The sequence below is a fragment of the Helcobacillus massiliensis genome, from assembly GCF_033106145.1.
GTDB lineage: Bacteria > Actinomycetota > Actinomycetes > Actinomycetales > Dermabacteraceae > Helcobacillus > Helcobacillus massiliensis.
Genome location: NZ_CP136959.1, coordinates 171,722 through 226,367 on the forward strand (window position 1 = coordinate 171,722; position 54,646 = coordinate 226,367).

Below are 54,646 nucleotides of genomic sequence, written 5' to 3' on the forward strand. Positions count from 1 at the left end.
CCGTTGGTGTGGACGAGGCAGACCTCACCCGGGGAGTGTCAGAGGCGCTCCTCCGGATCGGCCGGGCACTCCACCTCGGGCTGGGGGTCGGCGAGGGTCTTCGGCTCGGTGTCCTCGAACATGGGCAGGTTGTTGAGGTAGGCGACGACGTCGTCGGTCGCTTCGACGTCACCGAACTTGTTGTCCATGTCGTAGAGGTTCCACTGGACCACGCCGGGTACGCGGTCGCCAATGGTCTCGCGGGGGATGATCGGGCGGAAGCCCTTCGCGATCGCGTCCTCAACCGTGTGGCGGACACAGCCGGCTGCGGTGGCGCCGGTGACGATCAGCGTGTCGATGCGGTTCGAGGTGAGGAACAGCTCGAGGTTCGTGCCGGGGAATGCCGAGGCGCGGTTCTTCTCGATGACCACATCCTCCGGCGCTGGCTCGATGCGGGAGTCGATCTGCGCCCAGTAGGAGTCGCGCGGGAGGGTCTCGGTGGGGATCTTCGAGTACCAGAGGCCCATGTCGTTGGTGCCGGAGGTGGCGTCGGTGTTCTCGTAGACGTTCGTGGTGTAGAAGATCGGCACGTGCTTCTTGCGGGCGGCGGCGTTGATCTTCTGGACGTTCTCGATGATGTCGTCCACGCCGGCGCAGGTGAAGGGGTGGCCGGGGCGGGTCCAGGCGTTCGCGAGGTCGATGTGGATGATCGCCGGGCGGTTGCCGTAGCCCACGCGGCGCTTGAAGCCGCGCTTGTTGTAGATGCCCTCGCCTGCCTTGAACGCCTCTTCGAGGATCGCGGAGAGGCGGGATTCGATGTCGTTGTTCTGGTCGGTCATGCCAGTGTCCTTTCGTCAGGTCGGTCGCGGTGCGGTCCGACCACCATCTCTACTGTTGCTGAGTCAGAAACTAAGTTGCTGATGCAGAGAACAATACAGTGCGGTGCATCACAATGGAAGGGGTTTCGCGGAATTCCTCTTCCCGGGTTCCGTCGGCCTTCATCGGCCTACACTGAACTGGGCTTTTGCCCGCAGACCGATGCTGACGAGAGGGGACAGCACCCATGAGTCGACGACCAGTCTCGGACTCCGAGCGCGCCGAGAGGACCGCGAAGCCGCAGGGGATCGCCGCGTCCCTGCTGAACGGCTTCAGCGTTCTGGAGGCGTTCACCATCGCCGAACCCGTCCTCGGCGTCACCGAGATCGCTGAACGGGTCGGCCTGCACAAGTCCACCGTGTCCCGCATCCTGCAGGGCATGGCGGAGGCGGGCTACGTGGAGCGGAGCGAGAGCAGCGGCAAGTACATGCTCGGTCTCGGCCTCATCTCGCTCGCCGGCCCGCTGCTGGCGAACCTCAGCGTCCGCAAAGTCGCCGCCGAGCTCCTGGAGAAGGCCACCGACACCACTGGCGAGACCACCGCCCTCAGTGTGTTCAACGGCGTGTTCCCCGTGGTCGTGGAGCAGGTGGACTGCCCCCAGTTCGTCAAGCACACCCAGTACGTGGGCACCCGGTACAACCGCTGGCACAGCTCCTCGTTTGAGGTTGCGATGTCCTACCTCCATGCGGATGAGGCGCTCAGCATCATCGGATCCGGTGAGATCTCGTCGGCGCCGCCGGTGGGCAGCTCGGAGGAGCGCAGGCAGGTGCTGACTCTGCTGGAGTCGGTGCGCCGTGAGGGGATCGCCGTGAACGACGGGCTCACCCATCCGCAGGAGTTCGGCGCCTCCGCCCCGGTGCACGACTACGACGGTGATCTCGCCGCCGTCGTCACCATTTCCGCCCCGCGCGCCCGCGTGGAGGGTGAGCACCGCGACCTCATCCTGGCGACCGTGCGCGACACCGCTGAACAGATCTCGAAGAGGATGGGGTACGTCGCAGGCTGAGAGGAGGACGTCGCGGGCTGATCCGGCTGCGCTGCCGCCCGGGGGCGGGGAGCGCGGTCAGAGAGTTGCGGGGCGGTCGGGCCGACGGATGCCGCAGCGCCGATGTGCGCGGTGTGCTCGGTGTGAGGCGTCGTTCTCCCTGATTCCGTCGGCTGGCTTGAGCTCCCCTATACTGGCAGGGCTTCGAGCAGGGGCCTTTAGCTCAGTTGGCAGAGCATCGGACTTTTAATCCGCCGGTCGCGGGTTCGATCCCCGCAGGGCCCACTCGTACAACAGCAGACGAACCCCTGGTCCCACCGTCATGACGGTGAGGCCAGGGGTTCGTCGCTGTCGGGCCAGCGTGGTGCTGTGCGGTCGGGTCAGCGTGGTGATGCGCTGTTGTGGCGGTGCCGGAGCCCCAGGGCCGCGACCCCGACGATCCTTCGTCGAGTTCGGGGTTTTCCTCGCGCGAAATCCCGATTGCGCAGAAGGATCGTCAGCCGCGGCGCGCCGGCTGCGGTGGGCGCGCCGGCCGCGTCCCGCCAGGCGCAGCGCGTCAGCCCTGCAGAGCCTGCTTCCAGGAGATCCGCTTGCCGGTGCGCAGAATGGAGCGTTCGTACACCCGCGCCGCGAACATCACGGCCAGGACCAGGGACGCCACGAGGATCGCCGCGCTCAGCGCCACGAAGCCCCAGGAGAACTGTCCGGTGTACACGCCCACGGGCACCGCAACCGGAGAGGAGAACGGGAACAGGCCGAGCACAGTCATCAGGGCAGGGTTGTCATGGAAGATCAGGACCGCGATGTACGGGAACATCACCAGGTACATCAGCGGAGCAGCCACCTGGTTCATGTCCTCCTGGCGGGAGGTCAGGGACGCCGCAGCGCCGTACAGGGAGGCTATCATCGGGAACGCCAACACGAACAGTCCCACGAACAGCAGGATCGGCATTCCGAGGCCGTCGAGGTTGAGCACACCGCCGTTGATCTGCACGGTCAGCAGGCTCGCCAGCGCCAGCAGGCCCACCTGGCCGAATGCGAGCGCTGAATTGCCGATCACCTTGCCGGCGAGGATGGCGCGGGCCGTGACGGTCGCGAGGATGATCTCCACGATCCGCGACTGCTTCTCCTCGACCACGGACTGCGCCATCTGCAGGCCGTAGGTCATCGCGATCATCATGAAGATCAGGCCGAAGCCGAGCGCGATCATGTAGACCAGCAGCGGGTTCGGGGCATTGGGATCCAGCAGCTGGACCTCCGGGCGCAGGGAGAGGACCCCGGTGAGCTCATCGGGGGTGTCCCGCAGCCCGATCACGGCGACCTTCGTGGGGGAGGAGTCCGAGGGGACGACAGCCGCGTCGGCCTTCTCCGATCGGACCGCGGCCTCGGCGGCGTCGGTGTCGGCGACGACCTCGGCGGTGTAGCCGTCGCCGAGCTGATCCACCAGCGGCTTCGTGTCCGCGGTGACGGCGATCGTGTCCTCGGAGGAGAAGATCTCACCCATGCGCGGCAGGGCGAGACCCGCGAACAGCACCAGGGCGAGGGCGACGACCGTGGAGAGGACATAGGCGCGGCTGGTCAGCTTCACCATGATCTCGCGACGAGCGATCGTGAGGGCGGCCTGCCAGAAGGTGGGGCGGGCGGAGGCGCCGGCGCCGGCGCCGCCGCGGGTGACGCGGCTGGATTCGGCAGTGCTGCCCGAGTTGGTCGAGGGGTCGGTGTGGGGTGCCTGGGTGTTCATCGCATTGCCTCCGTGAAGATCTCGTGCAGGGTGGGGGTGCGCTGGCCGAAGGAGAGGACGGTGCCGCGGGCCTGCGCTTCGGCGAGGACGGCGTTGGCGTCCTCCAGGGAGCGGGCGGCGAATCGGACGTAGCCGCCGTCGAACTCGCGGACTGTCACCGGCATGTCCCGCACCCAGCCGGTGTCGGAGCCGGCGCGCAGCTCCCAATCGGGCTCAGCGCCGGCGCGCAGCAGCTCGTCGCGGGTGCCGGCTGCGGCGATCTGTCCGCTGGCGATGATGACGAGCTCGTCGCACAGCCGCTCCACCACATCCAGCTGGTGGGAGGAGAACAGGACCGGTGCGCCGGAGGCGGCGACATCGCGCAGCACCTCCAGGGTGGTGTCCACTGCCATCGGGTCGAGGCCGGAGAACGGCTCGTCGAGGATGAGGGCCGTGGGCTGGTGGACCAGCGCCGCCGCGATCTGGGCGCGCTGCTGGTTGCCGAGGGACAGGGATTCGAGGGTGTCGCCGCCGCGCTCGCCGAGGCCGAGGCGCTCTAGCAGGTCGGTGGCGCTGCTGCGGGCGGAGCTGGCGCTCATGCCGTGCAGCTGGCCGAGGAAGACGAGCTGGTCCAGCACCTTCATCTTCGGGTACAGGCCGCGCTCTTCGGGCATGTAACCGACGCGGGCGCGGAAGTCGGCGTCGATCCGTTCGCCGTTGACGGTGACCTCACCGGAGTCGTGGGAGAGGACCCCGAGGATGATCCGCATGGTGGTGGTCTTGCCGGCGCCGTTGCCGCCCACGAACCCGGTCATCAGCCCGGGTTTGATCGAGAACGAGACGTCGCGCAGCACATGGTGGGTGCCGTAGGTCTTGTTGATGTCGGTGAGTGTGATCATGGCTCCAACCTACGGAGCCGTGGTCCGCCGCAGATCCCCCACCCGGGGGAGATATGCGGGGGAGATCTTCTCAGCCGACCACGTGGTTCTCGTACGCCCAGATGACGGCACGGATGCGGTCGCGGATCTGCAGCTTCATCAGAGCGTTCGAGAGGTGCGTCTTCACCGTCGCATCGCCGAGGAACAGGCGCTCGGCGATCTGCCGGTTGGACAGGCCCTGCACCACGAGGTCGAACACATCGCGCTCCCGAGCGGTGAGGAGGTTGAGGGCGCGCTGCGCCTCCGGGGTGGGGGCCCGGTCCAGGGCGGCGGCCGCGTCCGGGGAAGCGGCCGACGGGTGCTGCGCCTGCGCCGGTTCAGCAGCGTCAGCAGACCTCGTCGGCGCGCTCGGCGACTCAGCGCCGGAGCCGTCAGCGCTGCCACCGGTGTTGCGGGCGATGACGCGGCGCGTCACCTCCGGCGCCAGCAGCGCATCGCCGCGGGCGAGCACCCGCACCGCGTTGATCAGCGTCTCCGCTTCCGCGGTCTTCAGCAGGAACCCGGAGGCGCCCGCATCGAGGGTGGAGAACAGGTAGTCGTCGCGGTCGAACGTGGTCAGCACCAGCACGGCGGGTGCACCGTCCTCAGCGGTGATGCGGCGGGTCGCTTCGATGCCGTCCATCACCGGCATCTGCACGTCCATCAGCACCACATCGGGCAGGAGCTCCTGGACCATGGTGACCGCTTGGGCCCCGTCGGCCGCCTCCCCGACGACCTCGATCGCTTCGCCGTCGAGGTCGGCGGTGGAGAGGATGGCGGCGAAGCCGGTGCGGATCATCGCCTGGTCGTCGACCAGCAGGACGCGGATCATGGGGTTCCTCCTCGGATGGGGACAGCGGCGCGGACCAGGAACCCGCCCGTCTCCTTCGCGCCGGCCTCCAGGGTGCCGCCGACTGCTTCGGCGCGCTCCCGCATCCCCTGGATGCCGGTCCCGGTGCCGGGCAGAGCGGACCGGCGGGCGAAGCCGTCATCGGAGACGTCCAGTTCGGCGGCATCGTCGGAACGTCGGCGCAGGGTGACGGTGACGCGGGCGGCCGCCCCGGCGTGCTTGCGGGCGTTCGTCAGGGACTCCTGAGCAATTCGCAGCAGCGCGGTCGACGCCGTCTCCTGCAGATCGGTGAGGGGGTCCAGCACGCGCAGCTCCACCTTCTGGCCGGCGCGGCGAGCATCCTCCACGATCTCCGGAAGCTGCGCGAGCGTGGGGGAGGGCGCGTTCGTGGACGGGTCACGCAGGGTGCCGACCATGGTGCGCAGGTCTTCGATCGCGGAACGGGCGGAGGACTCCACGGAGAGCAGGGACTGCTCGGCGCGGTCCGCGTCCCGGTGCAGGAGGCGCCGCGCCGCCGCGGCCTGAATGCTCATGGCACTGACGTGGTGGGTGATGACGTCGTGCAGTTCGCGGGCGATGCGGATCCGCTCCAGCTCCACGGCGTTGCGCGCGATGACGGTGCGCTGATCCTCGATGGTGGCGGCTGCGTCCTCGAGGTCCTGCCGCTGCAGCGCCTGCTGCCACGCGCGGTTGCCGAACACCCACGCGGCGGTGAAGTAGAACAGGTTCACCGTCACGTTGATCATCAGCATTGCGAAGTAGGCGTTGACGCCGCGCTCACCGGTGGTGGGGTCGTAGAAGCCGCGCACCGCTTCGCCCAGGATCCATGTGCAGGCGATGACCACGATGACGGTGCGGGCGATGGTGGCTCGCCGACGGTTCGGCTCCCACGCCCCGATCGCATGCATCGCCAGGAACATGGCGATATTGGTGCCGACTGTTTCGAACCCGGTGGCGATGCCGAAGCCGGTGAACATCGCCATCATCACCAGGCCCGTGGGGATGGGGAAGCGGCGGGCCGTCACCACGGGCAGGCAGATCGCCACACCCACCAGCACGGCCCAGCCGGTGTCGACCCGCAGCAGGCCTGGCATGGCGAACGCCGTCAGATAGGTCATTTCGATGCTGACCACGCACAGCAGCGCGGTGAGCAGGAGGTCGCGGCGCAGCCAGCCCTCCGGGAGGCGCCGCACCGGCCTGGCGGGGGAGGGGCCGACGGGGCCTGCACCGGCGGGATCAGTGCCGACAGGGGCGGGAACGGTCATGCCCACGAGAATAGACAACCGGCGGACCCGAAGGGATCCGCCGGTTGGGGGAGATGCGCGAAGGCGAGGAGCCTCAGGCCGCGGTGGGGCCGTCGGCCGCGGCGAGGTTCGCCTCGGCGTCACGACCGGTGCGGCCGGTGACGATGTCGCGGCCCTGCGCCAGCTTGTCCACGATCATCGCGATGGCGCCGTCACCGGTGACGTTGGTGGCGGTGCCGAAGGAGTCGATGGCGATGTAGATCGCGACCATCAGCGCCACCTGCGACTCGTTGAAGCCGAGGTTGGACTGCAGCAGCGCAGCAGCGGTCACAATGGCGCCGCCCGGCACGCCCGGCGCGGCGATCATGGCGATGCCGAGCAGGAACACGAAGCCGATGAGGGCGGGCACGGAGATGGTCGCGCCGGTGGTCCACATGATCGCCAGGGCGAACAGGGTGATCTTCACGGTGGAGCCCGCGAGATGGATGGTGGCGCACAGCGGGATCACGAAGCTCGCCACCGGCTTGGACACGCCGATGCTCTGCGCGCAGCGGGTGGTCACCGGAATCGTGGCCGCGGAGGAAGCGGTGCCGAGGGCGGTGGCGTAGGCGGGCAGCATGCCGACCAGGGACGTCAGGGGGTTGCGGCGGGTGATGACGCCGGCGACCGTGTACTGGCAGATCAGCATCAGCGCCGTCAGCACGAAGGCGAGGACCACGATCGTCAGCATGTCGAGGATGATCTCGCCGAGGGTGCCGTCAGCGGTCATGGTGGCGAAGACGGTGAAGATGTACACCGGCAGCAGCGGGATGATCAGCGAGGAGATCAGCAGGTTGACAACGGTGCGGAACTCATCGGCCACGCTGAACAGCGTGTTCTTGCCCTGCGAGCGCAGCACGGCGATGCCGAGGCCCAGGACGAACGCGATCAGCAGGGCGGTGAGGACACCGAACGCCGGATCGATGACGATCTCGAAGAACGGCTTGAACCCGGCATCCTCGGGGTTGGCGACCTCCTTCAGGTTCCCGCCGCGGTTCAGCAGGAACGGGAAGGTGAGGTAGCCCGCGGCGATGGCGTACAGGCCCGCGCAGATGGTGGAGCAGTAGGCGATGCCGGCGGTGACGCCGAGCCACTTGCCCGCGCCGCGACCGAACTCGGCGATCGCGGGGGCGATGAGGCCGATGATGATCAGCGGGATCGCGAAGCCCAGGAACCCGGAGAACAGGGTGGAGAAGGTCTGGAAGGTGCGGCTCAGCCACTCCGGTGCGATCATGCCGACGGCGAAGCCGAGGACGATCGCAATCAGGATCCTGAAGAGAAGGGATTGGAACAGTTTCATGCCGTCGGGGACTCCTATGTCGGCGACTCAGACCGCACTGCTGGTGCGGGGGCTCTGCACAACGATGTGCATCGCGTGCATGGATTCTATGGGCGCACTCGCTCACGCCGCCGTTTAGACTGCGTTCATGCGCCAGTCGAGGAAAATATCATCCGACCAGTCGGATCCAGTACCGTGACCACCCCGTGGACCGCGGCCCCCGCCTGGGTCCCCGGCGCCCGCACCTCCTTCCTCCTGCGCGGCAGCGCCTTCATCAACCCCGACGGGCACCGTCGGCGCCTCGCGGCCGCCGGCGCCGACCAGGCCGCCATCACCACCGCCCTCACCGAGCTGCGCACCGCCGCTGCGGACGCGGGCCCGCTGCTGTTCCCGCAGATCCTCCTCGGCGACGCCCCCGGGATGCTCAGCATCGACCCCCGGCCGATCACCCCGGACCGCCTCAGCGCCACCGCCCGGCTCATCACCCACCCCGGGCCCGATCAGCGCACCCGGCCCCACATCAAAGGCCCCGACTTCCCGTTCCAGACCGCGGTGCGCAAGGCAGCAGTGCGCGCCGGCGCCGATGACGCCCTCCTCCTCGGCCCCGACGGCACCATCCGCGAAACCGCGTTCGGCACCGTCGTCGCGTGGCGCGACGGCGCCCTGGTCAGTGCGGCACCCGTCGGCCGGCTGCCCTCCACCACGGAGGAAGCGCTGATCGCCGCCGCCGAGGCCGACGGGCTGCGCACCACCACCGCTCCGCTGACCCCCGTCGAGCTCCGGGACGCCGACGCAGTGTGGCTGCTGAGCGCCCTGCACACGATCCGGGAGGTCACGCACGTGGACGGCGCACCCGTCGGCCTCGCTGCTGGCCGGGGCGCAACCCCCTCACGTGGTAGTTTCCAACAGCGGCTGTGGGCCGGCGCGCAGGACCTGCGCGCGCTCACCGACCGCGACTGACGCCCCGCCAGGGGCCGCTGAAGAACTCGGGAGGTTCGGGCACTGATGGGCATCGGCAGCGCGCCGCGCGTTCTGATCGTCGACAACATCGACTCCTTCACCCACAACATCGCGCACCTGGTGGCGTCGGTGACGGGGGAGGAGCCGGTCGTGATCGCCAACGATGACTACGGCCCCGACGCGGTCGCCGACCTCCTCGACCAGTTCACCCACGTCATCATCGGGCCCGGTCCCGGCACACCCCACAACCCGGCCGATGTCGGCATCTGCCCCGCGGTCCTTGCGGCCTGCGCCGCCCGCTCCGTCCCCGTGCTCGGCATCTGCCTGGGCCTGCAGCTGATGGCTGTGGTCGAGGGCGGCCGCGTCTCCCGCGCCCCCGAACCGATGCACGGCCTCGAATCGCTCGTCACCCACACCGGCGATGCGATGTTCGAGGACGTCCCCTCCCCGTTCACCGTGGTCCGCTACCACTCCCTCGCCATCACCGAACTGCCCGAAGCCCTTGAGGTGACCGCCCGTTCCGAGGACGGCGTCATCCAGGCGATCCGCCACCGCACCCACCCGTTCATCGGCGTGCAGTTCCACCCCGAGTCGATCCGCTCCGACGCGGGCCGCCTCATCATCGGCACGTTCCTCGGCATCGACCTCGCGCCCGGCTCCGGCACCAGCGCCGCCCAGACCGGCGGCCCCGCGCCGCGCCGCGCACCCGTCGGAACCCCCACAGCGCACCCCACCCACCGGCTCGCGCTCGAGGGCCCCATCCCGCTCACCGCCGACGGCGACGCCCTCTTCCGCGCCCTCTACGCCGACGACGACACCGCCGTCTGGCTCGACTCCAACTCCCACGACGCCCGCGCCGAGATCTCCGTCATGGGCGCCCTCGACGGCCCCGACTCCCACGTCATCACCCACAGCGCGCACGTCAGCTCCCCCGGCGGGTCCCGCGTCGGGGAGACCCGTCTGCGGTGGGCCGACGGATCCGACACCATCCGCACCGGCACCACCCTCGCTGCTTCGGCCCGCCACCAGCTCGCCCAGATCCGCGTGGCGCCCCGCACCGACGAACAGGAGGAGCTGCCGCGCGCCCTCGCCGAATTCCAGCTCGGCTACGTGGGCTTCCTCGGGTACGGCCTGAAGGCGGAGACGCTCGGCCTGCCCGATCAGGCACCGGCGTCCACCCCGGACGCGCACCTGCTGTTCCTGCAGCGCGCCGTGGTGATCGACCACCGGGAGCAGACGATCTGGCTCGCCGAACTCGAGCGCATCCCCGGCCCCGCCGCTGATGACCCGGCAGCCCGGCGGGAGCCGTGGCGCGTCAGCTCCCGTCGGCTGATCGAGAGCGTCCTCGCCGCCGGCCCCGCTGAGCCCGCAGCGGCCGCCGCGGTGGGCGGCTCTGCTGCGGCCGCCGCCGACCGGGCGCCGCTGACCGACGTCGACGTCGAAGCCGCCATCACCCTGCGCCACAACGCCGACGCCTACCGCGCCCTCATCGGCCGCTGCCAGGAGCTCATCGACCGGGGCGACAGCTACGAACTGTGCCTCACCAACGAAGCGGAGTTCACGCGCGACGCCCTCGGCTGCGATCCGGCCGACCTCGACCCGCTCGCCGTGTACGAACGGCTGCGCACCATCGCAGAAGTGCCGTTCGGCGCCCTGCTGCGGTGCGGCGACTTCTCCGTCATCGGCGCCTCCCCGGAGCGCTTCATCGAAGTCCGATCCGACGGCGTCATCGAATCCCGTCCCATCAAGGGCACCGCCCGCCGCGGCCACACCCCTGAGGAGGACGAGCGGCTGTGCTCGGCGCTGCTCGCCTCACGTAAGGAGCGGGCCGAGAACCTCATGATCGTGGACCTCGTCCGCAATGACCTCGCCCGCGTCAGCGACTTCGGCAGCGTCCACGTGCCGTCTCTGTTCGCCATCGAATCCTTCGCGACCGTCCACCAGATGATCTCCACCGTGCGCGGCACCCTTCGCGGCGACTGCGACGCCCTCGATGTGCTGACTGCGACGTTCCCCGGCGGCTCGATGACCGGCGCTCCGAAGGTGCGCAGCGTGGAGATCCTCGACGAGCTCGAGCAGGGCCCGCGCGGGGTCTACTCCGGTGCGATCGGCTGGCTGTCCACGAACGGGTCCGCGTCCTTCTCGATCGTGATCCGCACCATCACCGCGGAGCGCGACCGGGTCGCGTTCGGGGTGGGCGGCGCGATCACGCGCCTGTCGACGGCGGATGAGGAGTTCACGGAGACCCTCATCAAGGCCCGGACCGTGGTGGACGCCGTCACCCGGCGCTGAGGCGCACCGCGGTATCGGCGCGCCGGTGCTGAGCCGCGCGGCCGTTCGGCCGCTGGTGCTGAGTCCGACCGGGGGCGGGGTCAGTCGGCGGCGGGGATGTCCACGTGCGCCCACCCGGCGGTGGTGACGCTGGCGCGGCCCGCACTGATCTCCGCGATCGCCCGCGCCACGTCCTCCCGCGCAGTCGGCAGATGCCCGATCATGATCTCCAAACCGTCCGCGCCGTAGTCCGCCTCCAGCACCGCCGTCTGCTCGGGTGCCGATGGACCCTCCGCCCACGACCGCACCTGCGCCTCCACCTGGCCGGCGATGTCATAGCCGACGGATGCGCACGTCACCTCGTGCACGATCCTCTCCAGGATCAGCCCCTGCGCCGACGCCGCATCCAGCGCCTCCGTCACGGACGACCCGTAGGCACGGGTCAGGCCACCGGCGCCGAGCTTCACGCCGCCGAAGTAGCGGGTGACGATCGCGACGGCGTCGGTGATGTCGCGGCCGCGCAGCGCCTGCGCCATCGGCAGGCCCGCCGTCCCGCCCGGTTCGCCGTCATCATTGGACCGCTGCAGGGACAGGGGAGTGCCGAGTGCGAGCGCTGTGCAGGTGTGGCGGGCGTTCGGGTGGGCGGCCCGGCGCTCCCGGATCAGCTCATCGGCGTCCTCCACCGCCGTGACGGGGGCGATGAGGGTGATGAAGCGGGACTTCTGGATCGTGAACTCGTGCTCGATCGGCCGCTTCAGCAGACGGATGCGGCCGGTGGATTCTGGCTGGGTGTCGAGCAGGGTGAGCACCCGCCCATGCTATCGGCCGCCCGGATCGGGTTACCCGCCGCGCCGCCTAGGATTGCTGTCATGACTTCCGCAGCAGAGCATGTCGACATCCTCCTCATCGGCTCCGGGTCGGGCAATTCGTTCCCCGGCCCCGAGTTCGCGAACCGCACCATCGCCTTCGTGGACCGCGGCGTCAGCCCCCGCCGCGTGTTCGGCGGCACCTGCCTGAACGTGGGGTGCATCCCCACGAAGATGTTCGTCCACACTGCCGATGTCGCCTCCGCCCCGGAGGAGGCACCGAAGCTGGGGGTGGACCTGCCGGACTCCGCGGTGGACTTCCCGGCGGTGCGCGACCGCGTGTTCGGCCGCATCGACGCGATCAGCTGCGGCGGCCAGGAGTACCGCGCGGACCATGAGGACAACGAGAACCTCACCCTGGTGCGCGGTACCGCGCGCTTCACCGGTCCGAAGGCCGTCACTGTGGACCTCAACGACGGCGGGCAGCGCGCCTTCACCGCGGACACCGTCATCATCGGTGCCGGCTCCCGCCCGATGATCCCGGACGTGCCCGGTCTGCGTGACCTCGACCCCCTCACCTCGGACACCATCATGCGAATCGAGCAGCTGCCGGAGTCGATCGCGGTGCTCGGCACCGGGGTGATCGCGCTGGAGTTCGCCCACATCCTCCGCTCCTTCGGGGTCGAGGTACACCTGATCGCCCGCTCCGACCTCGTCCTGCGCTCCTATGACTGCGACATCGCCGAACGCATCACCGAGGTGTCCCGCGAGCGCTGCACGCTGCACACGAACACGTCGATCACCGCGGCGCGGCGGGAGGCCGACGGGTCCGTCCACCTCACCCTGGACGAGGACGGTGAGAGCACGCAGCTGCAGGTGGGGGACATTCTGGTCGCCACCGGCCGCGTTCCGAACAGTGACCTGCTGGACGCCCGGGCGGGCGGTCTCGGGGTCGATGAGAACGGCGTGATCACCGTGGATGCCTTCCAACGGGTTCTGGATCCGCAGGGCCGTGTGCTGGAGGGCGTGTGGTCGTTCGGCGACGTATCCTCGCCGGTGCAGCTGAAGCATGTGGCGAACCATCAGCAGCGCACGATGCGGCACAACATCCTGCACCCCGATGATCTTCGCCGCGCTGATGAGATGCCGGTCCCGGCGGCGGTGTTCACGCACCCGCAGATCGCGACGGTCGGGATGACGGAGCAGCAGGCCCGTGACTGGTCGGAGCGCTCCGGGCGGGAGATCCGGGTCGCGGTGCAGAAGTTCAGCGACATCGCCTACGGGTGGGCGATGGAGAACGAGGGCGACTTCTTGAAGCTGATCGTGGATGCGGCGTCCACGGAGGTGCTGGGGGCGCACATCATCGGCCCGCAGGCGCCCACGCTGATCCAGCAGTTCATCCAGGCGATGAGCCTGGGGATCACGGCGCGGGACATGGCACGTCACCAGTACTGGATCCACCCGGCGATGCCGGAGCTGGTGGAGAACGCGCTGCTGCAGACCTTTTCCGAGGACGACTGACTCCGATCTGGCCCGGCCCGCCCAGCGCGCCGGTCCGGGAACCCCGGACAGATTTCGACGGATGGTCGCTATTCAGCGCGAATAACGACCATCCGTCGAATTCTCTGGTCAGAGGCGTCGGCCCTGGCCGGGGGGGGGTGTCCCTATGTTTCGAGTCAAGCCGCGAGAGCGGTCGGCTCGGGGGTAGGGGCGGTTGTCGGTGGCTGGTAGTAGGTGCCGTCGCGGAGCATGGCGTAGATGACGTTGCAGCGGCGGCGGGCTAGGCAGATCACGGCGGCGTTGTGCCGTTTGCCTTCGGCGCGTTTGCGATCGTAGTAGGCCTTGGAGATGGGGTCGTGGTTGGAGGCGACCCAGGCGGAGTAGAACAGGGCGTTCTTCAGGCGTTTGTTCCCTGACCGGGCGGGGAACTCTCCGCGGATCGAGGTGCCTGATCTGCGGGTGACCGGCGCGATCCCGGCATAGGCCGCGAGGTGGCTGGCGGACTCAAACGCGGAGCCATCACCGATCGCGAGGAGGATCTGGGCGGCGGTCTTGATGCCGATCCCCGGCATGCTCATCAAGACCGAGGCGAGAGGGAAGTCCTCCAGCATGCCCTCCACTTCGTGGGCCACGGTCGCGCGCTGTTCTTTCAGCTCTTTAACCTGGCCAGCGACTCGGGGGATCACCAGCTCAACCGCTGCGGTGGCGGGCACGATGACGGTCTGCTCGCTAAGGGCTGTGAAGATCTGCTCGACCAGCGTCTCGGGGTCGCGGCGTGAATGCGCGCGGGCGAACCGCAGCACCTTCCCTCGGCCGGCACTTCGGAGGCCGGTGGGGCCGCCGAACTTCTCCAGCAGGTCCAGCACGAGCCCAGTGGAAAGCTTCCCGCCTGCGAAGACGCGCTCGAGCGCGGGGTGGATCTGGGTGAGCAGGGACCGGATCCGGTTCAGCGCCCTTGTGGTCTCGTGAGCGAGGTCCTCATCGAACCCGGCCAGAACCTTCAGCGCGGAGAGGACCTCGCTGTCACGATCGACCTGCCGGAGGGTGTGAGGCATGGTGCGGGCCGTGTCGGCGATGATGAAAGCATCCCGCGCATCAGTCTTTGACCTGCCCGGATACAGATCCGCGGCCTTCCGCATCGCCAATCCGGGAAGGTAGGCGACTGTGCAGCCGGTATCCCGGGCCACCGCGATCGGCAACGCTCCGATGGTGTTCGGCTGATCGACCACCATCAGCACTTCGCCGTGGTTCTGCAGCTGGGTGAACAGCTCGCGAAGTTTGGTCTCGTCCTGCGGGAGGGGCTTGTCGAACAGCTTGTTCCCCTCCGGGTCGAGTGCGCACGCGTGGTGAGCTGTCTTCCCGACGTCCAGGCCGATCACGACCGCGAACCCTGTGTTCATGACGCTGTCCTCCGCATCACTGCTGGCCGCAGTCTCGACACCCGATGCCGGCACCCACGTTACGAAGAGACCTCAGACAGAGCTGGGCCGTGTCCCTATCAGCGGTCAACGCGTGTCTCTCGACCGGGCGGCAACACCCCCCGGACCATCAATGGCAGGGCAACAAAGCCATACCCGGCCGAGCGACCAGACCCCGTCCATCGGGGTGCTCACAAGGTAACGGGTGTCCCTATGTTTCGAGTCAAGCCGCGAGAGCGGTCGGCTCGGGGGTAGGGGCGGTTGTCGGTGGCTGGTAGTAGGTGCCGTCGCGGAGCATGGCGTAGATGACGTTGCAGCGGCGGCGGGCTAGGCAGATCACGGCGGCGTTGTGCCGTTTGCCTTCGGCGCGTTTGCGATCGTAGTAGGCCTTGGAGATGGGGTCGTGGTTGGAGGCGACCCAGGCGGAGTAGAACAGGGCGTTCTTCAGGCGTTTGTTCCCTGACCGGGCGGGGAACTCTCCGCGGATCGAGGTGCCTGATCTGCGGGTGACCGGCGCGATCCCGGCATAGGCCGCGAGGTGGCTGGCGGACTCAAACGCGGAGCCATCACCGATCGCGAGGAGGATCTGGGCGGCGGTCTTGATGCCGATCCCCGGCATGCTCATCAAGACCGAGGCGAGAGGGAAGTCCTCCAGCATGCCCTCCACTTCGTGGGCCACGGTCGCGCGCTGTTCTTTCAGCTCTTTAACCTGGCCAGCGACTCGGGGGATCACCAGCTCAACCGCTGCGGTGGCGGGCACGATGACGGTCTGCTCGCTAAGGGCTGTGAAGATCTGCTCGACCAGCGTCTCGGGGTCGCGGCGTGAATGCGCGCGGGCGAACCGCAGCACCTTCCTTCGGCCGGCACTTCGGAGGCCGGTGGGGCCGCCGAACTTCTCCAGCAGGTCCAGCACGAGTCCGGTCGAGAGGGTCCCGCCTGCGAAGACGCGCTCGAGCGCGGGGTGGATCTGGGTGAGCAGGGACCGGATCCGGTTCAGCGCCCTTGTGGTCTCGTGAGCGAGGTCCTCATCGAACCCGGCCAGAACCTTCAGCGCGGAGAGGACCTCGCTGTCACGATCGACCTGCCGGAGGGTGTGAGGCATGGTGCGGGCCGTGTCGGCGATGATGAAAGCATCCCGCGCATCAGTCTTTGACCTGCCCGGATACAGATCCGCGGCCTTCCGCATCGCCAATCCGGGAAGGTAGGCGACTGTGCAGCCGGTATCCCGGGCCACCGCGATCGGCAACGCTCCGATGGTGTTCGGCTGATCGACCACCATCAGCACTTCGCCGTGGTTCTGCAGCTGGGTGAACAGCTCGCGAAGTTTGGTCTCGTCCTGCGGGAGGGGCTTGTCGAACAGCTTGTTCCCCTCCGGGTCGAGTGCGCACGCGTGGTGAGCTGTCTTCCCGACGTCCAGGCCGATCACGACCGCGAACCCTGTGTTCATGACGCTGTCCTCCGCATCACTGCTGGCCGCAGTCTCGACACCCGATGCCGGCACCCACGTTACGAAGAGACCTCAGACAGAGCTGGGCCGTGTCCCTATCAGCGGTCAACGCGTGTCTCTCGACCGGGCGGCAACACCCCCCGGACCATCAATGGCAGGGCAACAAAGCCATACCCGGCCGAGCGACCAGACCCCGTCCATCGGGGTGCTCACAAGGTAACGGGGACGACGTTCGCGACCCTCGTAGGTTCGTAACCTCGTAGGTTCGTAGGTCAGGCAGTGGCCACAGGAACCACGAGGACGAGCAGGGTTCCCAGGATCAGGCCGGGACCGAAGGGGATGTGTCCGCGGATGCCTCGTCGACGCCGAACGAGGATCCATCCCAGAGTGCCGATGCAGCCCAGCCAGATGCCAGCGAGCATCATCAGCGGGGAGACGAAGCCGCTGTAGAGGGCGAGGGCGGCGACGAGGATGACGTCGCCGAAGCCGAGGCCGCCGCGCGAGATGACGAACAGGACCAGCATCAAGACGGTGGCGATCGCGCAGGTGACGGCCGCCCAGATCAGATGGTCGAAGCCAACCCAGACCGCGGTGATCGGGAGTGCGACGGCGCCGGTGCCGAGCAGGCCGAGATTCAGCGGCAGAGGCAGCCGGGACTCGCGTGCATCGGTGACGACCATCGGCAGCGCGAGCAGGAGGAAGAGGGCGAGGGCCGGCCAGAGCTGGGGCGTGAGGAGGTACATCGGTGCTACCCCTCCTCGAGGCTGCTGGGGCTGGGCATCGTTGTGTCCTTCGTCCGGTGGATGGTCACCCTGTTACCGCGGCTAGGGCGGGCTCATGTGACCGCTGGGGACACTCTTCCTGATCCGCGGGGACGGCCGACTCCGATCAGCGCGTGAGGGACGGGCTCAGCTGGCGGCGGTGTAGGCCTCACGGATCTCTGCGGAGACGCGGCCGCGGTCGCCGATCGCGTACCCGTTGGCCTGCGCCCACTCGCGGATCCGCCTCGTCTCGTCGCTGCGCCCGCGGGAGGTGCCTCGTCGGGCGCGGCCCCCGACGCGCCGTGCATGCTCCACCCATGCCGCGAACTCGTCGCGGAGCTTCTGCGCGTTCTCGTCGTTGAGATCGATCTCGTAGGTGACGCCGTCGAGGGCGAAGCCGATCGTCGAGGTGGCTGCGGAGCCGTCGAGGTCGTCGGTCAGGACGATGCGAGTCTTGCGGGCCATGCTGCGTGTCCTCCTGGGTAGATATTGCGTTCAGCGTACAGAACGGCGAACGCATGATGAGGGGTTCTGCGTGACGGGGACTGTGCAAATGCTTGGCGAATTCCCGATCCGTACGAGTAGCGTTCAAGGACCACCAGCATCGAGGAGGCATGCGATGGACGAGCACGAGGATGACGAACGGCTGGCGGCCCTTGCGGAGCGGGCCGAGCGTGGGGAGCTTCCCGTGCCACCAGGGGCGCGGATCCAGAGAGCCTCGGACGAGGGCCCTGCCGGCGCCGCCGAGCTGCTGGAGATGGCGGGGGCGAGCACGCTCGACGAGGCGTTCGAGGTGCTGCGTGCGGCGGCAGTGCGCGACGGAGCGAAGTAGACAGCGCCGGGCCCCGCGGTCAGGGGGAACCGCGGGGCCCGGACAGTCGAGAGGCGGGGTCAGCCGCCGAAGGAGAGGACCGTGCCGATGAGGGCCACGGACAGTTCCTCATCGGGGTACTCGGCGCGGACGTAGTCCACGGCATCGAGGTACTGCTGCTTCCGGTCAGGGGTGAGCTCATCCCAGGCGTGCCGGTCGGCGTCGGTCACGAAGTCGGGGTAGGTGGTCATCTGGTCAGCAGCGCTCATGACGTGTGTCCTGTTCTGGTGTACTCGTCGGCTTCATCGTAGTCCTGGAACGATCTCGGTTCGGGGCGGCCGAGTTTCTCGTATTGGTCCTGCGTCACCATGAAGGTGATATCGGGTTCTCCGCGAGGTGGGGCGACCCTGCTCATGGCCGAATAGTCCCAGCCGTCGGGCGCGAATTCTCGGTTGAAGGGGATCGAGGCGACCTTGACGAAGCCGCTTCGGGCGTAGATCTTCGGCAGGAACGTGTCGAAGCACTCGAGGTGTGTCCCACCGCGCTCTGCTGCGATGGGCAGCAGGGCACGCGTCGCGCCGCGGCTGCTGCCGTCGGAGTACACCGCCGAGATCTCGCCACTGTGGCGGACGGCCGCGCCGGCGCGGCCGTCCGCTAGCACGAGCATCGTGTGGAAGTCGCGTTGGAGCTCAGTGGGGGTGGCCCTGGTGACCTGCTTCCCCGCGGCGTCCTGGGTGTACCGCTCCGCGAGCCCACTGCTGTAGGACCGTGCGGATGTCGGACCGGTGACCTCAAGAACGGTGTGCCCATGCGAGGTGTGTGCGCGCACGACGCGGAACGATCCTCCGGGCAGCGTGAGCGGCTTCCCGGTGGGGGAGTCAGCGACGTAGCGGTTGATGTTCGCGGTGAGCTGCTCGGCGTCGTAGGAGCCGCCTGCGGCGGTCCGCTCGGTGATGTGCTCCTGGAGCCCGGTGCGGGTCTGGATCAGATCGGCCCGGGCGGTCTCCAGGCGCGAGGTGATCTCCTCGTGCTCGGCGGTGTCGGGTGAGGTCTCGGCGAGCCGCTGCTCGAGCTTGTCGACGCGCTGGCGTTGATGCGCGTAGCAGCGTCGTCCCCCTTCGGCTTGGGACTGGCACATCGGATCTCCGTTCGGGTCACGGTGGACGTGGTGCCTCGACGACACCCACATCCCTCTACCGCGGGTTCCCGGGGGTCGTGTGACCGCACAGCATCAATCTGTCGCGCGCGGCGGCTCTGCTTCAACCTGGCGTCGAGGGCACCGGGTGGTCTCCTGCGGGGTGGACGGGCCGTCGAAGCGTGGGTATACTCGGACCTGCGGACCCGCCCAACGTACGTTGGTCAACGGGTCCTGCTTCTTTTTGGGTCAGACGCTGATGGTGGTGGCGCTGAGCGATGCGAGCTTGGGGTACCACGGCCAGGCGAACTGCTTCTCGGGGATTCGGGCAACGTCCTGATAGGCGGCGTAAGCAACGAGATCTGCAATCTGAACCCATTGGCTGCGGCTTGAACTCTGGAACGAGGGGTCCTCGAGCAAGGAGCGCGTCTCGAGGGGGAGCTCGCGGTGCGCGGATATGTAGCTAGTGTCGGAGCCGTCGCCATCCATGACTAGAGTTCCCCACTCGTCGGCGTTGCGGAGCTGCTCGTCGAGATGGTGGATGAGGTGGCTGTAGACCCGGTGGCGCTTCTTCTTGAAGCTCTCGCGGTGGCTCGTGGAGTTGGAGTAGATCGTCCCGACAGCCATCCAGTCCCAGGTGGCGAAGCGATCGAAGGTCTCGTCGAGCACGGCTGAGCGATTCGCCTTCCGGCGGTTCCAGGTGTCGTCCAAGGACGGGTTTCCACGTCCATTTGCGAACTGTGTTGCGTGCAGCTCGTAGTTCTTGGGGATGCCGTAGGTACTGGTGAGGTGGGCACGCCAGGAGAGGACGTCACTGAGGGCCTGGCGCCAGTGGTCGAATGCAACGGTGACCCAGCTATAGGTGGCGAAGCCCGTGTGCTCGGCGCCAGAGTCATCGACATAGATGAAGCGTGGCGGTCGAGCAGGAGTGTTCACGCTGACACCCTATGGGGAACGAGACGCCGGCGGGCGGCGGATACCGGCGTCGATATCGCCGTGCAGGCCTACTGCACGATCAAGAGCCGTTGAGCTCGCCGCGGCGAGGGCTGGCGGAGGGTCCGTCGCTCGGCTGTATGCGGCCGGGTCGGAGGCCGGCGCTCTGGGCCTCCGGTCGGCCGGCCGCGCGGGCGATCTCCTGCCCCATCGCCTTCGCATCCTCGCCGGTCAGCACCCTATGCGGACCGGAGAACCCTTCGGGTGTGGCCATGGCTTCTGCTCCGTTCGATCAGTTGTGCTCGAGGTCAGATCGGTGCGATCAGGGAAGGATCGGAGCGGTCCAGGCCGCGGACGCTGTTGACCTGCCGATCTAGGGGGCGGGTGACGAGCTGCCCCGCGATCGTGGACGAGACGTCCTCGAGCTGCGCGAGCAGCGGCGCCTTCTGGTCGGCCTCGAGCTTCCCGGGGGAGAGCCACTCCTCGATCGCGTCCTCGGTCAGGAAGGTCGGCATCCGGTCGTGGACCTCGCCGCCGGCATCCCGCGCCTCGCGCGTGATCACCGTGAAGGACACGTCCCACGCGTCGCTCTCGTCCTTCCTGGCGGCCGTGAGACCAGCGGCGTGCAGCAGCTCCCCGTCAGGGTGATGGATGAAGAACGGATCCTTCCCGCCGTCGGCAGCCTCGACCCACTCGAAGTAGCCGGTCATTGGGATCACGGCCCGGGCGCTCGAGAACGCGCCGCGGAACATCCCGTTGCTGCTCACGGTCTCCAGGCGCGCGTTGATCGGCCGAGGTCCCTTGTCCTTCGCCCACGCCGGGTGCAACCCCCAACGGGCGAGCTCGAGGGTGCGGTGTGACGCTCCGTCCTCGTCGACGAACTCGCGCACCACGGGAGCCTTCGTGCGCGGCGCGATGCTGTAGGTCGGCTCCCACTGAGCTGCCCGGTCATCGCTCGTGGCGACGTAGGAGCGCAGCAGCCCATCTCCGTTGCCGGGGGAGAGATTCATTCGGCTGAGCATTGTTCTCAGGGTTCTGCGTCAGTGCCGGATGAGGCGCGGGCCCGGGACGCACCTCACGGTCGATGCCTACTACGTGAGTCCGTGGCACGCCGAAGCCTCGAGTTCTATATAGCTAAGTTGAAGATTCGAGGCTATCGTCGTGCCATGTCCGTCGATGAGCTGTCTGCGAGTGCCCAGAACTATCTGAAGGCGATCTGGGGGTTGTCCGAGTGGAGTGACGAGCCAGTGACGTTGAAGCTCATCGCGCAGCGGACCGGTGTTGCCCTGTCGTCCGCTTCGGATGCGGTGCGGAAGCTGACTGAGCAGGGTCTTCTGTCTCACGCGAGGTATGGCTCGGTCGAGTTGACGGAGGTCGGTCGTTCGTACGCGCTGGTGATGGTGCGGCGGCATCGCTTGATCGAGACGTTTCTGGTGGAGACCCTCGGGTATCGGTGGGACGAGGTCCACGAGGAGGCCGAGCAGCTCGAGCACGCCGTCTCGGACTTGATGGTGGAGAGGATCGATGACGTTCTGGGTCGCCCCCGGCGTGACCCGCACGGTGATCCAATCCCTGCAGCGGACGGAACAGTGACCGTGCCTGATGCGCGGCGTCTCACCGACGTCGGAGCGGAGGGCAGGTTTGTGGTCGAGCGGATCTCGGACACGGACCCGGCGATGTTGCAGTTCTTCGAGTCCCAGGGCATCGGAGTCGGGGTCACGCTTGTGGTCGCGGCGGGAGCGCCGTTCTCCGATGCGCTGGAAGTTCGTTCTGGAGAAGTGGGTTCGCCAACGTTGCTGGGACGCTCTGCGACAGATGCCCTCTACGTCTCTGCGGGGCCTACCTGATCCTCACGCCGGCGAGCCGTATCGCGTCGATACCGGCGAGCTCCGACCTTCTTGCTGAGCAGGCCGTGCTTGGGACTGATGAGGTAGACGAGTGCGAAGGCGCATCCCTGGGTGAGGACGACGAGGCCGCCGGGTGAGGCGTCGACCCAGTAGCTGATGTAGATCCCGACCACGGAACAGAGTGACGAGAGGACCGGCGCGATCACGAGCATCCGCCCGAAGCGGTCGGTGAGCAGATAGGCCGTCGCTCCGGGAATGATGAGCATCGCGACGACGAGCACCACTCCCACGACCTGGAGAGCGGCAACTGCGGTCAGCGCCAGAAGACCCAGCAGCAGCGCGCCGAGGAATCGGGGAGACAGGCCGATCGCGTGGGCGTGTGTCGGGTCGAAGGCGTAGAGCGTGAGGTCGCGGCGTTTGAACACCAGGGTGACAAGAGCCACGGTAGCCAGGATCGCGATCTGGACGAGGTCTGCGCGGGAGACGCCGAGGATGTTGCCGAAGATGATGTGGTTGAGGTCGGTCTGGCTGGGTGTGACCGAGATCAGAACCAGCCCGAGGGCGAAGAGAGTGGTGAAGACGATGCCGATGGCGGCGTCCTCCTTGACGCGGCTCGTCCCGCGGACGAGCCCGATCATGCCGACCGCCAGGAACCCGAAGACGACCGCGCCGATGGCGAACGGGACACCGAGGATGTAGGCAATGACGACTCCGGGGAGGACGGCGTGAGAGACGGCGTCCCCCATGAGCGACCAGCCGATGAGCACCAGCCAGCACGACAGCAGTGCGCACACCACGGCAGCGATCACGGTCGTGACGAGCGCACGGGTCATGAAGTCGTAGGAGAGCGGCTCGAGGAGCCAGTCGAGCGGGGTCATGCGGCACCCTCCTGCTGCAGAACGTCCAGGCCGAAGGCGAGAGCGAGCCTCTCGGGTGTGAGGGCCTCTTTCACCGGGCCGTGGAAGAGGATGGTTCGCAGCAGCAGCACGGCGTCGTCGGCGAGCTGCGGCAGAGCATGGAGGTCGTGGGTGGAGACCAGGACGGTACGGCCGTCGTCAGCGAGTGCGCGGAGAAGATCGACGATGGTGGCTTCGCTGCGCTTGTCCACGCCGGCGAAGGGCTCATCCAGCAGCATGATCCGTGCGTCCTGGGCGATCCCGCGGGCGACGAAGGCGCGCTTCTTCTGCCCGCCGGAGAGCTGGCCGATCTGTCGATCGGCGTACTCCGTGAGCTCCACCCTCTCCAAGGCTTCGTCCACAGCGATGCGGTCAGCGGGCCGAACTCGGCGCGTGGAGCCCTGGTGGCCGTACCTTCCCATCATCACAACGTCTCGGACGGAGACGGGGAAAGCCCAGTCGACGTCCTCGCTCTGGGGGACGTAGCCGACGAGTCCTCGCCGCCTGGCCGGCGCCGGCTGCGCGCCATTCAGCAGGACGCTGCCTGCGTCAGGCCGGACCATGCCGGTGATCGCCTTGAACAAGGTGGACTTCCCGGAGCCGTTCATTCCGATCAGCCCCGTCACCGCACCCGCCCGCACCGCAACAGATACGTCGTCGAGGGCGAGTACATCGCCGTAGCGGACGGTGACACCTTTGACATCGATCGCCGCTGTCGTCATGAGTCCTCTCCGGTGAGTCCCGCAGTGATGGTGTCCGCATCGTGGCGGATCAGATCCAGGTACGTGGGCACCGGGCCGCCTTCCTCGGAGAGCGAGTCCACGAACAGCGTTCCTCCGAAGCGTGCATTCGTAGCACCCACAACCTGCTGCATGGGGTCGTCGGAGACCGTCGACTCGCAGAACACGGCGGGGACCTCGTTCTCGTCGACGAACTCGATCGCGGAGGTGATCTGCTGCGGGGTCGCCTGCTGCTCGGCGTTGACGGGCCAGATGTACTTCTCGGTCAGCCCGGCATCTCGGGCGAGGTAGGAGAATGCGCCCTCGCAGGTCACCAGCGCTCTCTGGCTGGTCGGAAGACTTTCGAGCTCGCCCGTCAGGTCATCTTGGACCTGCTGGAGCTGCTGCTTGTAGGTCTCCCCGTTCCTCTCGTAGTCCTCAGCGTGTTCCGGGTCGAGATCGCTGAACGCCGCGACCATGTTGTCGACGTAGACCTGCACGTTCTTCGGGCTCATCCAGGCGTGCGGGTTGGGCTTGCCCGCGTAGGCGTCCCCCGCGATGTCGATGGGATCGATCCCCTCCGAGACCACGACATGAGGCACATCGACTTCCTCGACGAACTGGCCGAACCACACCTCCAGGTTCAAGCCGTTGTCCAGGATCAGGTCGGCATCCGAGGCCTTCCGGATGTCTCCCGGCGTCGGCTCGTACCCGTGGATCTCCGCGCCAGGCTTCGTGATCGACTCGACCACGAGGTGGTCGCCCGCAACATTCTCCGCGATGTCCTCCAGCACGGTGAACGTCGTCAACACCACCGGCTTCTCTCCGTCGTCGGCAGCATCCGGCCTGGCCCCAGCGGAGCAGCCGGTGAGCACCAGCGCCGCACTCGCAACGACTGCGCCGAGCGCAGCCTTCCATCGTCCTCGCATGTGCATCGGCGACCTCTCTTCGTTCGCGGCCACAGGCGTGGCCACTTCCGGACCCTCAGATCGTATGGTTCGGTATGCCGAAGTTGCAAACCCGGCGTGGCGTATGGTCGAGGGCTGCCAGGACTGATATAACTACATGTGTCACCCCCGCGGAGTGCAGACCCAACATCTAGTAGTTCGAGGTCAGTCGGATGGGACGACGACGAAGGAGGGATCGATGACGGCAGGCATCGAGCGCGCAGCACCGGGACTCGGAACACGTGACCTGACGCCACAGGAGTCAGCAGATCTCGTGTTCTTCTCCAGCGTCTCCGAGAACACGCTGCGTTTCGTGGAGAGGCTGGGGCGGCCTGCGGTGCGGATCCCGCTCCGCCCCCGTGTCGAGGGGATGGTCCGCGTGTGCCGCCCCTTCGTTCTGGTGGTCCCCACCTACGGCGGCGGCGAGCAGGCCGGGGCCGTGCCGAAGCAGGTCATCGCCTTCCTCAACGATCCCGCCAACCGTGCGCTGCTGCGCGGGGTGATCACCGCAGGCAACACCAACTTCGGCGAGCACTACTGCCTCGCCGGCCCAGTCATCTCCCGAAAGTGCGGTGTCCCAGAGCTCTATCGCTTCGAACTCCTGGGCACCCAGCGCGATATTGAGTGCGTGAACGAAGGGCTCGACCTGTTCTGGCAACGGACAGCCACGACGAACGACAAGAACAACGAACAGAGGAGAACAGCATGACCGCCACAACAGCCGTAGAAGGCTCCATCACCCCTCCGGCATACCGACACGACCCCAGCGCACCGCTGCGTCCGATCAACTGGAACCGCGTGAGCGACGAGAAGGACCTCGAGATCTGGAACCGCCTGACCGCGAACTTCTGGCTGCCCGAGAAGGTGCCCCTGTCCAACGACCACCAGGCCTGGCAAGCACTCGCGCCCCATGAACGAACCCTCACCATGCGAGTCTTCACCGGCCTTACCATGCTCGACACCGTGCAGGCCACCGTCGGGGAGATCTGCCAGATCCAGGACGCCCGCACAGAGCACGAGGAAGCCGTCTACACCAACATCGCCTTCATGCAGTCCGTCCACGCCCGCTCGTACTCCTCGGTGTTCTCGACCCTGACCAGTACCCGAGAGATCGATGAGGCCTACCGCTGGGCGATCGGAAACGACCTGCTTCAAGCGCGATGCAAGAAGGTGCTCCAGTACTACTACGGGCCCGACCCGTTAAAGCGGAAGGTGTCCTCCACCCTGCTCTCCAGCCTTCTGCTCTACGCCGGCTTCTACCTGCCGCTGCACTTCTCCGTGCACGCCACCCTGACCAACACCGCCGACATGATCCGACTCATCCTGCGCGACAAGGCCGTGCACGGCTACTACTCGGGCTACAAGTACCAGCGCGGCCTCGAGGCTCACCCCAACCGCCGCGACGAGATGAAGGAGTTCACGTACACCCTGCTCGAAGAGCTCTACGACCTCGAGCTCGACTACTCAGGCGAGCTCTACGAACCCCTCGGCCTGATGGGCGACGTCGCCGCCTTCGTGCGCTACAACGCGAACAAATCCCTCATGAACCTCGGCTACCCGGCACGGTTCACCGCCGAGGAGACGTCAGTCAGCCCAGAGATCCTCGCCGCCCTCGCCCCCAGCGCCGACGAGAACCACGACTTCTTCAGCGGAAGCGGATCGTCGTACATCATCGGCAAGGCCGAGCACACCAGCGACGACGACTGGGACTTCTAGGCACGCAGACTCACCTGTCGGACGCGAAGCGGTACCGCGCATGCCCCGGATCGCTACGACCCGGGGCAAGCACTCAGCGCAGACCGTGCTGCGACAGACCTGAACCCGTCCGCAGGTTTGCCGCAACGGCTCGCCTGGCCACTCGCACTCAGATTGCCGGGGGACGGTATCGTTCGGTTGAGCATTGTTCTCGCGGCCGACCCTCGCGCGAAGGTGTTCGGATCTCGTGCCGCAGGTGCTCGGTTGGCCAGGGAGTAGGTCTTCCGGATGTCCTGTTGAGGTGTTCGGCGCTGCATGGCAGGCAGGTCTGTCACGAAAGTCCCGGCGGGGACAGAGCGCTCAAGTTCGAGGCAGTCGGTTACGGGACGGCCGTTTCTTTGGTCCCCGGGACGATTGCGGGCACGATTCGGACGAGGATGACCATGGCGATGAGTTCGACCAGGGTCTGGGTGACAACTGCGAGTGGCGCGATCGCAAATGCGTCTGGGAGGGCCAGTGCGAGGGGAAGGACGACCAGGGAGTTGCGGGTGGAGACGGAGAACATCACCGCCCGCGTCGATGGCGTATCCAGCCTCGTGGCTCTTGAGGCAACCGCACCGATGAGAACAGCCCCAACGACGAATCCGGTGTAGAGGGGGAGGAGGCGTGCCAGGGTCCCGATCTGCGAGCCGACCGCAGCGATCTGGGAACCGATCACGGTCGCGAGGGTGATCATCATCAGCGGAACCATGGCCCGCGCCATTGCGCCTTCGATGGCTCGGCCCGACTGGTGACGGCGCGCCAGCGCCTGCACGGCCGTCGCCGCGGCCAGCGGCACCACGATCAGCAGCACGGACGCTTCCACAAACGGGGCCACGTCGATCACGCCGACGACCTCGCGGCCCGCGAAAACGAACAGGTACAGCGGCAACAACGCCAGTTGGAGGAGCATCAGCAAGGGCGCTGCTGCCAGCAGTTTCGCGTGCGCTCCGCCAGCCAGGCCTGTGAAGACGATGACGTAGTCGATGCATGGGGTCAGCAGCACCAGAAGCACGCCGAGCAGGAGCCCTTGGTCGTCCGCGACGAACCGTGATAGCGCCCAGGCCAGCAGCGGCACGATCGCGAAGTTCGCCACGAGCACGGTGCCTAAGAACCTCCGGTCGCGGAATGCCTGGCCGAGTTCGATCAGGGGCACGCTCAGGAACGTGGCGAACAGCAGCAGCATCAACACCGGCTCGATGGAGTGCTCCAACGTCGGCGCGAGCCCTGGCGCAGCCAGTCCAAGTGTGGCGCCGGCTGCGATAGCGGCCAGGTACAGGGTGATCTGGTGGGTGTCCCACCAGGAGACAAGGCGATTCACAGTCGGGGATCTCCTTCGTGGGCATCACGGGAGGTACAGGGCTGGTGGCGGTCATCTAGGAGGATGCATTCGCTGCGGCACGCGGCGCCGCTGTCCGGGCATGCGGTGACGCGCTGGTTCGCAGAGTCGAGTTGATTCCGCAGCCGCTGTAGCGCCGCGAGGTGCTCATCGACCTCTCGGAGGCGGTCGGCCAGCCGGGGAGCCAGGGCCTCACGGACCTGCGTGCAGGTTTCCTCCTCGACCACGACCAGCAGGCCCGCGATCTCGGTGAGCGGCAGTGACAGGGCTTTGGCCGCCTCGATGAAGGCCAGGCGCTCTAACACGGTGTCGTCATAGGACCGGTACCCGTTGGCTTCCCGGCGGGCCCCAATGAGACCGATGGTGTCGTAGTAGCGCAGCGTGGTCGCGGGAACACCCGACCGGGCTGCGACCTCGGAGATTCGCACCACCGAAGGCTAGACCTTCCAGTCGACTCGAAGGTCTAGCTCTATCGCTGTGACCTACATGATCGTCCTGCCCTGCATTGACGGGGACTGATGCACGGTTACGCACCGGCAGCAGTGGAGAGGCCGGTGCGGGAACCCTGGCTCCGGCCATGATCTTCCATAGTGGTCAGCGACTACTGTATGGTCAGCCTGTGCTGACTATTGCTTCTCGTTTGGACATCATGAACCGCCTGGGCCGTGCGATGGCAGATCCGACGCGGTCACGAATCTTGCTGACACTTCTGGAGGCTCCGAGCTATCCAGCAGTGCTCTCACGCGAGCTTGAGTTGACGCGGTCGAACGTATCGAACCATCTAAGTTGTCTACGGGACTTTGGGATCGTGGTCGCCGAGCCGGAGGGACGGCAGACCCGGTATGAAATCTCCGATCCGCACCTCACCGCGGCCTTGAACGCGCTGGTCGAGGTGACTCTCGCGGTCGATGAGAGTGCCGTGTGCCTCAATCCTGCTTGCCCGGTCCCGGGCTGCTGCGATGCGGGGGCTCTCGCGTGAGCGCGGTGACGGATCCGCAGGTGAACAGCGTCGACGTCGACGATCACGACGACGGTGACGGGCCCTGGTGGAAGGACCGCGAGGTGCTCCTTCCCGTGCTCTCCGGGATCGCGTTTCTTACTGGCCTCCTTTGTGAGTGGTCCGGCGCGGAGATACCCGCCCTTGCGTTTTTCTGGAGTGGCCTGCTTCTAGGCGCCTCAACGTTCACGCCCGGCGCGATCCGGGCACTGCTCAAGGGCAGGCTCGGCATCAGTCTGCTGATGACGATCAGCGCGGTCGGTGCGGTGATCCTGGGCTACGTCGAGGAAGCCGCGGCACTGGCGTTCCTCTACTCGATCGCCGAAGCGCTGGAGGATAAGGCGATGGACCGGGCCCGTGGCGGGCTGCGGGCCCTGTTGAAGCTGGTCCCCGACACCGCGTCCGTCTCCATCGACGGTGCGTGGACTTCGATCGCCGCACGGGAGCTGACAGCGGGTCAGGTGATGCTGGTGCGCGCCGGTGAGCGGATCGCGACCGACGGGATTGTGCGCTCAGGGCACAGCAGTCTGGACACTTCCGCGATCACCGGGGAGTCGATTCCCGTCGAGGTCGAACCTGGCGATGCGGTTTCGGCAGGGGCGATCAACAACGCCGGAGCTCTCGAGGTCGAGGCGACCGCAGCGGGGACGGACAACTCGCTGACCACTATCGTGGAGCTGGTCGAGCAGGCCCAAGCCGAAAAGGGCGACCGCGCCCGTCTCGCCGACCGCATCGCCCGCCCTTTGGTTCCCGGGGTGCTGATCCTTGCGACCTTGGTCGCGCTGATCGGATCGATACTCGGCGATCCGGAGTTGTGGATCACCCGCGCACTGGTGGTCCTGGTCGCCGCATCGCCGTGCGCGCTAGCGATTTCCGTACCGATCACCGTGGTCGCGGCGATCGGCTCGGCCAGCAAGTTCGGGGTGGTCATCAAGTCCGGTGCGATCTTCGAACGCTTTGGCGGCATCCGCCACGTCGCTCTCGATAAGACAGGCACCCTGACTCGTAATCAGCCGACCGTCACCGCCGTCCTCACTGCCGATGCAGTCGAAAGCGAGGTAGTGGCCTGGGCGGCCGCGCTCGAGCAGCACAGTACCCACCCGCTGGCAGCCGCGATCACCGCCGCTGCACCCGAAGCACCGAAGGCGACCGAAGTGACGGAGCTGGCTGGTCAGGGAATCCAGGGAGTCGTGGGCGGAGCCGTGATCACGGTCGGAAGCCCGCGCTGGCTGGCATCGGGCGCACTCGCGGAGCGAGTAGAGGAACTCGAGACTCAGGGCATGACCGTGGTCATCGTGCACCACGAGCATGAGCCGGTCGGGGCGATCGGAGTACGCGATGAGCTGCGGCCGGAAGTTCCCGAGGTGATCCGCACCCTCAGCGACCGAGGCATCGGGATCACCATGCTCACCGGAGACAACCTGCGCACCGCGCAAGCCCTCGCAACCCAGGCCGGGATCAGCGACGTCCGGGCCGCGCTGCGCCCCGAGGATAAAGCTGCCGCGATCAGCGAGCTCTCCCGCACTGCTCCGGTGGCGATGATTGGTGACGGCATCAACGACGCCCCAGCACTGGCCGCCGCGGACATCGGGATAGCGATGGGCGCCACCGGTTCGGATGCAGCCATTGAGTCGGCCGACATCGCATTCACCGGGCACGACCTGCGCCTCCTCCCGGCCGCCTTCGACCATGCACGTCGTGGACGGCGCATCATCACCCAGAACATTGCCCTGTCGCTGTTGATCATCGTCGTGCTCCTCCCCCTCGCACTGAGTGGAGTCCTCGGTCTCGCTGCGGTCGTCCTGGTCCATGAGGTCGCCGAGGTGGCCGTCATTGCCAACGGAATGCGCGCCGCCCGGACACGCAGCCACGCCGCTGCGCAGGAGTCACCCAGCCACGTCCGAGACGATTTGCGAAAGCCGACGACCACAGGAGGACCCGCATGAGCAGGAGTGTCAAGCTCACATTGGGGCTGATCGCCGTAGCCGCCCTGGTCTTCGCGGGGTTCGTGATCTTTCTCGACCCCAAGGAAGATCAGACGGCACCCTCGGAGGCCACGGGAACCGCGACGGGTCAGCTCGTTCGAGAGGACAGCCCGCGGCTTTCGGAAGGTGGCGATGCCGTCTTCGTGGAGTACCTCGACTTCGAATGTGAAGCCTGTCTATCCCTGTATCCCGCGGTCGAAGAGATTCGTGCCGAATACGGCGACCGGGTGACCTTCGTGGTCCGCTACCTGCCCTTGCACGGCAACTCCGTTGAAGCCGCCAAGGCGGCTGAGGCCGCCGGAGAGCAGGGCGAGTTCGAAGCCATGTACAAGGCGCTGTTCGACAACGCGGCCGAGTGGAGTCACCAGGAGACGTCCCAGCGGGAGGCGTTCTTCGGGTATGCCGAGGAGCTCGGACTCGACATGGATCGCTTCGAGCAGGTCTACGACGATCCGGCCACCCTCGAGCGCATCGAGCAGAGTGCTGCCGATGCCGAGGCGCTCGGTGTGACGAGCACTCCCACCTTCTTCCTCGACGGGGAGCGCCTGGAGCCCACCCGCGTCGAGGACCTCACGGACCCGCTCGATGCCGCACTCGAGGGCTGACGGTCCGGCCGCCGGGGCGGCTCGGGATTCGAGGGCGCCGCGCGGTCTCGGATTGCTCTTCACCGTCATCGGCGCAGTTGGCTTGGTCATGGCCGTTGTGCTGCTGGTCGAGAAGATCGCTCTGATCGAGGACCCCAGCTACGTCCCCTCGTGCAGCCTCAATCCAGTGCTCTCCTGCGGCTCCGTGATGGACACCCCGCAGGCCTCAGCTTTCGGCATCCCGAACCCGATCCTCGGCATCGCCGGCTTCGCGGCCGTTCTCGCCCTCGGATTCGCGTTCCTCGCCGGCGCCCGTGTGGCGCGCTGGATGAGTGTTCTCATCCAGGCAGGCGTGACCTTCGCGGTGCTCTTCGTGCAGTGGCTGATCGGACAGAGCCTGTACGAGATCGGGGCACTGTGCCCCTACTGCATGGTTGTGTGGGTAGTGACCATCCCGCTGTTCTGGTTCACCACTCTCCACCATCTCCGCGCTCTGGCAGAGACCTCCACTCCGGCCGTGCGGCGGGCGGTCCGTCTCGTGATCGAGTTCCGCGTCCCGCTCCTTGTGGCCTGGTACCTCGTGATCCTGACACTCATCGCCGTGAGGTTCTGGGACTACTGGTCCACGCTGTTCTAGACACGGAAGAACCCGCATCCTGCCCCTCTCACCCGTCCCCTCTCGATCACCTTGAAGGAGCGAGCACATGCGCGCCCACCCCCGGCGACGGATTCTGTACGCCACCGGTTTCATGGCCGCTACCGGTCTGTTCACTGCCTGCGGCAGCACTGACACCGGCGATCGCTACGACTCCGAGGACGCCGGATACGTCTCCGGCAACGGTGTGACCACAGAGATCGCTCCCGCCGATCGCACAGAACCCGTCGAGTTCACCGGGACCAGCTACGACGGTGCACGATTCGACTCCAGAGACCACTGGGGATCGGTGCTGGTGGTCAACGTCTGGTACGCCTCCTGCCCGCCATGCCGGGTGGAGGCACCGGATCTGCAGGCCATCCACGAGGAGTACGCCGACCAGGGCGTCTCATTCATCGGGATCAACGTCCGCGATTCGGCAGGGCCCGCCGGGGCCTTCGAGGAGACCTACGGGATCACTTACCCTTCGCTGCCGGACTCGGACGCAGAGATCATGTACCAGCTGCGCGGCCAAGTCGCACCCAACGCGGTCCCCACTACTCTCGTCCTCGACCATGACGGCCGCGCCGCAGGCCGGATCTCTGGAGCGATCGACCCCTCCATCCTGAGAGCGATGCTCGATGCCGTTCTCGCCGAAGGAGCCGCGTGAGCGTCAATGGACTCGCGGAGACGTTCCAGTCGATCGCCCTGTCCGGGTCTCTTCTGCTGGCCATCACCGTCGCCGCTGTCGCTGGCCTGATCGCGTTCCTCTCGCCGTGCGTGCTGCCGATCGTGCCGGGCTACCTCGGTTATGTCTCCGGGCTTGCCGGACAAGGACTGAAGACCACCAAGCTAACCCGGCAAACGCCTGAGAATACCGGGACGGCGCGACGACAGGGGACCCTTTTCCGAGAGGGAACTGGGAGAATGTTGGGTGGGAGCTTGCTGTTCGTCGCGGGCTTCGCGGTGGTATTCATGGCGCTGGGCGGGTTCGCTGGCGCGGTGGGATATCTCCTTCAAGCGCACGCAGTATGGATCAATCGGGTCGCGGGCCTCATCGTTATCTTTATGGGGCTCATTTTCATGGGCATGTTCCCTCGATTGACAGGAAATGTCCAGGTGTCCAGGAGACGCCCTGATGCGGGCCTTCTGGGGGCCCCGTTGATGGGCTTCGTCTTCGGGCTGAGCTGGACACCCTGCATCGGCCCTACCTACGCCGCGATCATCGCGCTATCCCTCGACGCCGGCGCCGACGGAGGTTCTGCGGCTCGGGGCGCGATCCTGGCCCTGGCGTACTCGCTCGGACTGGGCATCCCCTTCGTCCTCAGCGCCCTGCTACTTGACAGGGCGATGGGCGTGAGCAGGGCACTTGCCCGCCATCGCCGACTCATCGGAGTCCTATCCGGGGCGCTGCTCATCGCGATCGGCCTGCTGCTACTCACGGGAGTGTGGGCCTCATGGATGGATCAGCTCCAAGGCTCCATCGCCACATTCCAGCCCGTCGTCTGAGCCTCACGAAGGTACTCTCTCCTCCCGATCTGCTACCGGTGACCGACACGGGCCCGTCCACCTCGACTGCGACTCGTGAGGTCGACCCCATTGCGGCACCGGGGTTTGGTAAAGAGACGGTGTGACCCCGAGGCCCATGGGACGAGAGTGCTCAAGAGAAGGAGAAATCGTCGGTCGGGGTCGCCCATGGCGCTATTGGGAGGGTGTTTGGGTCGGTACGTTGGTCCCACCGGTAACGAGGTACGAGATTCCTTCCCGACGCGTCCTCTGCTGTCGACGTTGCCGCGACCAAATGCCAGACGACCCCGTGGATACATGCGGGGATATTCACGGAGTACATTCATGGCCACGAGCAATTCCCATCGCGCGGCCGGCCGCGCAGTCACCCCCCTTCGACACAGCGGACGCGCCCTGCGTGGCACCGGAGGTGCCGCCCTCCTCGGCACCGTCCTGCTCGGGTCCGCCTTCGCTGGTGGTGCGGCCCAGGCAGCACCCGCAACTCCTGCGACCGTGCCGTCCGCGGCCACGCAGGCCGCCGCGCCTGCTGCTCCGGCGCCGACGCAGGCACTGCACTCTTCCGAGAAGCTTCGCTGGGGATCCCAGGGTGCCTCGGTCGAGCAGCTCCAGTCCGCGCTGAACGATGAGGGTTCCTCACTCGCCGTCGACGGGAAGTTCGGCCCGCGTACCCATGGCGCGGTGAAGGACTACCAGCAGGCCAACGGCCTGCAGGTCGATGGCGTGGTGGGCCCCGAGACGCGCGGCTCCCTGAACGGTTCGGCCCCCGGTGTCGGCGGTGGTGGTGCGTCGGTTCCTGCGCCCGCATCCTCCTCCAGCAGCACCGGGCAGGCGATCGTCGACGCCGCACGGACCCAGATGGGTGCCGCTTACTCCTGGGGCTCGAGCAACCCGGGCGTGAGCTTCGATTGCTCCGGCCTGACCCAGTACGCCTACAAGCAGGTCGGCATCGACCTTCCGCGCACCTCCGGCCAGCAGGTCGACGCCGGCACCCAGATCTCCAAGTCCGAGGCGCAGCCCGGCGATCTTGTCGTGTGGCCCGGCCACATGGGCATCTACGCCGGCGGCGACAAGGTCGTCGATGCAGGACGCTCTCCCGGCGCGGTCACGGAGCGCACCATCTGGGGCAATCCCACCTTCGTCTCCTTCCGCTGAGCCCAGCGACCACTCGCGGCGCGCACCCCACCATCGAGGGGTGCGTGCCGTCTTTGCTCTCGCCTGCGGTCAGGAGGCGATCGGATCCGTGGGTGCTAAGTGTGCAAGGGACGTTCGGATTCACCTCGATGCACGGACGGGCTCTCCAGTTGGATCGTGGCGTGCTCGAACGCTATCGGGAAGTGCGTCCTGACGCAGACATGGACCTCTTCGAGGATCCGCAGTGCATGGGCCGATTCGAAGCACTCCTCCCCGACGACGACGTGCGCAGAGAAGATCGGCAGATTGCTCCCGATCGCTGAGGCGTGCAGGTCGTGGACGTCCTGGACGTGGTCGAGCGCGAGGATGTGCTCACGCACCTGATCGAGATCCACACCCTTCGGGGTGTACTCCATGAGGATCCGGAGCGTCTCGGCCATGATGCGGAACGCCCGAGGCACGATCAACGCGGCGATGAACAAACCGGCCAGCGCATCAGCCTGCTGGAATCCGGTCAGCTGAATCACGATCGCGGCAGTGATCACGCCGAGCGAACCGAGAGCGTCATTGAGGACCTCGAGGAACGCGGCACGCATGTTGAGGCTCGAATCCTTGCCTCCGGCCAGGATGAGGATCGCGGCGATGTTCGCGACCAGCCCGATCACACCGAAGATGAGCAGCTCACCCGAGGGAACGTCCGGGGGGTCCGTCAGTCGCGAAATGCCCTCGACGGCGGTGTAGGTGCCGACCACGATCAGGAGCGTGGCCTGGGCCAAGGCTGCCAGTACCTCGATGCGAGCGAATCCCCAGGTCTTACTGCTGCTGGCCGGGCGCAACATCATGGTCGCCGCAATCAACGCGACCAGCAGACCGGAGGCGTCGACAAGGGCATGCGCCGTGTCCGTGAGCAGAGCAAGACTGCCGGTGACGACGCTCCCGATCGCTTGCGCGAGCACGATGACGGAGGTGATGGCGAAGGCGATGGCGAGTCGCGTCCGGGCCGTGCTCGATCCGCTACCGCCGTGCGAATGGTCGTGTCCTGAGCTCATCAAAGGCCCCCGTCCTCGAGGTTCTCGTGATCGCGGTGGTTCTTCAGGGATAGGGTGGTCCCGGAGGTGTCGAGCAGGTCGTCAGCCGCCTCGAGTAGGTCGCTCAGTCGGGGCAGATCGGTGAGAGCGAACCACGATGCGCGGCCTTCAGTGCGCGCGGTGACCAGACCACAGTCGCGCAGGCACGAGAGATGCTTGCTGACGGTCGACTGGGCAAGGTGCATGTGTTCGACAAGGTCGCGAACTCGATGCTCACCGGTCGAGAGGTGCTGGAGGAGAGCCAAGCGTGTGGGTTCTGCGAGAGCATGGAAGAGCGCGGCATGACTTTCTGCCACCTCGAACTGCGGCTCGGCCGGGATCGCATCAATCGTCATATGGCGATGATATCGTCGTGTGGGGTTCTGTAAAGGGGTGGGACTGGACGAGTCGATCCTGGGAGATGAGCGAAGGGGTCGCTGGTGGCACGTCGCTACACTCGATGCGCCCCGGTCATGGGGACAAACCGGCCCGCACGAGGGGTCACCCGAGGAGGAGACGTTCATGACGGCGGACACGACGGCTGCTCGCGGAACCACCGGGACGGCGGTGCGGATCATGCTGGCCAGCCTGTTCGGGCTGCTCGCCGCCGTACTGATGCCACTGGTGGTGCCCGCATTGTTGCCCGCGGCGTCGGCGCACGACACCTTGACCTCTTCGAACCCGGCAGCAGGCGAAAGCCTCGAGCAGGCTCCCGAGGCGCTCGAGCTCACCTACAGCGATGAGGTTCTCAACCTCTCTCCGGCCGTGCGACTGACCACCTCCGCCGGCGAGGAGATCTTCACCGAGACACCCGCCGTGTCCGGCAACACGGCCACGATCGACCTGCCGCCGCTGCCCGCCGATGACTATCAGGTCTTGTGGCGTGTCGTCTCCTCGGACGGCCACCCGATCGAAGGCACGGTCGACTTCACCGTCACAGTCGGTGCCGAGCCCACGGCCACAGCGGACTCCGAATCGGAGGAGCCGAAGGAGAGCGAGGAGCCGACCGCCGGGACGGACGAACCGAGCACGGAAGACACCGCTGCCGAACCGGCAGAGGCTCAACAGAGCGAGGGCGGCCTTCCTCTCGGTATGATCCTCGGCGGCCTCGCTCTGCTCCTACTGCTCGCCGCGATCGGTGCGATCATCGTCCGCCTGCGCCGCAGCCCCGGTGACAACACCGACTGACCATCACGAACCCGATCAGGACAACGCATCACGGCACGCCGCGGCGAGCAACAGAACCCGGCTCAGTACCGCGCTGAGGCGGAACGACCTACGGAGAGTCCTTCGCTGCTCCGTCGCGATCGCGAGATGACCGCGCCGTGCAGGACTGCCAGCGTCAGAACCAGCGCAAGCAGGACCCGGCCACCAAGCCTTTGATCTCCGAACGCATCGGGGCCCCAGGTCCGCCCCATGACTGCGAACCAGTCGGGCTCCACGACCGGGAGCGCCAGCACCAGCAGAAGCGCCAGCCCAGCAAGAAAGCCGGCCCCCACAACCAGGGCCACCCAGCGCTCCCGCCCAGCGACCATGCCACCACCCAGCGCCCTACCCTGGAATGGCAGCGCCACAGCAGCACCGGCCACCACAGCGGCAGTAAGCACGACCAGTCGGCCGGGCGCGGTATGCAACCCCGCGCCGAGCGCCGGGGTCAGGTAGATCGCTGCAAATCCCGCCGCGCCGAGCAGCGCCAACACCGCCGGGTGAGCGAGCCACCGACCCGCACGGGAGCGAGGCTTCCAGTCGACGAGCTCGCGCAGTCCCGCCGAACCGTCCGACCGAGGAGCGATCCGATCCCGCACGAGATCACCGAAACGCCCGGCAACCAGTAGAGGCACTGCCACCAGAGCAAGCAGCGCGTGCTGGCTCAGGTGCACGGAGAACTGCACCGGCGCGTACACGCCCGGTGCCCCGTTCGTCACCCAAAAGATGACCACGCATCCCGCTACCCACGCCGAAGTCCTGGCCACGGGCCAGCGTCGCCCGCCAGTGCCCGTCAACGGGCGGCGCAGGTGCACCCAGAGGTAGATGACCGCGAGACCGAGGGCGAGTGCCATTCCGGCGACGTCCACACGCCAGGTCGTCAGCAGCGTCGCCAGCTCAGGCGGAGCAGGCAGTGGATAGTCGGTCAGCGCCTCAGCCGTCGAGGTGACCGGCTCAGGCTCGTCCGGCACCGGAGGCGCCGTGTTCGACAGTGCGGCAGCGAGTCCGGTCGCCGCCGCGATCAGGAAGACTTCCCCCGCGGCGAGCCACAGGAAGTCTCTCCGGCGATCCGAGTCCCGCAGCCGGCCCAGTACCCGTCGGCGCTGCCACCAGCCAGCGCCACCCAGCAGCACCAGCAACACCGTCTTCAGCACGAGCATCCACCCGTACGCGGTGGTCACAAGGTCCAGAGGCGCGGAGAGCCGGACCAGGGCAGAGGCGATACCGCTGGCGGCCAACGCCCCATAACAAGCAAGCGCCAGGACGCTGAACCGTTCGGCGACATCCCTCAGTCGTGCTCCGAGCCGGCCCGCAACCAGCACGAGCAGCGCGAGCCCACCCAGCCACACTCCGGCAGCCACGAGGTGCACGATCATCGCGCTCGTGGCCGCCTCATGGGAGGTCTGCCCCGAGGCGTGGCCCGTCATCGACTTCGTCACCAACGCCGCGAACACCAGACTCAGCGAGATCAGCAGCCCCGTACGGGACCTCACGACGATCAGCATGGTCGAGGCAGCGGCGACGAACACCGCCCCGGCAAGCTGGTATTGACCGAGCTCAAGCCGTGTGATGTACATCAGGAGATCGGAGCCGAACCGCGGGGAGAAGGGTGCCTGGCCCGCCGCCAAAGCGTAGCCAAGCACCATCCGTACGACCAGCAGCGTTGACCACACCATTCCCAGGCCCATACCGATATCGAGCGTCCGCTCGTACGCTGGATGGAACCGAGACACGGCAGCGTGTTCCTGATCAGCCTCCGACGCGGACGGCTCCGCACGGCGGGGCAGCACGACGAGCGCCAGCACGAGGCACGCCACGGTCGCGGCACCGACCACATCACCGATGGCATCGACGATCGGCAAACCCCACCGCACCACCGGGCCGGCATCGACGAGCTCCATCGAGACCGGTGCTCCCGCCATGGCGGCCGCGATCACCGTCCAGAGCAGAGCCCACGGGGCCGCAGCACCCACGATGAGGATTCTGGTGCGAATCGAGCTCACCAGCTCGCCCCGCATCGAATCCCGGAAACTGCTGCGCCGACAGGCGAGGCGGCCGTCTCGGCGTCGTTGTCTGCCACTCTGTTCGCCGCACGGGAAGCAACCCGGCGCGTACCGATCCTCAACATGCTGCCCAGTCTCCCGTTCACTGTTGCGCCAGCTACTCCACTAGCCCCGGTCAGGCTAGCCATCGACCGGTGCGCGCTGGAACTCAGACGAGCTCACCATGAGCAAGCCCTCCCCGTTGAACGGTGGGAACTCGTCGGGGCTCAGATCCGGACTCCGCTCGGACGATGCCGACGCGACGAAGTGTCCCGGGTCCAGGTTCCGGGACCGATCTATCGAGCCCGGGACCTGTGTTTGCTTTAGCTGAGTCAGAGGCCGAAAGCTCCGCCACTGACAAGGATGACGATGCCGAGACCGATAAGAACGATGGGGAAGAGGATGTGCTCCCAGCGTTCGAGGACTTCGGCAATCGGTGGGCGAGTGGCGACGAACTTTGCCAGGGCCACCAGGACCGCGACGAGGGCGAGGAAGACGATGCAGTAGGCGACTACGGCGAGAGGTTCCACGCTGAGGAAGACAGGGGTGTACACGCCGATGTTGTCGCCGCCGTTGGCAAGGGTGACGCCTGCGACTGTCCACACGCCGACCTTCTTGCCGGCAACCTTGGCCTCGTCGTCGTCATCGTCGTCATCGTCTCCGCGCCAGGCCTGCCACGCGGCCCACAGGCCGAGGCCCAGAGGGATGAGACCGAAGTACGGGATGGCTGCCGAGGGCAGGAACGCTCCGGCGCCGATGGTCACCAGGACCGCGGCACCGAGGATGCCGGCGAACCCGAGGTATTGGCCGACCAGAATGCGGGCGGTAGTGCCGCGCTGGCCTGCCCCTCGCGCGAAGAAGAGGGAGAGCACGATGATGTCGTCGATGTTGGTCGCTGCGAACAGGCCCATCGCCTGCAAGACCGAGGTGAGGATCATGCGCCCTCCCCAGCTGCGTCGCATCCGGGAAGCGAGCAGGCAGGGTCGATGCACGGGGCGTCTTCGTCCACTGCCAGGGTGGCATCGACCAGTGCCGTCAGCGCCTGCGCCAGGTGCGAATCGGCGATCTCATATCGTGTCCGGCGACCTTCGGGCTCGGAGACGACGGTCCCGCAATCGCGCAGGCATGCCAGGTGGTTGGACACGTTCGGGCGTGTCAGGTCCAGATCTCGGGCCAGTTCCGCCGGGTAAGCGGGATGGTCGAGCAGGGTCAGGATGATCCGGGATCGAGTGGGGTCGGCCAGTGCGCGACCCAGGCGGTTCATCACGTCGAGACGCGAAGCAATAGTCAGCATGCACTGAACTATACAGCATGCACTGAACACTCCGTCCCAGGCGTCAGGCCAGATCTCATGCCCGTAAGGGGAGACTACCGGGGACCGGCATCGTTCGATCGCGAATTATTCCTCGGTGGTCGTAGCTCGCAGTTCAGGGTAGGTGCCCCAGGTTGCATTGGTGTTGGCGGCATGTTTGAGGGCGGTTGCGATGTTGATGCCGACGACGTCGGCCACGACGCTGGCGGGGACCTGTTGGACGAGCTGGTCGATCCGGGCGCGGCGGACTTCTCGCACGCGGATACCGCGTGAGGAGAGGTGAAGGGCTACGTTGGCCTCACTCGTGTGGTGCTGGGGCATGGCGCCGGCGAAGAGCCATTCTGAGCCGCCGCCAGCGAATGGTCGCTCAGCCCGTGACTCGTCAAGGTGCTGACGAAGCAAACTGGTGATCGATGCAGGGAGCACAACCGGCGTCTTGCCGAACGCGATGGATACTTCGCCTTTGTCGTCGACGACGTCGGTTCGTCGCAGGCGGACGCAGTCGCACAGCCTCTGGGCGAACACCAGGATGAACAGGCCAATTATCCGACTGGGCAGGGGGATCGAACGGTCCTCAAGGAGAAGATCGATCTTGCTCCAGATGACCTCATCTGGCACCGAGGCATCGGGCCGAGGGGGCTTCCTGCCGGGTACGGCGACGGGACCCGTGAGGTGGTGACGCACGGCCCAGTTGAGGAAAGTCCTGTGGACGCTCTGATAGTCATGCTCGGCGAAGAATCGATCGAGGGCGGCCTGGTTCAGCGTGGACAGTGAAAGGCCGTGGTCGTCGAGCCATGCCAGTAACCCTGCTATCTTGCGCAGCTCGGAGTACCGAGAGTTGGCGGTACTGGCGGTCACGGGCTGAGTAGTGGCGCGTTGGCGGAGCTTGCGCAGGATTTCCCAGGTGAAGTACTGCTTCAGGATCGCGGCGTGTTTATCAGGAAGGCCCGCGATGAAGGCGGTGGCCTTGAGCTCGAAGTCGTTCAACTCGACGTCGATGGCGGAGAGTGTCCCTGCGCTGATGAGCATGCGGCGGAGGTAGCGAACACGGGGCGATAGCGGGAGCGCGTTCAGTGTGTCGTGGCTGATTGCTGCTTGCCCAGTGGCCATCGCTCGGAGTGTCTCCCCGATTGGCTCACGCCGGAGCCATCGTGTGGCCGAGCGGGGGTCGCGCGCGGTGAGCAGGTGTTCGTGTAAGGAAGCCAGGTCAGGGTGGATGCGCCCGTGCTTGTCGGAGAGGACTTCCCGGAGGCGGTCGGTCAGTCGGCATGTCCCGCACTGGGACCCGGTGAGCTGGTCTTCGCTACCGCAACTGGTGCAGCCGAACCGCGGCGGTGCGCCAGCGCAGCTCGCGCAGACGACACGCCTGTCACTGTCGTAGAACGCGAGGACTTTGACCTGACGGCATCCGGGGCACTGGCCAGGATGTCGCCTGAGCCGGGAGTAGCAGGCATTGCAGATGCGCCGCTCGAGGATGGCGTACCGAGCAGGGCCACCGCTTCCGCAGGAGTCGCAGCCGATTTGCACCGGAGTCATAGAGGCTGCCTGCTCGTCTTACTCGGTCGGGCGATGAATCTTGGCCGGGATGGGCCGGAGGGAGCCGATAGCGGGGCCTTCTGTCCGTGGCGAGCCTCCAGCTCGGCGCGCGCGTTTGGCTTGGGCCGGCGGGATTTCGATGAGGTCGTTCGGAGTGCAGTCGAGGATGCGGCAGAGTGCCGCGAACACTTCGACGTTGAGGCGTTCCGGCGTCTTGGTCACAAGGCGGAAGACTTGCTCCCGTGAGAGTTGCACTCCCTGGGAGCGCAGTGGCTCGATGAGGTCGGTGGTTTGGAACATCCCCGCGGCAGCCATTACCTGGCGAAGCTGCCAGGTGATCGGAGTGTCATCACTGGGTGGTGTCATCAGGTCCTCCATAGACACGAGAGAGCGCTTTGGCGATCATCCGGTTCTTGTAATCGTCGCCCACGGAGGTGTAGATCGCCGTGGTCGAGGCATAGGCATGCCCTACTTGGTCCTGGACGAACTTCTCCGCATAGCCCCACTCGATGAGGTTGGTGACGTAGGTGTGTCGCAGCGCGTGCACGCTTAGCTCGGCCGGCCATTCCAGTTGGTCGCGGATCGCGGCGAACCGCAGATCAATGTAGCGCGGCGACACCCGGCTGCCTCGCTCGGTTGGCCAGAGCGGCCCCGATGCCGAGTCGGTGAACCGTGGGCGAGCCGCGTCGATCCATTGCGCGAGGCCGTCGGTGATCCAGCCCAGCTCGGGCAGGGTCAACACTGATCTCCGGCGAGGTCCGGATCCGTGGGACCCCTTTCCCCACCGCACATCGACAGCTCCAAATCGCCCGAACCGTGGAGCCGCGCCGTTGGGTCGCAGATCTGCCACGTCCAGTCCGGTGGCTTCCGCCCGCCTCAGCCCGTAGGCATAGATCGTCTTGAAGATCTGGGCATCTCGGAGCGCCGAGAGAGCTCCCTTCCGGCCGCGGTGAACGATGGTCTCGACCCGTTCGTCGACTGCGGTGAAGAACTGCTCCAGCTCGTCGTAGGTGAGGGCGCGCCGCTCCGCGCGCCCTTCCTAGTCGAGTAGATGAGTAGCCGTGTTCCACTCGTGACAGATCTGCTGAGGCGTCGATCCGAAGCGTTCCTCGCACTCCGTTGCCCACTCGTACCGTGCGTCGGTGAGGTAGTCGCAGAACAGGCGAATGATCGTGTGATACCCGCGGATCGTTGATCGCGCCGCTGGATGGGGACGCGACTTCGCCTGCGTGGTGAAGTCCTCCAAATCGCCCGGCGACCACTCCCACGGATACCGACCCGTGAACTCCCCAAACCGCCGCACAACTTGTGCCCGGCTCGCGATCGTCTGCCACGAGAGCGCCCTGCTGGCCTGCTGATCACTCCACCCCGAGAGCATCGCGTCAAGCACGAACTGCTTCTCGTCCAGCGCGCGCACGTTGCCGAGCCGTCGAAGCGGAGACACTCCGGGATGTTCGTGGACCATCGGGACAGTATTGCATCTGCTGCATCATTGATGCATCCCCTACAGGGCGCATCCGGAATTCGTGCCGAACCTACGGGTTGCTTAGTGCTCGTCGCCGAGTTTGCCGGAGAGGCGCTCCAAGCGCTCGAGGCTGGCGCCGTCGAGCCCGATGATGCGTGTTTCCTTGCCGCGGGCGGTGTATTTGGTCTGCACGGCGTCGAGGGCGGCGACAGTGGAGGCGTCCCAGACGTCGGCGGCGGTGAGGTCGATGATCACGGTTTGGGGATCTCCGGCGTAGTCGAACTGGTAGACCAGATCGTTGCTGGAGGCCCAGAACAGCTGACCCTTGACGGCGTAGCGGCGAATGTCGATGGCGCCATCGCTGTTGACGTCGGTTTCCCACACCTTCTCGATGTGCACCAGGTGGGCGACGCGGCGGGCAAACAGGATCATCGCCGTGATCACGCCGAGGACCACGCCGATGGCGAGGTTGTGGGTGGCGACGGTGGCGATGACGGTGACCAGCATGACGGCGGTCTCGGACCAGGGCATCAGGCGCAGGGTGGAGGGCCGGATGCTGTGCCAGTCGAAAGTGGCGACGGAGACCATGATCATCACGGCGACCAGGGCTGCCATCGGGATCAGGCCGACGATGTCTCCCAGGGCCAGGACGAGGATCAGCAGGAAGACGCCGGCGAGGAAGGTGGAGATCCGGGTGCGGGCTCCGGACTGCTTCACGTTGATCATGGTCTGGCCGATCATGGCGCAGCCGCCCATGCCGCCGAAGAACCCGGAGGCGATGTTCGCGATGCCCTGCCCCCAGGACTCGCGGGTCTTTTTGGAGTGAGTGTCGGTGATGTCGTCGACGAGTTTGGCGGTCATAAGCGATTCCATGATTCCCACGATCGCCATCGCGAAGGCGTAGGGGGCGATGATCTGCAGCGTCTCGAGGTTCAGGGGCACGTTGGGGATGAACAGGGACGGCAACGATTCGGGCAGCTCGCCCTGGTCGGAGACATTGGGCAGCTTCCATCCACTGACCAGCACAGCGCCGGTCAGCAGCACGATCGCGATCAGGGGCGCGGGGACCACGGTGGTCAGGCGCGGGACGAGGACCATGATCGCCAAGCCCGCCAGCACCAGGGGGTAGACGATCCAGGGGATGTCCTCACCGAAGAGGTGAGGCAGCTGGGCGGTGAAGATGAGGATCGCCAGGGCGTTGACGAAGCCGGTCATCACGCTGCGCGGGATGAACCGCATCAGCTTCGCCACGCCGAGCAGCGCCAGGACGACCTGCAGAACCCCGGCGAGGATCACGGTCGCGATCAAGTAATCGAGCCCGTACTCAAGGGCGATGGGCGCGATCACCAGGGCGATCGCGCCGGTGGCGGCGGAGATCATCGCGGGCCGGCCACCGACGAACGCGATCGTGACCGCCATGACGAACGAGGAGAACAGCCCGACCTGCGGGGGGACGCCGGCGAGGATGGAGAAGGAGATCGCCTCGGGGATCAGGGCGAGAGCAACGACGAGACCAGCGAGGACCTCGGTCTTGAGCCGGCGGGGATTGCGCAGGGCCGAGAGAACGGTGTCCGGCTCCTGCTGGGAGTGTTGGGGTCCACTGTCGACGGGCGCAGCGCTGAGGGAAGTCACGGGGGAGTCCTAGCGAGATGAGAGGGATGGGCCCCGGCGGCACGGAACGTTTCCGTGAGGGACCCAAAGGCCAACCCTCACGTTACGTTAGCTTTTACCTCGTGAATACGAGTTCTGCGTCACAGACCACCCTCGCGTCAGGCCTCGCGCTCCCCTGCATCGTCCTGGTGAGCGGGGGTCGAGAGGTCGCGGAGACGCGAGAGGAACTCATCGGCCATCGCGACCTTCTTCTCCAGCGCGCTGCGTCGTTCGATCGCGATGGCCTCGATCTCGTGCAGCTTCTGCCTTGCTTCGAGCGGCGCGTCGGGCTGGGCGACATCGTGGGTGACGTCGAGCAGCTCGCGCATCTGCTCGAGCGTGAAGTCCAGCGGCTTCATGCGACGGATCAGCAGGATCCGCTCGACGTCGGCTTCGGAGTAGAGCCGGAACCCTCCCTCGCTGCGCTCGGACGGGTTGACCAGACCGATCTCGTCGTAGTGTCGCAGCGTCCGCAGGCTGAGCTCCGTGCGCTCAGCGACCGCACCGATGTGCAGTAGCTGCTGGCGATCGTTGTTCTGGCTCATGTCCTCAGTTTGCCCCACCGTGATGACGCTCCCAGCACCTCGGGCGAACCTTGGCGCCCGCGCCCGAGGCACACCTCGTGATGCGCGTACCGCACTGAAGGGAACGCGATCCAGATTAGGGCCAGTACCACACCTGCCCACCTGCCCGTGTCGAGCGTGGGAACCGCCTTCACACCCCGCGCCACCAGCACCACGCACATGTAAGCCAAGGGCGAGACCTGGGTTGCTCGATGGGCAGCCGCGGATCACTGTTGCATCTGTTCAATAATTCTCAGATCGAATGCCAGCGTGAATCGTCCGCACATCGAGAACCTCCCTCAGGCTGCCCCCAGTATGGGGCGAGGGGAGGGGATCCGCGAGGTCACTCGATGCCGAAGCGCTCGAAGAACAGGCGCATGTTGTCGTCACGGTCCGCGCGGAGTGCCTTCTCACGAGCTCGCCACGACGGATCGACACGGTCGGCGTACTCGGCCGATTCCTCATCGTTGAGGAGGAGGCACGAGGTGTCCCCCTGGATCATCCCGGCGACGTCGTTGATCTTGTAGTTGTACCAGCTGATCACTGCCAGGTTGCCTTTCGACTTCCTCATCAGGTGGTTCGAGACCTCCCCGTTCTCGTCGACGAGGATGTCCTGGCTGATGACCGGGGGCTCCTTGGTCCGGGCCAGCAGTGGGTGGGCGACGTAGCCGTTGTCCCGGGTGAACTCGTCCGACCAGCGGTTGCACAGGGCGTTCGTCGCGGGGTCCTTGAACAGCTCGGCGGACAGGCTCTCGGCGAAGTTCGTCATCGTGCTGCCCGTCGTCCAATCGCCGACCTTCAACGGGATCGACAGGTGCATGAACTGCTCGGTGGAGCGTCGGAAGATCCTCCCCGAGCGCACCGTGCGCGCGAAGGTCGCTACCAGGATCAGATCGCGGCCGTGCCCGATCGGGTACGTGACGATCTCCTCGCGAGCGAGCGCCCAGGTGGGCCCGTCCTGGATGTCGAGGTTCTCGGGCATCGTGCTCTCCTATCAGCGTGCCTGGACTGGGTATCTCTGGTCGGATGGATCAGCTCGCTGGCCGGGGCCGCGGATCCATGTAGTCCTCGAGGGTGAGGTCCTTGGTGGCCTCGTAGGTGAAGGGGAACCCCTGGCCCTGATCTGTGGCTCGATCGGTGAGCAGGAGGAGGCCCTCGATTGGCCCGACGTGGGTGACCTCCTCGGTGAGCGACATGTCCTCGATCTGGCCGCTGGCATGGGTCAGGCGGACCGTGGTGACAGCCTCCCTGCGGTTGCCGGTCGGCTCGCCGAATCCGAGGTGTGCGCTGGTGATCGGGTCGGTGACGTTCATCGGTGCTCCCAGGAGGTCGGGGTGGTCAGGACACGTCGGTGACGACGGTCTGGTACTGGCCGATGCGCAGCTGCTTGGACGTGGTCAGCTCGACGGGGATCGTGCCGGTCTCACCGGTGTTCGACTCCCACTCGACGCCCCAGTGCGCGGTGATGTTCACGGTGTACAGCCCATCGGGCTGTTCATCGCTCATCTGCTCGTAGACGTGGCCGCAGTCGGGGGAGGGGTCGATTCCGGTGCCGGGGTATTCGGTCCCGGGTCCGTCGCACTCGATCGTGGTGCCGTCGCCCATGTCGATCGACATGCCCGTGAACTTGGCCGTCGCGGTGACGGTCACCGCTCCGGCGGACGCGCTGGTCGTGTTCGGACCCGTCGTGGTCTCTCCGGGGTTGGCCACCCACAGCCACACCGGCAGCCCCACGGCGCCGAGGGTCTCGGTGTCGTTCGGTGTCGAGGCGATCTCCGGAGCCTCCAGCCCCATCTGGGAGACCGCGGTCTGCGCGAGCTCGGCAGGATCCACCTGAGGCGCGGCCGGCTCGCCGCCCTCCTGAGGCGCGGGATCCGGAGCGGGAGCCGCCGGCGCTGCCGGATCCGCCGGCTCGGGCTGGCCCTGGGTCATGCCGTCGAAGAAGGCGGTGGGTCCCCCGTTCTGCCCCTGCACGTACGCGCCTTCGGGCTGGTAAGTGGCTCGGGAGCCGTCGTCGAGGATCTCGACGTTGTCCGGGCGGCTCGAGGACACCGAGGACGGCGAACCGCTCGAGTAGTTCCCGACGCTGGTTCGGCCACCGTTGCTGACGGAGGTAGTTCCACCTCCACCACCGCCCCCGGAGGAATTCCCACTGCCGCCTGAGGACTTGCTCCCCCCGTTGGAAGATCCGCCGCCACCCGACGAATTTCCCCCGCCGGACGAGCTGCCACCCCCACCGGAGGACTTTCCGCCGCCGCTGCCGGGATCCTCCACTTCAACTGTGACGGTGCCCTTGGAACCGTCACCGCGCCAGTTGACCCCGTCGTCGGCCCAGGCCGGCGCAGTGGTGAGCGTGAATGCTGTGATTGCTGCGGTGCTGACGGTCAGCCGCCGAAGTGTGCCTCGCACGTCGTCCCCTCCTCGTAGTACCCCATCTGCTCGATCATCCACGGCCCCTCCGCGGAGTCACGGACGAGCTTGTACTGGGCAACGCTGGGCTCACCCGGCTCGTTGCTGATGTCGTACGGCTCGCCATCCTTGGTGGCCTGCATGTCCGTGCCGTCCTCGCAGAACTCGATGGTCGCGGTGGTGTCGGCCTCCTCGACGACCGTCCAATCGGAGAGCTTGCGCTCTCCAGTGATGATCGCCCCCGTCTCAGCGTTCTCCGCGTCTTCCGTCTTCACCTGCTCGGCGAGCTCAGGGACGAGGTACTCGTCGTTGTATGAGCTGTCCGGCCAGCCTTCGGCAGCGGCGGCATCCGCTTCGTTGAAGTACGCCGTGATGCGCTCCTGGGGTGTGGCGTCGGCGGGGTCGGCCGTGGGTGGGGCCTCCTGGCTGGTGGCCGTCGTGGTGGGGTCCTCCTCGCCGTTGCTGCTGGTGCAGGCGGCGAGGGGGAGAGCGAGGAGGGAGGCCATCGCGATCGTGGTGAGTGCTCGCTGTCGGATCATCGGTTGGTCTCCTCGGTGGCGGGGGATGGGGGTGGTCATGGGGGCCTCAGATTGCGATGCGGTGGGGGGGTGTCCCTATGTTTCGAGTCAAGCCGCGAGAGCGGTCGGCTCGGGGGTAGGGGCGGTTGTCGGTGGCTGGTAGTAGGTGCCGTCGCGGAGCATGGCGTAGATGACGTTGCAGCGGCGGCGGGCTAGGCAGATCACGGCGGCGTTGTGCCGTTTGCCTTCGGCGCGTTTGCGATCGTAGTAGGCCTTGGAGATGGGGTCGTGGTTGGAGGCGACCCAGGCGGAGTAGAACAGGGCGTTCTTCAGGCGTTTGTTCCCTGACCGGGCGGGGAACTCTCCGCGGATCGAGGTGCCTGATCTGCGGGTGACCGGCGCGATCCCGGCATAGGCCGCGAGGTGGCTGGCGGACTCAAACGCGGAGCCATCACCGATCGCGAGGAGGATCTGGGCGGCGGTCTTGATGCCGATCCCCGGCATGCTCATCAAGACCGAGGCGAGAGGGAAGTCCTCCAGCATGCCCTCCACTTCGTGGGCCACGGTCGCGCGCTGTTCTTTCAGCTCTTTAACCTGGCCAGCGACTCGGGGGATCACCAGCTCAACCGCTGCGGTGGCGGGCACGATGACGGTCTGCTCGCTAAGGGCTGTGAAGATCTGCTCGACCAGCGTCTCGGGGTCGCGGCGTGAATGCGCGCGGGCGAACCGCAGCACCTTCCCTCGGCCGGCACTTCGGAGGCCGGTGGGGCCGCCAAACTTCTCCAGCAGGTCCAGCACGAGCCCAGTGGAAAGCTTCCCGCCGGCGAAGACGCGCTCGAGCGCGGGGTGGATCTGGGTGAGCAGGGACCGGATCCGGTTCAGCGCCCTTGTGGTCTCGTGAGCGAGGTCCTCATCGAACCCGGCCAGAACCTTCAGCGCGGAGAGGACCTCGCTGTCACGATCGACCTGCCGGAGGGTGTGAGGCATGGTGCGGGCCGTGTCGGCGATGATGAAAGCATCCCGCGCATCAGTCTTTGACCTGCCCGGATACAGATCCGCGGCCTTCCGCATCGCCAATCCGGGAAGGTAGGCGACTGTGCAGCCGGTATCCCGGGCCACCGCGATCGGCAACGCTCCGATGGTGTTCGGCTGATCGACGACCAGCAGCACTTCGCCGTGGTTCTGCAGCTGGGTGAACAGCTCGCGAAGTTTGGTCTCGTCCTGCGGGAGGGGCTTGTCGAACAGCTTGTTCCCCTCCGGGTCGAGTGCGCACGCGTGGTGAGCTGTCTTTCCGACGTCCAGGCCGATCACGACCGCGAACCCTGTGTTCATGACGCTGTCCTCCGCATCACTGCTGGCCGCAGTCTCGACACCCGATGCCGGCACCCACGTTACGAAGAGACCTCAGACAGAGCTGGGCCGTGTCCCTATCAGCGGTCAACGCGTGTCTCTCGACCGGGCGGCAACACCCCCCGGACCATCAATGGCAGGGCAACAAAGCCATACCCGGCCGAGCGACCAGACCCCGTCCATCGGGGTGCTCACAAGGTAACGGGGGATCAGTTGTACGGGTCGGTGTCGCCCGGCATGCAGGACTTCAGCGGGTCCTGCGGCAGCTCCACCTTCCGCTCATCCTTCTTCTTCGGCGTGGAACCGGCGTCGGTGGAGGCGGACTCACTCGGAGTTGCGGACTGCGTCGGCGACTTCGACTCCGTCGGCTCGGCCGACGGGCTCGGTGACTCGCTCGGCTCCTTGGACGCGCCGTCCGCCGGCTGCGTGGTGGCCGGCTTCGCGTCCTTCGAACCCTTCGGCGACGGCTGCGCGGACTTCTCCGTGTCCTTCTCCTTGGTGCCCAGCGCCGTCTCCGGCGCGGTCTCCATCGAATGCTTGATGGACTCCTGCACCCAGCGGTGCAGGTAGTCGAAGTCCGGGTTGCCCGACGGCGTCACCGACGGGTTGATCGGGTAGGACTCGAACCCGCCCTTCTGGATCCGCATGGCGAGCATCGCGAACGCATCCATGCGGTCGGCCGGAATATCGGTCACCACGGAGTCTCCGGTCGCGTTCAGCAGACGCGGCAGGGCGAGGGCGATCTTCGGGACGTCCGCTTCCTCTGCGACCGCGCGGACGATGCGCTGCTGGCGGCAGTTGCGGTCGAAGTCGCTGGAGCCTTCTCGGCTGCGGGCGTACCAGAGCGCGTGGTGGCCGTCGAGGCGCTGCCAGCCGGGCTGGATGTAGCCGTCGATCTTCGCGGCGCCGCCGCCGATCGGGATCTTCCGCTCCACCTCGAAGTCGATGCCGCCGATGGCGTCGACCATCTGCTCGAAGCCGCGCAGGTCCACCATCGCGTAGTAGTCGACCTTCAGCCCGAGGGTCTCCTCCACCGCCATCGTGGTCGCGGTCAGGCCCGGATTCGGGTCACCGGGGAACAGGTCGGGGCGCACGTCCTCCGCCCAGGTCCACACGGCGTTGATGAGGTTCTGGTTCTTGCCGTAGTAGTCGAACCCGTTGGGGAACACCTCGGCCGGCTTCGACCCCTTCGGGAACCGCACGTACTGCAGATTGCGGGGGATGGAGAACAGGGCGGTGCGGCCGGTCTTCGTGTCCACGGACGCCACCATGATGGTGTCCGGGCGGGTGCCGGTGCGGTCCGCGCCGGCGTCCTGCCCGAGCAGCATGATGTTGACGCGGTCCACGTTCTTCCAGGCGTCCTCGCCGCTCTTGCCGCTCTTCGCCTGGATGAACGAGTCGCCGCCGATCAGGGAGTTCGCCGCCCACAGGGTGTGCGCGGCGTGCAGAGCGGGCAGGCCGATCGCAATGGCGAGAGCGAACGCGAGCGCCTGCGACGCCGAGCGCGCAGGCCCCTGCAGCCGCTCCTTGCGGTTGTGGTGGTTGTTCGTCAGCCACAGCAGACCGAGCCAGATCACGGCGACGAGCGCGATCGTGATCATCGCGGTGGTGAGGAACCACGGTTTGAACGCAAAGCCGATCAGGGTCGCGGTGGGGTCACCGGCCAGCAGCCAGACCAGGCCGCTGAGGACGGTGATGACGAACACGGCTGCGGTGATGATGCCGAGGACCCGCAGCGGGGTGGGCAGCAGGCCGAGGCCGGGAATCAGGCCGCTGGCGGCGGTCCACAGGGAGGCGCGGCGCAGGGAGCCCTCGCCGGGCTGGCGGGCACCCCAGCCGCCCTGGCCGCTGGAGCCATCGGGGCTGACGGGGCCGCCTGGACCGCGGCCTCCGCCGCGTCCACCAGATCCGCCGCGGCCGGCACCGCCTGAGGCTGCGCGGCGCAGCACGGATGACCCGCGGCGCGGGCGCGGATCGTCATCGATCGGGCGCAGTCTGATGGTCTTCTGTTCGACGGGCGGAGCGACGTCGGCACGGCGGCGGCCCCGCTTCGGGTGCACGGGGATGGGGCCGTCGGACGCTCCGGGCGCCGGGGGGATGGGTGAGGAGTGTGAGGAGGCCAGAGCTGACGCGGCCCGCGCGCTCGGCCTGGACGCGGCAGCGTCCGTCTCAGCGGCGGCGGGTGGGCTCGGCGGGGAGGTCCGACCGGCGGCGCTGGACCCCTGGGAGGTCGCGCGTGCCCGACGGCCGTTGGGGGAGCCGGGCCAGATCATCGGGGTCGATGAGGAGCGCAGACCCGTCGAAGCTGCGCGGCGCCCGCGCCGCTGCGGGGCGCGGCGCTGACCGTCGCCTGGCCGATCGGGGCGGCCGGCGGGAGGATTCTCGCTCATTCGGCCATCATACGTCCGGGTCGACGGCTCACCATCGGCCCGTCGCCGAATCCACACCGCATTTTTACAGAGCCGGTGCGTGCTCCTGCGGAACGGGTGCGGACCGCGCCCGTAGAGTAGGGGACATGACAACTCTCGTGATCGGAGGAGCCGGTTACATCGGCTCCCATGTGACCCGCCTGCTCGCCGACCGTGGACAGGACGTCGTGGTGGTGGACGACCTCTCCACCGGTTTCCGCTCCCGCCTGGGCGATGTGCCCCTCGTCGAGATCGACGTGACCCGCACGGGCGCCGCCGATGAGCTCGCCGCCGTCATGCGCGAGCGGTCCGTCAGCGCCGTCATCCACTTCGCCGCCCACAAGCAGGTCGGCGAATCCGTGGCGAACCCGGAGATGTACTGGCGGGACAACGTGTCCGGTCTCGCGAACGTGCTGGACGGCGCCGCCCAGGCCGGTGTGCGCGACATCGTCTTCTCCTCCTCCGCCGCCGTCTACGGAATGCCCGATGTGGACCTGGTGCAGGAGGACCTCACGCCGGAGCCGATCAACCCCTACGGCGCCTCCAAGCTGGTGGGGGAGTGGATGCTGAAGGACGCGGAGCGCGCGCACGGCATGCGCACCGTCGGCCTGCGCTACTTCAACGTGGCGGGCGCCGGGTGGCCCGAGCTCGCCGACACGCTGGTGATGAACCTCGTGCCGATCGTGCTGGACGCCCTGGACCGGGGTGACCGCCCGAAGGTCTTCGGCGATGACTACGACACTCCCGACGGCACCTGCATCCGCGACTACGTGCACGTCCTCGACCTCGCCGAAGCGCACATCGCCGCGCTCGACTACCTCAAGCGCGACACCCGCGAGCACCGCGTGTTCAACGTCGGCACCGGCACCGGCTCCAGCGTGCTGGACGTCATCAACGCCATCGCGGACGCCACCGGCACCGAGATCGACCCGGAGATCGCGGACCGCCGCCCCGGCGACCCCGCGAAGCTGGTCTGCTCCACCGACCGCATCCGCGAGGAGCTGTCCTGGAAGAGCGAGCACACCCTCGCCGAGATCGTGCAGTCCGCCGTGGACGCCCGCCGCCAGCGCGACTGAGCCCCACCCCAGGCACCAGAACTCCCCGGACCCTGCCGCTGAGCAGGAGGGCCCGGGGAGTTCTGCCTCTCGCGGCCGGTGCACCCTGCGCCTAGCCTCGGGGGCATGGACACCACTGCGGACCCCCGCCTCCACCGCCGCTGCCTCCTCGGCGCCTGCGCATCGCTGAGCGCCCTCGCGCTCGCCGCTGCATGCGGGACCCGTCGGCCCACCACCGGCCCCAGCGGCGCCGCCCCGACCGACCCCGCGACCCCCTCACCGTCATCCGCCCCCCCCACCGTGCGCGGCATTCCCTTGACGGAGGTCCCCGACCCGATCGAGCTCGGCATCGGGGAGAGCATCTCCATCGAACTGGGGCACTCCCACCCGTCCGTGGGCATGCAGTACTACGTGGTCATAGGCGATCAGCGCCACCGCTCCCGCATCGATGACCCCACCATCGGCGCCGAGATCACCCACATCTCGGCTGACCCGGGGCCGATTGAGCCCGGTGGGGACCGCGGCCACAGCGTCCTCACCATCACCGGCACCGCCCCCGGCGAGCAGGAGGTCCGGGTGCTCTACTGCTTCCAGTCCGCGCCGGACCAGAACGGCTCCTGCGACCAGAGACGGGTGGGCAGCGCCGAAGGACTCACCGATGAGACCTTCCGCGTCCGGGTGGAGGAGTGAGCATGATGGACACGACGCACCTGAACCGCCGCATGCTGCTCGCATCCGTCGGCGCCCTGGGCATCACCACTGCGACCACCGGCTGCGGAATGCTCGGCATCACCCGCGGCAGCCGGCCCGGGCTCGAGGGGGCGCCCAGCGACAAGCGGCCCGGGCTCGATGGGGTGCCCAGCGAGGTGGAGCCGGTTCTGCACAGCGATGTCAGCGGCCCCCTCGAACTCTGGAAGCGGGAGAACGCCCTCATCGACCTCGGTGTCTCCCACCCGTCCGTCGGGAAGGGCTTCAGCATCGTCGGAGCCGTCGACGGCGTCTACCGCGACAGCATCCTGGAAGCTCGGGTCCGCCACGTCTCGAAGGAGCGGAACAACGGCGCCGGTGGCCGCGCCGGTGGCGACGGAGGCCGCTCCTACCTGCACGTGTGGGCGAACGGCGGCATTGCCGGCACGGTCGATCTGCGGGTGGTCTACTGCTTCCGCGATCGGCCCGACCAGAACGGGACGTGCGATCAGACCTACGCCAGGCCCGGCGAGGACGTCGTCGATACGACCTTCACGATCCGCGTCATGTGAGATAGCGGTACATCGGGTCCATCGGGTCGATCCGCTCGATCGGCATGTTCGACGTTGCGATCCGTGCCAGCAGCGGCTCCAGGTTCTCCCGGGCGCCCAGTTCGATGCCGACCAGCGCCGGCCCCTGTTCACGGTTGTTCCGCTTGATGTAGTCGAACAGGACGATGTCGTCGCCCTCGCCGAGGACCTGGTCGAGGAACCGGCGCAGCGCGCCCGGCTCCTGCGCGAACGTCACCAGGAAGTAGTGCTTCAGTCCCTCGTGCACAAGGGATCGCTCCACCACTTCGTTGTAGCGGGACACATCGTTGTTGCCACCGGAGACCACCACCAGGATGTCCCCGTCGGCCTCCCCTTCGGGGCGGGCGGCGGCCGACGGGTCCTGCCCCTCAGCCGTTGCCTCCCCGGGGACGGCGCGGGTGGCGACCGCGGTCGCCGCCAGCGCGCCCGCGGGCTCCGCGATGATGCCCTCCACCTGGTACAGGTTCAGCATCTCGGTGCAGACAGCGCCCTCTTCGATCGCGATCAGCTCCGGTGC

58 protein-coding genes and 1 tRNA gene (1 of these 59 only partly in view) are annotated in these 54,646 nt (G+C 67.1%); 20 read left to right on the plus strand and 39 right to left on the minus strand.

The features are described from left to right. Positions 1-38: 38 nt before the first annotated feature. Entirely contained in the window at positions 39-818 is a 780-nt protein-coding gene (locus R3I40_RS00805) for an N-carbamoylsarcosine amidohydrolase (protein ID WP_259922740.1), read from the minus strand. A gap of 224 nt (positions 819-1,042) precedes the next feature. Between R3I40_RS00805 and R3I40_RS00810 the strand changes: the two genes are divergently transcribed. Next, positions 1,043-1,861 carry an IclR family transcriptional regulator gene (locus tag R3I40_RS00810; RefSeq protein WP_239375776.1) on the plus strand — a complete coding sequence of 273 codons (819 nt, stop codon included), beginning with the start codon at positions 1,043-1,045 and terminating at the stop codon, positions 1,859-1,861. A gap of 191 nt (positions 1,862-2,052) precedes the next feature. Further along, positions 2,053-2,125, plus strand: a tRNA-Lys gene (locus tag R3I40_RS00815). 271 nt (positions 2,126-2,396) lie between these two features. Here R3I40_RS00815 and R3I40_RS00820 read toward each other — a convergent pair. From R3I40_RS00820 to R3I40_RS00840, 5 genes are all read right to left on the minus strand, one after another. After that, a complete protein-coding gene (locus tag R3I40_RS00820; protein WP_239375778.1) occupies positions 2,397-3,581 on the minus strand; it encodes an ABC transporter permease in 1,185 nt (394 codons plus the stop codon). Beyond that, the gene (locus R3I40_RS00825) at positions 3,578-4,459 is read right to left on the minus strand and encodes an ABC transporter ATP-binding protein (protein ID WP_259922741.1); all 882 of its coding nucleotides are present in this window, start codon (positions 4,457-4,459) and stop codon (positions 3,578-3,580) included. The genes R3I40_RS00820 and R3I40_RS00825 overlap by 4 nt, the downstream gene beginning before the upstream one ends. A 70-nt stretch (positions 4,460-4,529) precedes the next feature. Continuing rightward, positions 4,530-5,309 carry a response regulator transcription factor gene (locus R3I40_RS00830; RefSeq protein WP_183376531.1) on the minus strand — a complete coding sequence of 260 codons (780 nt, stop codon included), beginning with the start codon at positions 5,307-5,309 and terminating at the stop codon, positions 4,530-4,532. Continuing rightward, the gene (locus tag R3I40_RS00835; protein ID WP_285262525.1) at positions 5,306-6,592 is read right to left on the minus strand and encodes a sensor histidine kinase; all 1,287 of its coding nucleotides are present in this window, start codon (positions 6,590-6,592) and stop codon (positions 5,306-5,308) included. Before R3I40_RS00835 ends, R3I40_RS00830 begins: the two co-directional genes overlap by 4 nt. Before the next feature lie 73 nt (positions 6,593-6,665). Beyond that, the gene (locus R3I40_RS00840; RefSeq protein WP_259922747.1) at positions 6,666-7,910 is read right to left on the minus strand and encodes a dicarboxylate/amino acid:cation symporter; all 1,245 of its coding nucleotides are present in this window, start codon (positions 7,908-7,910) and stop codon (positions 6,666-6,668) included. A gap of 174 nt (positions 7,911-8,084) precedes the next feature. Here R3I40_RS00840 and R3I40_RS00845 point away from each other — a divergent pair, with 174 nt between their 5' ends. Together R3I40_RS00845 and pabB are read left to right on the plus strand one after the other, a co-directional pair. Further along, the gene (locus R3I40_RS00845; protein WP_285262524.1) at positions 8,085-8,849 is read left to right on the plus strand and encodes an aminotransferase class IV; all 765 of its coding nucleotides are present in this window, start codon (positions 8,085-8,087) and stop codon (positions 8,847-8,849) included. Positions 8,850-8,894: 45 nt separating this feature from the next. After that, positions 8,895-11,141 carry an aminodeoxychorismate synthase component I gene (gene pabB, locus R3I40_RS00850; RefSeq protein WP_317700041.1) on the plus strand — a complete coding sequence of 749 codons (2,247 nt, stop codon included), beginning with the start codon at positions 8,895-8,897 and terminating at the stop codon, positions 11,139-11,141. Between the two features lie 80 nt (positions 11,142-11,221). Here pabB and R3I40_RS00855 read toward each other — a convergent pair whose 3' ends face one another. Continuing rightward, positions 11,222-11,929: an IMPACT family protein gene (locus tag R3I40_RS00855; protein ID WP_239375788.1), complete on the minus strand. Its 708-nt coding sequence runs from the start codon at positions 11,927-11,929 to the stop codon at positions 11,222-11,224. 60 nt (positions 11,930-11,989) lie between these two features. Here R3I40_RS00855 and R3I40_RS00860 point away from each other — a divergent pair, with 60 nt between their 5' ends. Further along, positions 11,990-13,447 carry a mycothione reductase gene (locus R3I40_RS00860; protein WP_183376541.1) on the plus strand — a complete coding sequence of 486 codons (1,458 nt, stop codon included), beginning with the start codon at positions 11,990-11,992 and terminating at the stop codon, positions 13,445-13,447. 155 nt (positions 13,448-13,602) lie between these two features. Here R3I40_RS00860 and R3I40_RS00865 read toward each other — a convergent pair whose 3' ends face one another. The 4 genes from R3I40_RS00865 to R3I40_RS00880 all read right to left on the minus strand — a co-directional run bounded on the left by R3I40_RS00865 (position 13,603) and on the right by R3I40_RS00880 (position 17,517). Continuing rightward, on the minus strand, positions 13,603-14,826 hold the full coding sequence (locus tag R3I40_RS00865; protein WP_317700042.1) for an IS110 family RNA-guided transposase: 1,224 nt from the start codon (positions 14,824-14,826) through the stop codon (positions 13,603-13,605). A gap of 241 nt (positions 14,827-15,067) precedes the next feature. Then, positions 15,068-16,291 (minus strand): IS110 family RNA-guided transposase, encoded by a 1,224-nt coding sequence (locus tag R3I40_RS00870; RefSeq protein WP_317700043.1) that lies wholly within the window; start codon positions 16,289-16,291, stop codon positions 15,068-15,070. Between the two features lie 272 nt (positions 16,292-16,563). Next, positions 16,564-17,034: a prepilin peptidase gene (locus R3I40_RS00875; protein WP_183376543.1), complete on the minus strand. Its 471-nt coding sequence runs from the start codon at positions 17,032-17,034 to the stop codon at positions 16,564-16,566. A 165-nt stretch (positions 17,035-17,199) separates the two neighbouring features. After that, on the minus strand, positions 17,200-17,517 hold the full coding sequence (locus tag R3I40_RS00880; protein WP_183376545.1) for a histone-like nucleoid-structuring protein Lsr2: 318 nt from the start codon (positions 17,515-17,517) through the stop codon (positions 17,200-17,202). Positions 17,518-17,671: 154 nt separating this feature from the next. On the opposite strand from R3I40_RS00880, the gene R3I40_RS00885 reads away from it, so the two are divergent. Next, positions 17,672-17,884: a hypothetical protein gene (locus R3I40_RS00885; protein ID WP_183376547.1), complete on the plus strand. Its 213-nt coding sequence runs from the start codon at positions 17,672-17,674 to the stop codon at positions 17,882-17,884. Positions 17,885-17,943: 59 nt separating this feature from the next. Here the strand turns inward: R3I40_RS00885 and R3I40_RS00890 are convergent, their stop codons facing one another. From R3I40_RS00890 to R3I40_RS00910, 5 genes are all read right to left on the minus strand, one after another. Then, positions 17,944-18,132, minus strand: coding sequence for a hypothetical protein (locus R3I40_RS00890; RefSeq protein ID WP_183376549.1), 189 nt, complete (start codon positions 18,130-18,132; stop codon positions 17,944-17,946). Further along, positions 18,129-19,001, minus strand: a complete 873-nt coding sequence (locus tag R3I40_RS00895) for a hypothetical protein (RefSeq protein ID WP_183376550.1) — start codon at positions 18,999-19,001, stop codon at positions 18,129-18,131. The genes R3I40_RS00890 and R3I40_RS00895 overlap by 4 nt, the downstream gene beginning before the upstream one ends. A gap of 246 nt (positions 19,002-19,247) precedes the next feature. After that, complete coding sequence (locus tag R3I40_RS00900) at positions 19,248-19,934, minus strand: DUF3800 domain-containing protein (RefSeq protein WP_183376552.1); 687 nt, start codon at positions 19,932-19,934, stop codon at positions 19,248-19,250. Positions 19,935-20,013: 79 nt separating this feature from the next. Further along, a complete protein-coding gene (locus tag R3I40_RS00905) occupies positions 20,014-20,205 on the minus strand; it encodes a hypothetical protein (RefSeq protein WP_183376554.1) in 192 nt (63 codons plus the stop codon). A 34-nt stretch (positions 20,206-20,239) separates the two neighbouring features. Then, complete coding sequence (locus tag R3I40_RS00910) at positions 20,240-20,941, minus strand: SOS response-associated peptidase (RefSeq protein WP_239376839.1); 702 nt, start codon at positions 20,939-20,941, stop codon at positions 20,240-20,242. 156 nt (positions 20,942-21,097) lie between these two features. Between R3I40_RS00910 and R3I40_RS00915 the strand changes: the two genes are divergently transcribed. Next, positions 21,098-21,778, plus strand: a complete 681-nt coding sequence (locus R3I40_RS00915) for a metal-dependent transcriptional regulator (RefSeq protein ID WP_239376840.1) — start codon at positions 21,098-21,100, stop codon at positions 21,776-21,778. Here R3I40_RS00915 and R3I40_RS00920 read toward each other — a convergent pair. The 3 genes from R3I40_RS00920 to R3I40_RS00930 are packed head-to-tail and all read right to left on the minus strand — an operon-like array spanning position 21,754 to position 24,322. Further along, positions 21,754-22,656 (minus strand): metal ABC transporter permease, encoded by a 903-nt coding sequence (locus tag R3I40_RS00920; RefSeq protein WP_239376841.1) that lies wholly within the window; start codon positions 22,654-22,656, stop codon positions 21,754-21,756. The two genes, R3I40_RS00915 and R3I40_RS00920, sit on opposite strands and share 25 nt — an antisense overlap. Continuing rightward, the gene (locus R3I40_RS00925) at positions 22,653-23,396 is read right to left on the minus strand and encodes a metal ABC transporter ATP-binding protein (protein ID WP_239376842.1); all 744 of its coding nucleotides are present in this window, start codon (positions 23,394-23,396) and stop codon (positions 22,653-22,655) included. Before R3I40_RS00925 ends, R3I40_RS00920 begins: the two co-directional genes overlap by 4 nt. Continuing rightward, positions 23,393-24,322: a metal ABC transporter substrate-binding protein gene (locus R3I40_RS00930; protein WP_199173956.1), complete on the minus strand. Its 930-nt coding sequence runs from the start codon at positions 24,320-24,322 to the stop codon at positions 23,393-23,395. The genes R3I40_RS00925 and R3I40_RS00930 overlap by 4 nt, the downstream gene beginning before the upstream one ends. 217 nt (positions 24,323-24,539) lie before the next feature. On the opposite strand from R3I40_RS00930, the gene nrdI reads away from it, so the two are divergent. Next, entirely contained in the window at positions 24,540-25,049 is a 510-nt protein-coding gene (gene nrdI / locus R3I40_RS00935; RefSeq protein WP_106505696.1) for a class Ib ribonucleoside-diphosphate reductase assembly flavoprotein NrdI, read from the plus strand. Further along, positions 25,046-26,056: a class 1b ribonucleoside-diphosphate reductase subunit beta gene (nrdF, locus tag R3I40_RS00940; protein WP_102237450.1), complete on the plus strand. Its 1,011-nt coding sequence runs from the start codon at positions 25,046-25,048 to the stop codon at positions 26,054-26,056. Before nrdI ends, nrdF begins: the two co-directional genes overlap by 4 nt. Positions 26,057-26,414: 358 nt before the next feature. Here the strand turns inward: nrdF and R3I40_RS00945 are convergent, their stop codons facing one another. Beyond that, the gene (locus R3I40_RS00945; protein ID WP_285262448.1) at positions 26,415-27,395 is read right to left on the minus strand and encodes an arsenic resistance protein; all 981 of its coding nucleotides are present in this window, start codon (positions 27,393-27,395) and stop codon (positions 26,415-26,417) included. After that, positions 27,392-27,841: a MerR family transcriptional regulator gene (locus R3I40_RS00950; protein WP_103384714.1), complete on the minus strand. Its 450-nt coding sequence runs from the start codon at positions 27,839-27,841 to the stop codon at positions 27,392-27,394. The genes R3I40_RS00945 and R3I40_RS00950 overlap by 4 nt, the downstream gene beginning before the upstream one ends. A 191-nt stretch (positions 27,842-28,032) precedes the next feature. Here R3I40_RS00950 and cmtR (R3I40_RS00955) point away from each other — a divergent pair, with 191 nt between their 5' ends. From cmtR (R3I40_RS00955) to R3I40_RS00985, 7 genes are all read left to right on the plus strand, one after another. Beyond that, on the plus strand, positions 28,033-28,392 hold the full coding sequence (cmtR, locus tag R3I40_RS00955) for a Cd(II)/Pb(II)-sensing metalloregulatory transcriptional regulator CmtR (protein WP_239376757.1): 360 nt from the start codon (positions 28,033-28,035) through the stop codon (positions 28,390-28,392). Beyond that, the gene (locus tag R3I40_RS00960) at positions 28,350-30,356 is read left to right on the plus strand and encodes a heavy metal translocating P-type ATPase (protein WP_239376759.1); all 2,007 of its coding nucleotides are present in this window, start codon (positions 28,350-28,352) and stop codon (positions 30,354-30,356) included. The genes cmtR (R3I40_RS00955) and R3I40_RS00960 overlap by 43 nt, the downstream gene beginning before the upstream one ends. Then, positions 30,353-31,000, plus strand: coding sequence for a DsbA family protein (locus R3I40_RS00965; protein WP_239376761.1), 648 nt, complete (start codon positions 30,353-30,355; stop codon positions 30,998-31,000). The genes R3I40_RS00960 and R3I40_RS00965 overlap by 4 nt, the downstream gene beginning before the upstream one ends. 88 nt (positions 31,001-31,088) lie before the next feature. Continuing rightward, positions 31,089-31,616 carry a vitamin K epoxide reductase family protein gene (locus tag R3I40_RS00970; protein WP_239376763.1) on the plus strand — a complete coding sequence of 176 codons (528 nt, stop codon included), beginning with the start codon at positions 31,089-31,091 and terminating at the stop codon, positions 31,614-31,616. Positions 31,617-31,683: 67 nt separating this feature from the next. Further along, the gene (locus tag R3I40_RS00975; RefSeq protein ID WP_239376765.1) at positions 31,684-32,283 is read left to right on the plus strand and encodes a TlpA family protein disulfide reductase; all 600 of its coding nucleotides are present in this window, start codon (positions 31,684-31,686) and stop codon (positions 32,281-32,283) included. Beyond that, positions 32,280-33,122 (plus strand): cytochrome c biogenesis CcdA family protein, encoded by an 843-nt coding sequence (locus tag R3I40_RS00980; RefSeq protein WP_087484033.1) that lies wholly within the window; start codon positions 32,280-32,282, stop codon positions 33,120-33,122. Before R3I40_RS00975 ends, R3I40_RS00980 begins: the two co-directional genes overlap by 4 nt. Before the next feature lie 342 nt (positions 33,123-33,464). Then, positions 33,465-34,292, plus strand: a complete 828-nt coding sequence (locus tag R3I40_RS00985) for a C40 family peptidase (protein WP_239376766.1) — start codon at positions 33,465-33,467, stop codon at positions 34,290-34,292. A 95-nt stretch (positions 34,293-34,387) separates the two neighbouring features. On the opposite strand, the gene R3I40_RS00990 is transcribed toward R3I40_RS00985, so the two are convergent. Both R3I40_RS00990 and R3I40_RS00995 read right to left on the minus strand, forming a co-directional pair. Then, positions 34,388-35,320: a cation diffusion facilitator family transporter gene (locus tag R3I40_RS00990; protein WP_249737050.1), complete on the minus strand. Its 933-nt coding sequence runs from the start codon at positions 35,318-35,320 to the stop codon at positions 34,388-34,390. Further along, positions 35,320-35,694 carry an ArsR/SmtB family transcription factor gene (locus R3I40_RS00995; RefSeq protein WP_239376768.1) on the minus strand — a complete coding sequence of 125 codons (375 nt, stop codon included), beginning with the start codon at positions 35,692-35,694 and terminating at the stop codon, positions 35,320-35,322. Before R3I40_RS00995 ends, R3I40_RS00990 begins: the two co-directional genes overlap by 1 nt. Before the next feature lie 166 nt (positions 35,695-35,860). Between R3I40_RS00995 and R3I40_RS01000 the strand changes: the two genes are divergently transcribed. Next, positions 35,861-36,526, plus strand: a complete 666-nt coding sequence (locus tag R3I40_RS01000; protein ID WP_087484029.1) for a copper resistance CopC family protein — start codon at positions 35,861-35,863, stop codon at positions 36,524-36,526. A 62-nt stretch (positions 36,527-36,588) separates the two neighbouring features. On the opposite strand, the gene R3I40_RS01005 is transcribed toward R3I40_RS01000, so the two are convergent. From R3I40_RS01005 to R3I40_RS01075, 15 genes are all read right to left on the minus strand, one after another. After that, a complete protein-coding gene (locus tag R3I40_RS01005; protein WP_285262447.1) occupies positions 36,589-38,547 on the minus strand; it encodes a cytochrome c oxidase assembly protein in 1,959 nt (652 codons plus the stop codon). A gap of 371 nt (positions 38,548-38,918) precedes the next feature. Further along, complete coding sequence (locus tag R3I40_RS01010) at positions 38,919-39,524, minus strand: cadmium resistance transporter (protein WP_259924275.1); 606 nt, start codon at positions 39,522-39,524, stop codon at positions 38,919-38,921. Then, positions 39,521-39,880 carry a Cd(II)/Pb(II)-sensing metalloregulatory transcriptional regulator CmtR gene (gene cmtR / locus R3I40_RS01015; RefSeq protein WP_285262446.1) on the minus strand — a complete coding sequence of 120 codons (360 nt, stop codon included), beginning with the start codon at positions 39,878-39,880 and terminating at the stop codon, positions 39,521-39,523. Before cmtR (R3I40_RS01015) ends, R3I40_RS01010 begins: the two co-directional genes overlap by 4 nt. A gap of 105 nt (positions 39,881-39,985) precedes the next feature. After that, positions 39,986-40,927 carry a hypothetical protein gene (locus R3I40_RS01020; RefSeq protein WP_183376556.1) on the minus strand — a complete coding sequence of 314 codons (942 nt, stop codon included), beginning with the start codon at positions 40,925-40,927 and terminating at the stop codon, positions 39,986-39,988. 525 nt (positions 40,928-41,452) lie between these two features. Further along, positions 41,453-41,800: a helix-turn-helix domain-containing protein gene (locus R3I40_RS01025; protein WP_246370928.1), complete on the minus strand. Its 348-nt coding sequence runs from the start codon at positions 41,798-41,800 to the stop codon at positions 41,453-41,455. Next, positions 41,784-42,434: a tyrosine-type recombinase/integrase gene (locus R3I40_RS01030; RefSeq protein ID WP_285262450.1), complete on the minus strand. Its 651-nt coding sequence runs from the start codon at positions 42,432-42,434 to the stop codon at positions 41,784-41,786. Before R3I40_RS01030 ends, R3I40_RS01025 begins: the two co-directional genes overlap by 17 nt. 39 nt (positions 42,435-42,473) lie before the next feature. Then, positions 42,474-42,899 (minus strand): site-specific integrase, encoded by a 426-nt coding sequence (locus tag R3I40_RS01035; RefSeq protein ID WP_285262445.1) that lies wholly within the window; start codon positions 42,897-42,899, stop codon positions 42,474-42,476. 81 nt (positions 42,900-42,980) lie between these two features. After that, a complete protein-coding gene (locus R3I40_RS01040) occupies positions 42,981-44,531 on the minus strand; it encodes a SulP family inorganic anion transporter (protein ID WP_396349476.1) in 1,551 nt (516 codons plus the stop codon). Positions 44,532-44,668: 137 nt separating this feature from the next. Further along, positions 44,669-45,094, minus strand: a complete 426-nt coding sequence (locus R3I40_RS01045; RefSeq protein ID WP_183376564.1) for a MerR family transcriptional regulator — start codon at positions 45,092-45,094, stop codon at positions 44,669-44,671. Positions 45,095-45,455: 361 nt separating this feature from the next. Continuing rightward, positions 45,456-46,094: a hypothetical protein gene (locus tag R3I40_RS01050; RefSeq protein ID WP_183376566.1), complete on the minus strand. Its 639-nt coding sequence runs from the start codon at positions 46,092-46,094 to the stop codon at positions 45,456-45,458. A gap of 49 nt (positions 46,095-46,143) precedes the next feature. Next, the gene (locus R3I40_RS01055) at positions 46,144-46,425 is read right to left on the minus strand and encodes an RNA-binding protein (protein WP_183376568.1); all 282 of its coding nucleotides are present in this window, start codon (positions 46,423-46,425) and stop codon (positions 46,144-46,146) included. Between the two features lie 25 nt (positions 46,426-46,450). After that, positions 46,451-47,164 carry an ATP/GTP-binding protein gene (locus R3I40_RS01060; RefSeq protein ID WP_089066501.1) on the minus strand — a complete coding sequence of 238 codons (714 nt, stop codon included), beginning with the start codon at positions 47,162-47,164 and terminating at the stop codon, positions 46,451-46,453. A 332-nt stretch (positions 47,165-47,496) separates the two neighbouring features. Then, on the minus strand, positions 47,497-48,060 hold the full coding sequence (locus R3I40_RS01065) for a hypothetical protein (protein ID WP_183376570.1): 564 nt from the start codon (positions 48,058-48,060) through the stop codon (positions 47,497-47,499). An 87-nt stretch (positions 48,061-48,147) separates the two neighbouring features. Then, entirely contained in the window at positions 48,148-49,371 is a 1,224-nt protein-coding gene (locus tag R3I40_RS01070; protein WP_183375244.1) for an IS110 family RNA-guided transposase, read from the minus strand. Between the two features lie 227 nt (positions 49,372-49,598). Continuing rightward, positions 49,599-51,779, minus strand: a complete 2,181-nt coding sequence (locus tag R3I40_RS01075) for an LCP family protein (protein ID WP_285262488.1) — start codon at positions 51,777-51,779, stop codon at positions 49,599-49,601. A gap of 125 nt (positions 51,780-51,904) precedes the next feature. On the opposite strand from R3I40_RS01075, the gene galE reads away from it, so the two are divergent. The 3 genes from galE to R3I40_RS01090 all read left to right on the plus strand — a co-directional run bounded on the left by galE (position 51,905) and on the right by R3I40_RS01090 (position 54,111). Next, positions 51,905-52,873, plus strand: a complete 969-nt coding sequence (gene galE, locus R3I40_RS01080) for a UDP-glucose 4-epimerase GalE (RefSeq protein WP_285262489.1) — start codon at positions 51,905-51,907, stop codon at positions 52,871-52,873. Between the two features lie 105 nt (positions 52,874-52,978). Continuing rightward, positions 52,979-53,542, plus strand: a complete 564-nt coding sequence (locus R3I40_RS01085; RefSeq protein WP_285262490.1) for a hypothetical protein — start codon at positions 52,979-52,981, stop codon at positions 53,540-53,542. A gap of 2 nt (positions 53,543-53,544) precedes the next feature. After that, the gene (locus R3I40_RS01090) at positions 53,545-54,111 is read left to right on the plus strand and encodes a hypothetical protein (RefSeq protein WP_183376578.1); all 567 of its coding nucleotides are present in this window, start codon (positions 53,545-53,547) and stop codon (positions 54,109-54,111) included. Here R3I40_RS01090 and ilvA read toward each other — a convergent pair. Further along, positions 54,104-54,646: the final stretch of a threonine ammonia-lyase IlvA gene (gene ilvA, locus R3I40_RS01095; RefSeq protein WP_396349477.1), read on the minus strand. The gene runs 786 nt beyond the window's last position; 543 of the gene's 1,329 nt are visible here — the last part of the coding sequence; the start codon falls outside the window, past its right edge; the stop codon is at positions 54,104-54,106. The two genes, R3I40_RS01090 and ilvA, sit on opposite strands and share 8 nt — an antisense overlap.

Excerpts from the sequence above, each read along its gene's own strand:
- R3I40_RS00805 (WP_259922740.1), bottom strand. The coding sequence starts at position 818 with ATGACCGACCAGAACAACGACATCGAATCCCGCCTCTCCGCGATCCTC.
- R3I40_RS00810 (WP_239375776.1), top strand. The coding sequence starts at position 1,043 with ATGAGTCGACGACCAGTCTCGGACTCCGAGCGCGCCGAGAGGACCGCG.
- R3I40_RS00820 (WP_239375778.1), bottom strand. The coding sequence starts at position 3,581 with ATGAACACCCAGGCACCCCACACCGACCCCTCGACCAACTCGGGCAGC.
- R3I40_RS00825 (WP_259922741.1), bottom strand. The coding sequence starts at position 4,459 with ATGATCACACTCACCGACATCAACAAGACCTACGGCACCCACCATGTG.
- R3I40_RS00830 (WP_183376531.1), bottom strand. The coding sequence starts at position 5,309 with ATGATCCGCGTCCTGCTGGTCGACGACCAGGCGATGATCCGCACCGGC.
- R3I40_RS00835 (WP_285262525.1), bottom strand. The coding sequence starts at position 6,592 with ATGACCGTTCCCGCCCCTGTCGGCACTGATCCCGCCGGTGCAGGCCCC.
- R3I40_RS00840 (WP_259922747.1), bottom strand. The coding sequence starts at position 7,910 with ATGAAACTGTTCCAATCCCTTCTCTTCAGGATCCTGATTGCGATCGTC.
- pabB (WP_317700041.1), top strand. The coding sequence starts at position 8,895 with ATGGGCATCGGCAGCGCGCCGCGCGTTCTGATCGTCGACAACATCGAC.
- R3I40_RS00860 (WP_183376541.1), top strand. The coding sequence starts at position 11,990 with ATGACTTCCGCAGCAGAGCATGTCGACATCCTCCTCATCGGCTCCGGG.
- R3I40_RS00865 (WP_317700042.1), bottom strand. The coding sequence starts at position 14,826 with ATGAACACAGGGTTCGCGGTCGTGATCGGCCTGGACGTCGGGAAGACA.
- R3I40_RS00870 (WP_317700043.1), bottom strand. The coding sequence starts at position 16,291 with ATGAACACAGGGTTCGCGGTCGTGATCGGCCTGGACGTCGGGAAGACA.
- R3I40_RS00875 (WP_183376543.1), bottom strand. The coding sequence starts at position 17,034 with ATGTACCTCCTCACGCCCCAGCTCTGGCCGGCCCTCGCCCTCTTCCTC.
- R3I40_RS00880 (WP_183376545.1), bottom strand. The coding sequence starts at position 17,517 with ATGGCCCGCAAGACTCGCATCGTCCTGACCGACGACCTCGACGGCTCC.
- R3I40_RS00885 (WP_183376547.1), top strand. The coding sequence starts at position 17,672 with ATGGACGAGCACGAGGATGACGAACGGCTGGCGGCCCTTGCGGAGCGG.
- R3I40_RS00890 (WP_183376549.1), bottom strand. The coding sequence starts at position 18,132 with ATGAGCGCTGCTGACCAGATGACCACCTACCCCGACTTCGTGACCGAC.
- R3I40_RS00895 (WP_183376550.1), bottom strand. The coding sequence starts at position 19,001 with ATGTGCCAGTCCCAAGCCGAAGGGGGACGACGCTGCTACGCGCATCAA.
- R3I40_RS00905 (WP_183376554.1), bottom strand. The coding sequence starts at position 20,205 with ATGGCCACACCCGAAGGGTTCTCCGGTCCGCATAGGGTGCTGACCGGC.
- R3I40_RS00910 (WP_239376839.1), bottom strand. The coding sequence starts at position 20,941 with ATGAATCTCTCCCCCGGCAACGGAGATGGGCTGCTGCGCTCCTACGTC.
- R3I40_RS00915 (WP_239376840.1), top strand. The coding sequence starts at position 21,098 with ATGTCCGTCGATGAGCTGTCTGCGAGTGCCCAGAACTATCTGAAGGCG.
- R3I40_RS00920 (WP_239376841.1), bottom strand. The coding sequence starts at position 22,656 with ATGACCCCGCTCGACTGGCTCCTCGAGCCGCTCTCCTACGACTTCATG.
- R3I40_RS00925 (WP_239376842.1), bottom strand. The coding sequence starts at position 23,396 with ATGACGACAGCGGCGATCGATGTCAAAGGTGTCACCGTCCGCTACGGC.
- R3I40_RS00930 (WP_199173956.1), bottom strand. The coding sequence starts at position 24,322 with ATGCGAGGACGATGGAAGGCTGCGCTCGGCGCAGTCGTTGCGAGTGCG.
- nrdI (WP_106505696.1), top strand. The coding sequence starts at position 24,540 with ATGACGGCAGGCATCGAGCGCGCAGCACCGGGACTCGGAACACGTGAC.
- nrdF (WP_102237450.1), top strand. The coding sequence starts at position 25,046 with ATGACCGCCACAACAGCCGTAGAAGGCTCCATCACCCCTCCGGCATAC.
- R3I40_RS00965 (WP_239376761.1), top strand. The coding sequence starts at position 30,353 with ATGAGCAGGAGTGTCAAGCTCACATTGGGGCTGATCGCCGTAGCCGCC.
- R3I40_RS00970 (WP_239376763.1), top strand. The coding sequence starts at position 31,089 with ATGGCCGTTGTGCTGCTGGTCGAGAAGATCGCTCTGATCGAGGACCCC.
- R3I40_RS00975 (WP_239376765.1), top strand. The coding sequence starts at position 31,684 with ATGCGCGCCCACCCCCGGCGACGGATTCTGTACGCCACCGGTTTCATG.
- R3I40_RS00985 (WP_239376766.1), top strand. The coding sequence starts at position 33,465 with ATGGCCACGAGCAATTCCCATCGCGCGGCCGGCCGCGCAGTCACCCCC.
- R3I40_RS00990 (WP_249737050.1), bottom strand. The coding sequence starts at position 35,320 with ATGAGCTCAGGACACGACCATTCGCACGGCGGTAGCGGATCGAGCACG.
- R3I40_RS00995 (WP_239376768.1), bottom strand. The coding sequence starts at position 35,694 with ATGACGATTGATGCGATCCCGGCCGAGCCGCAGTTCGAGGTGGCAGAA.
- R3I40_RS01000 (WP_087484029.1), top strand. The coding sequence starts at position 35,861 with ATGACGGCGGACACGACGGCTGCTCGCGGAACCACCGGGACGGCGGTG.
- R3I40_RS01010 (WP_259924275.1), bottom strand. The coding sequence starts at position 39,524 with ATGATCCTCACCTCGGTCTTGCAGGCGATGGGCCTGTTCGCAGCGACC.
- cmtR (WP_285262446.1), bottom strand. The coding sequence starts at position 39,880 with ATGCTGACTATTGCTTCGCGTCTCGACGTGATGAACCGCCTGGGTCGC.
- R3I40_RS01020 (WP_183376556.1), bottom strand. The coding sequence starts at position 40,927 with ATGCTCATCAGCGCAGGGACACTCTCCGCCATCGACGTCGAGTTGAAC.
- R3I40_RS01025 (WP_246370928.1), bottom strand. The coding sequence starts at position 41,800 with ATGACACCACCCAGTGATGACACTCCGATCACCTGGCAGCTTCGCCAG.
- R3I40_RS01035 (WP_285262445.1), bottom strand. The coding sequence starts at position 42,899 with ATGGTCCACGAACATCCCGGAGTGTCTCCGCTTCGACGGCTCGGCAAC.
- R3I40_RS01045 (WP_183376564.1), bottom strand. The coding sequence starts at position 45,094 with ATGAGCCAGAACAACGATCGCCAGCAGCTACTGCACATCGGTGCGGTC.
- R3I40_RS01050 (WP_183376566.1), bottom strand. The coding sequence starts at position 46,094 with ATGCCCGAGAACCTCGACATCCAGGACGGGCCCACCTGGGCGCTCGCT.
- R3I40_RS01055 (WP_183376568.1), bottom strand. The coding sequence starts at position 46,425 with ATGAACGTCACCGACCCGATCACCAGCGCACACCTCGGATTCGGCGAG.
- R3I40_RS01065 (WP_183376570.1), bottom strand. The coding sequence starts at position 48,060 with ATGATCCGACAGCGAGCACTCACCACGATCGCGATGGCCTCCCTCCTC.
- R3I40_RS01070 (WP_183375244.1), bottom strand. The coding sequence starts at position 49,371 with ATGAACACAGGGTTCGCGGTCGTGATCGGCCTGGACGTCGGAAAGACA.
- R3I40_RS01075 (WP_285262488.1), bottom strand. The coding sequence starts at position 51,779 with ATGAGCGAGAATCCTCCCGCCGGCCGCCCCGATCGGCCAGGCGACGGT.
- galE (WP_285262489.1), top strand. The coding sequence starts at position 51,905 with ATGACAACTCTCGTGATCGGAGGAGCCGGTTACATCGGCTCCCATGTG.
- R3I40_RS01085 (WP_285262490.1), top strand. The coding sequence starts at position 52,979 with ATGGACACCACTGCGGACCCCCGCCTCCACCGCCGCTGCCTCCTCGGC.
- R3I40_RS01090 (WP_183376578.1), top strand. The coding sequence starts at position 53,545 with ATGATGGACACGACGCACCTGAACCGCCGCATGCTGCTCGCATCCGTC.